At 64.5% G+C, this 57408-nt stretch carries 51 protein-coding genes and 2 pseudogenes (1 of these 53 only partly in view); 29 read left to right on the plus strand and 24 right to left on the minus strand.

Annotation, left to right across the window (positions count from 1 at the left end):
• Together D8Y22_RS06115 and D8Y22_RS06120 are read left to right on the plus strand one after the other, a co-directional pair.
• Nucleotides 1–503: the final stretch of a DUF58 domain-containing protein gene (locus D8Y22_RS06115; protein ID WP_141463822.1), read on the plus strand. 862 nt of this gene lie to the left of the window's left edge; only the last 503 of its 1365 coding nucleotides appear in the window; the start codon falls outside the window, past its left edge; the stop codon is at nt 501–503.
• Nucleotides 503–2887: a DUF7519 family protein gene (locus D8Y22_RS06120; RefSeq protein WP_141463823.1), complete on the plus strand. Its 2385-nt coding sequence runs from the start codon at nt 503–505 to the stop codon at nt 2885–2887. The genes D8Y22_RS06115 and D8Y22_RS06120 overlap by 1 nt, the downstream gene beginning before the upstream one ends.
• 73 nt (nt 2888–2960) lie before the next feature.
• Here the strand turns inward: D8Y22_RS06120 and D8Y22_RS06125 are convergent, their stop codons facing one another.
• From D8Y22_RS06125 to D8Y22_RS06150, 6 genes and pseudogenes are all read right to left on the minus strand, one after another.
• Nucleotides 2961–3926: an AAA family ATPase gene (locus D8Y22_RS06125; protein WP_141463824.1), complete on the minus strand. Its 966-nt coding sequence runs from the start codon at nt 3924–3926 to the stop codon at nt 2961–2963.
• 93 nt (nt 3927–4019) lie between these two features.
• The gene (locus D8Y22_RS06130) at nt 4020–4949 is read right to left on the minus strand and encodes an ornithine cyclodeaminase family protein (protein WP_141463825.1); all 930 of its coding nucleotides are present in this window, start codon (nt 4947–4949) and stop codon (nt 4020–4022) included.
• 54 nt (nt 4950–5003) lie between these two features.
• Nucleotides 5004–5354, minus strand: a pseudogene (locus tag D8Y22_RS23310) (type II toxin-antitoxin system PemK/MazF family toxin).
• Nucleotides 5351–5721, minus strand: a pseudogene (locus tag D8Y22_RS06140) (MarR family transcriptional regulator). Before D8Y22_RS06140 ends, D8Y22_RS23310 begins: the two co-directional pseudogenes overlap by 4 nt.
• A gap of 48 nt (nt 5722–5769) precedes the next feature.
• Entirely contained in the window at nt 5770–6180 is a 411-nt protein-coding gene (locus D8Y22_RS06145; RefSeq protein ID WP_141463826.1) for a methylated-DNA--[protein]-cysteine S-methyltransferase, read from the minus strand.
• Nucleotides 6181–6335: 155 nt separating this feature from the next.
• Complete coding sequence (locus D8Y22_RS06150; RefSeq protein ID WP_174811781.1) at nt 6336–7544, minus strand: MFS transporter; 1209 nt, start codon at nt 7542–7544, stop codon at nt 6336–6338.
• A 216-nt stretch (nt 7545–7760) separates the two neighbouring features.
• On the opposite strand from D8Y22_RS06150, the gene D8Y22_RS06155 reads away from it, so the two are divergent.
• From D8Y22_RS06155 to pheT, 6 genes are all read left to right on the plus strand, one after another.
• Nucleotides 7761–9386, plus strand: coding sequence for a tryptophan--tRNA ligase (locus D8Y22_RS06155; protein ID WP_141463827.1), 1626 nt, complete (start codon nt 7761–7763; stop codon nt 9384–9386).
• Between the two features lie 81 nt (nt 9387–9467).
• Nucleotides 9468–10763, plus strand: coding sequence for a hypothetical protein (locus D8Y22_RS06160; protein ID WP_141463828.1), 1296 nt, complete (start codon nt 9468–9470; stop codon nt 10761–10763).
• A 123-nt stretch (nt 10764–10886) separates the two neighbouring features.
• The gene (locus tag D8Y22_RS22260) at nt 10887–11027 is read left to right on the plus strand and encodes a hypothetical protein (protein ID WP_174811782.1); all 141 of its coding nucleotides are present in this window, start codon (nt 10887–10889) and stop codon (nt 11025–11027) included.
• Between the two features lie 113 nt (nt 11028–11140).
• The gene (locus tag D8Y22_RS06165; protein ID WP_141463829.1) at nt 11141–12877 is read left to right on the plus strand and encodes an ATP-binding protein; all 1737 of its coding nucleotides are present in this window, start codon (nt 11141–11143) and stop codon (nt 12875–12877) included.
• A gap of 348 nt (nt 12878–13225) precedes the next feature.
• Nucleotides 13226–14752: a phenylalanine--tRNA ligase subunit alpha gene (pheS, locus tag D8Y22_RS06170; protein WP_141463830.1), complete on the plus strand. Its 1527-nt coding sequence runs from the start codon at nt 13226–13228 to the stop codon at nt 14750–14752.
• Nucleotides 14752–16470 (plus strand): phenylalanine--tRNA ligase subunit beta, encoded by a 1719-nt coding sequence (gene pheT, locus D8Y22_RS06175; protein WP_141463831.1) that lies wholly within the window; start codon nt 14752–14754, stop codon nt 16468–16470. Before pheS ends, pheT begins: the two co-directional genes overlap by 1 nt.
• Before the next feature lie 65 nt (nt 16471–16535).
• Here pheT and D8Y22_RS06180 read toward each other — a convergent pair whose 3' ends face one another.
• The 3 genes from D8Y22_RS06180 to D8Y22_RS06190 all read right to left on the minus strand — a co-directional run bounded on the left by D8Y22_RS06180 (nt 16536) and on the right by D8Y22_RS06190 (nt 18580).
• Nucleotides 16536–17336, minus strand: a complete 801-nt coding sequence (locus tag D8Y22_RS06180) for a DUF7260 family protein (RefSeq protein WP_141463832.1) — start codon at nt 17334–17336, stop codon at nt 16536–16538.
• Nucleotides 17333–18220: a DUF7551 domain-containing protein gene (locus D8Y22_RS06185; RefSeq protein ID WP_141463833.1), complete on the minus strand. Its 888-nt coding sequence runs from the start codon at nt 18218–18220 to the stop codon at nt 17333–17335. Before D8Y22_RS06185 ends, D8Y22_RS06180 begins: the two co-directional genes overlap by 4 nt.
• Before the next feature lie 162 nt (nt 18221–18382).
• Complete coding sequence (locus D8Y22_RS06190) at nt 18383–18580, minus strand: hypothetical protein (protein ID WP_141463834.1); 198 nt, start codon at nt 18578–18580, stop codon at nt 18383–18385.
• Nucleotides 18581–18816: 236 nt separating this feature from the next.
• Here D8Y22_RS06190 and D8Y22_RS06195 point away from each other — a divergent pair, with 236 nt between their 5' ends.
• The 3 genes from D8Y22_RS06195 (at nt 18817) to D8Y22_RS06205 (ending at nt 23524) form a co-directional block, all read left to right on the plus strand.
• Nucleotides 18817–19125: a non-histone chromosomal MC1 family protein gene (locus D8Y22_RS06195; protein WP_141463835.1), complete on the plus strand. Its 309-nt coding sequence runs from the start codon at nt 18817–18819 to the stop codon at nt 19123–19125.
• A gap of 319 nt (nt 19126–19444) precedes the next feature.
• Entirely contained in the window at nt 19445–21565 is a 2121-nt protein-coding gene (gene nasA, locus D8Y22_RS06200) for an assimilatory nitrate reductase NasA (RefSeq protein WP_174811783.1), read from the plus strand.
• A 630-nt stretch (nt 21566–22195) separates the two neighbouring features.
• Entirely contained in the window at nt 22196–23524 is a 1329-nt protein-coding gene (locus tag D8Y22_RS06205) for an MFS transporter (protein WP_141463837.1), read from the plus strand.
• Between the two features lie 68 nt (nt 23525–23592).
• On the opposite strand, the gene D8Y22_RS06210 is transcribed toward D8Y22_RS06205, so the two are convergent.
• Both D8Y22_RS06210 and D8Y22_RS06215 read right to left on the minus strand, forming a co-directional pair.
• Entirely contained in the window at nt 23593–24333 is a 741-nt protein-coding gene (locus tag D8Y22_RS06210) for a bacteriorhodopsin (protein ID WP_141463838.1), read from the minus strand.
• A gap of 2 nt (nt 24334–24335) precedes the next feature.
• Entirely contained in the window at nt 24336–25976 is a 1641-nt protein-coding gene (locus D8Y22_RS06215; RefSeq protein WP_141463839.1) for a methyl-accepting chemotaxis protein, read from the minus strand.
• Nucleotides 25977–26141: 165 nt separating this feature from the next.
• Here D8Y22_RS06215 and pheA point away from each other — a divergent pair, with 165 nt between their 5' ends.
• The 5 genes from pheA (at nt 26142) to D8Y22_RS06240 (ending at nt 31800) form a co-directional block, all read left to right on the plus strand.
• Nucleotides 26142–26960 (plus strand): prephenate dehydratase, encoded by an 819-nt coding sequence (gene pheA / locus D8Y22_RS06220; RefSeq protein WP_141463840.1) that lies wholly within the window; start codon nt 26142–26144, stop codon nt 26958–26960.
• 99 nt (nt 26961–27059) lie between these two features.
• On the plus strand, nt 27060–27521 hold the full coding sequence (locus D8Y22_RS06225) for a peroxiredoxin (protein WP_141463841.1): 462 nt from the start codon (nt 27060–27062) through the stop codon (nt 27519–27521).
• A gap of 121 nt (nt 27522–27642) precedes the next feature.
• Complete coding sequence (locus tag D8Y22_RS06230; protein WP_141463842.1) at nt 27643–28062, plus strand: Hsp20/alpha crystallin family protein; 420 nt, start codon at nt 27643–27645, stop codon at nt 28060–28062.
• A gap of 108 nt (nt 28063–28170) precedes the next feature.
• Nucleotides 28171–30858 (plus strand): leucine--tRNA ligase, encoded by a 2688-nt coding sequence (leuS, locus tag D8Y22_RS06235; RefSeq protein WP_141463843.1) that lies wholly within the window; start codon nt 28171–28173, stop codon nt 30856–30858.
• A gap of 186 nt (nt 30859–31044) precedes the next feature.
• A complete protein-coding gene (locus tag D8Y22_RS06240) occupies nt 31045–31800 on the plus strand; it encodes a GNAT family N-acetyltransferase (RefSeq protein WP_246084364.1) in 756 nt (251 codons plus the stop codon).
• Nucleotides 31801–31994: 194 nt separating this feature from the next.
• Here the strand turns inward: D8Y22_RS06240 and D8Y22_RS06245 are convergent, their stop codons facing one another.
• The 7 genes from D8Y22_RS06245 to D8Y22_RS06275 form a co-directional block, all read right to left on the minus strand.
• Nucleotides 31995–32882, minus strand: a complete 888-nt coding sequence (locus D8Y22_RS06245; RefSeq protein WP_174811784.1) for an ABC transporter substrate-binding protein — start codon at nt 32880–32882, stop codon at nt 31995–31997.
• A 19-nt stretch (nt 32883–32901) separates the two neighbouring features.
• Nucleotides 32902–34035, minus strand: a complete 1134-nt coding sequence (locus tag D8Y22_RS06250; protein ID WP_141463845.1) for a PGF-CTERM-anchored ABC transporter substrate-binding protein — start codon at nt 34033–34035, stop codon at nt 32902–32904.
• A 107-nt stretch (nt 34036–34142) separates the two neighbouring features.
• Nucleotides 34143–35387, minus strand: a complete 1245-nt coding sequence (locus tag D8Y22_RS06255; protein ID WP_141463846.1) for an aminotransferase class V-fold PLP-dependent enzyme — start codon at nt 35385–35387, stop codon at nt 34143–34145.
• Between the two features lie 165 nt (nt 35388–35552).
• On the minus strand, nt 35553–35846 hold the full coding sequence (locus tag D8Y22_RS06260) for a DUF424 domain-containing protein (RefSeq protein ID WP_141463847.1): 294 nt from the start codon (nt 35844–35846) through the stop codon (nt 35553–35555).
• Between the two features lies 1 nt (nt 35847).
• Nucleotides 35848–36744 carry a tetratricopeptide repeat protein gene (locus tag D8Y22_RS06265; RefSeq protein WP_141463848.1) on the minus strand — a complete coding sequence of 299 codons (897 nt, stop codon included), beginning with the start codon at nt 36742–36744 and terminating at the stop codon, nt 35848–35850.
• 101 nt (nt 36745–36845) lie between these two features.
• Nucleotides 36846–37535, minus strand: a complete 690-nt coding sequence (locus tag D8Y22_RS06270; RefSeq protein ID WP_141463849.1) for a CRISPR-associated protein Cas4 — start codon at nt 37533–37535, stop codon at nt 36846–36848.
• A 205-nt stretch (nt 37536–37740) separates the two neighbouring features.
• Complete coding sequence (locus D8Y22_RS06275; RefSeq protein WP_141463850.1) at nt 37741–38337, minus strand: conditioned medium-induced protein 4; 597 nt, start codon at nt 38335–38337, stop codon at nt 37741–37743.
• 182 nt (nt 38338–38519) lie between these two features.
• Here D8Y22_RS06275 and D8Y22_RS06280 point away from each other — a divergent pair, with 182 nt between their 5' ends.
• The 6 genes from D8Y22_RS06280 to D8Y22_RS06305 all read left to right on the plus strand — a co-directional run bounded on the left by D8Y22_RS06280 (nt 38520) and on the right by D8Y22_RS06305 (nt 44180).
• Nucleotides 38520–40733, plus strand: coding sequence for a (Fe-S)-binding protein (locus tag D8Y22_RS06280; protein WP_141463851.1), 2214 nt, complete (start codon nt 38520–38522; stop codon nt 40731–40733).
• 89 nt (nt 40734–40822) lie between these two features.
• Entirely contained in the window at nt 40823–41947 is a 1125-nt protein-coding gene (locus tag D8Y22_RS06285) for an ArsR/SmtB family transcription factor (protein WP_141463852.1), read from the plus strand.
• A 1-nt stretch (nt 41948) separates the two neighbouring features.
• The gene (locus D8Y22_RS06290; protein ID WP_141463853.1) at nt 41949–42539 is read left to right on the plus strand and encodes a hypothetical protein; all 591 of its coding nucleotides are present in this window, start codon (nt 41949–41951) and stop codon (nt 42537–42539) included.
• Between the two features lie 192 nt (nt 42540–42731).
• Nucleotides 42732–42980: a hypothetical protein gene (locus D8Y22_RS06295; RefSeq protein ID WP_141463854.1), complete on the plus strand. Its 249-nt coding sequence runs from the start codon at nt 42732–42734 to the stop codon at nt 42978–42980.
• A gap of 241 nt (nt 42981–43221) precedes the next feature.
• Nucleotides 43222–43641, plus strand: a complete 420-nt coding sequence (sufU, locus tag D8Y22_RS06300; RefSeq protein ID WP_141463855.1) for a Fe-S cluster assembly sulfur transfer protein SufU — start codon at nt 43222–43224, stop codon at nt 43639–43641.
• Nucleotides 43642–43784: 143 nt separating this feature from the next.
• Complete coding sequence (locus D8Y22_RS06305) at nt 43785–44180, plus strand: hypothetical protein (RefSeq protein ID WP_141463856.1); 396 nt, start codon at nt 43785–43787, stop codon at nt 44178–44180.
• 40 nt (nt 44181–44220) lie between these two features.
• On the opposite strand, the gene radA is transcribed toward D8Y22_RS06305, so the two are convergent.
• The gene (gene radA / locus D8Y22_RS06310) at nt 44221–45252 is read right to left on the minus strand and encodes a DNA repair and recombination protein RadA (protein ID WP_141463857.1); all 1032 of its coding nucleotides are present in this window, start codon (nt 45250–45252) and stop codon (nt 44221–44223) included.
• Nucleotides 45253–45488: 236 nt separating this feature from the next.
• The gene (locus D8Y22_RS06315) at nt 45489–46643 is read right to left on the minus strand and encodes an outer membrane protein assembly factor BamB family protein (protein WP_141463858.1); all 1155 of its coding nucleotides are present in this window, start codon (nt 46641–46643) and stop codon (nt 45489–45491) included.
• Between the two features lie 383 nt (nt 46644–47026).
• Between D8Y22_RS06315 and D8Y22_RS06320 the strand changes: the two genes are divergently transcribed.
• Nucleotides 47027–47353 (plus strand): hypothetical protein, encoded by a 327-nt coding sequence (locus D8Y22_RS06320; protein WP_141463859.1) that lies wholly within the window; start codon nt 47027–47029, stop codon nt 47351–47353.
• 193 nt (nt 47354–47546) lie between these two features.
• Here D8Y22_RS06320 and pspAB read toward each other — a convergent pair whose 3' ends face one another.
• Nucleotides 47547–48152, minus strand: a complete 606-nt coding sequence (gene pspAB, locus D8Y22_RS06325) for a PspA-associated protein PspAB (protein WP_141463860.1) — start codon at nt 48150–48152, stop codon at nt 47547–47549.
• 106 nt (nt 48153–48258) lie between these two features.
• Between pspAB and D8Y22_RS23230 the strand changes: the two genes are divergently transcribed.
• The 4 genes from D8Y22_RS23230 (at nt 48259) to D8Y22_RS06345 (ending at nt 53255) form a co-directional block, all read left to right on the plus strand.
• On the plus strand, nt 48259–49053 hold the full coding sequence (locus tag D8Y22_RS23230; protein ID WP_141463861.1) for a redoxin domain-containing protein: 795 nt from the start codon (nt 48259–48261) through the stop codon (nt 49051–49053).
• 131 nt (nt 49054–49184) lie between these two features.
• Complete coding sequence (locus tag D8Y22_RS06335) at nt 49185–49886, plus strand: SWIM zinc finger family protein (RefSeq protein WP_141463862.1); 702 nt, start codon at nt 49185–49187, stop codon at nt 49884–49886.
• An 86-nt stretch (nt 49887–49972) separates the two neighbouring features.
• Nucleotides 49973–51199, plus strand: a complete 1227-nt coding sequence (locus D8Y22_RS06340) for an MFS transporter (RefSeq protein ID WP_141463863.1) — start codon at nt 49973–49975, stop codon at nt 51197–51199.
• 226 nt (nt 51200–51425) lie between these two features.
• Complete coding sequence (locus D8Y22_RS06345) at nt 51426–53255, plus strand: AMP-dependent synthetase/ligase (protein ID WP_141463864.1); 1830 nt, start codon at nt 51426–51428, stop codon at nt 53253–53255.
• A 64-nt stretch (nt 53256–53319) separates the two neighbouring features.
• Here D8Y22_RS06345 and hjc read toward each other — a convergent pair whose 3' ends face one another.
• The 3 genes from hjc to D8Y22_RS06360 all read right to left on the minus strand — a co-directional run bounded on the left by hjc (nt 53320) and on the right by D8Y22_RS06360 (nt 55231).
• The gene (gene hjc / locus D8Y22_RS06350) at nt 53320–53847 is read right to left on the minus strand and encodes a Holliday junction resolvase Hjc (RefSeq protein WP_141463865.1); all 528 of its coding nucleotides are present in this window, start codon (nt 53845–53847) and stop codon (nt 53320–53322) included.
• Nucleotides 53848–53938: 91 nt separating this feature from the next.
• The gene (locus tag D8Y22_RS06355) at nt 53939–54742 is read right to left on the minus strand and encodes a CPBP family intramembrane glutamic endopeptidase (RefSeq protein WP_141463866.1); all 804 of its coding nucleotides are present in this window, start codon (nt 54740–54742) and stop codon (nt 53939–53941) included.
• Between the two features lie 51 nt (nt 54743–54793).
• Nucleotides 54794–55231: a hypothetical protein gene (locus tag D8Y22_RS06360; protein WP_141463867.1), complete on the minus strand. Its 438-nt coding sequence runs from the start codon at nt 55229–55231 to the stop codon at nt 54794–54796.
• Between the two features lie 183 nt (nt 55232–55414).
• Between D8Y22_RS06360 and D8Y22_RS06365 the strand changes: the two genes are divergently transcribed.
• Nucleotides 55415–56593: an aspartate kinase gene (locus D8Y22_RS06365; protein ID WP_141463868.1), complete on the plus strand. Its 1179-nt coding sequence runs from the start codon at nt 55415–55417 to the stop codon at nt 56591–56593.
• Nucleotides 56594–56740: 147 nt separating this feature from the next.
• Nucleotides 56741–57250 (plus strand): hypothetical protein, encoded by a 510-nt coding sequence (locus tag D8Y22_RS06370; protein ID WP_141463869.1) that lies wholly within the window; start codon nt 56741–56743, stop codon nt 57248–57250.
• Nucleotides 57251–57408 lie beyond the last annotated feature (158 nt).

Consider the following 57408-nt stretch of genomic DNA (forward strand, 5'->3'; position numbering starts at 1 on the left):
CCGGCGTCTACACGGGCCCGCCAGCCTACGTCGAGCCCGGCCGCGGCGTCGACGTCGGCGGCCGTATCGCCCGCGTCTGCGATGCGGTCGCCGCTCGAGCGACCGCTGCCGATGGGGTCGCTTCGAGCCAGCCCAAATCCGATTGTGCAACCGGCCGCTCTCGCCAGTCCGACGAGGGCGCGACGGCTCGAGCCGACGGTCACGGGACCGCCGATCACCTCGAGACGTTGCTTCCCGAGCGCGCACAGCTCGTGGTCTGTACGCCCGCAGTCGACGACGAAATCGTCGATCTGGCGATCGCGCTGCGGCGACGCGGGTATACGCTGTCGACGATCTCGCCGAACGTCACCGGCCGGGACGATGCCGGCGCGCGCCTCGCCGCGATACGCCGTCAGTCACGCCTCGAGCGGCTGGGACGGCTCGACGTCCCCGTAAGCGACTGGGAGCCCGACACCCCGCTTGCGAGCGCGCTGGGTCGTGGCTTCGGCGAGGTGATTCGCTGATGGCGACCGAACGGGGGTCGGCCTCGAGCACCCAGACCGAGTCGGGGCCGTCCTCGAGCGGGGCCGCCGAACCACGCCAGCCCTCGAGCGAGCCCCGAGATCGGGCAGGGTCGACGCGGAATCGGAACCAGGTGGCTGCGGAGACGATCAGTGCGCCCGGCACCGCAGTCGGCTCGATCCTCGCGACGGTCGTGGGCGTTCTCGTGCTCGCTGTCGGCGTCGATGTGCTCGTGCCGGCCATCCTCGCCGTGGCGACCGGCTGTCTGTTGACGGCGACTGTCACGGCGGCGAAACGGCGTACTCCGGGCGGGCGGGCGATTGCCAGCGCCCTCGCGGTGTTGGCCGCGATCGGACTGGTCGCGGCGATCGGCGTGGCGGCCGTCGCCGCCGGCGGCGCGACGGCCGTTGGCGCCCGAATCGGTCTCGTTTTCGCGCTCGCGCTCGCGGCCTTCGGCGCGACGGCGACCGTTACCGGGGCGATCGGCGACGGTGCCGTGCGCTCGGCGATTCCCGTGGCCGTCCTGACGACGATCCCGATCGCAGCGACCGCCGCCTTCTATACGGACCCCGTCCGCTCGCGGCTGCTCGAGGGCGCACTCGGTGGAGCGACCAGCAGGGGCGCACTCGTCCTCGAGCGACTGCTCGAGCCCGTGGATGCCGCCGCCGGCGTGGCGAGTTTCGTCGCGTTGGTCGTCGGCTGTTGTTGGCTCGCGTCGGTCGTCGTCACTCGGCTCCCGATCCCCGAGTTGCTCCCGCGGGACCGACGCGAGACGGCGCGGCGCAGGATCGAGGCCGTCGCCGCGCAGGCGAGGATCAGTGGCGTCGTCCTGTTGTTGGCGGGTGGCGTCGCGTTCGTCCTCGCCGCGGCCGAAGACGCCGTCGGCGTGCCCTATCTCGACGATATCTCTCCCCAACTCGAGGCCGCGATGCTCGCGGTGACGTCGGCGGGGTGGCTTCGCGCGCTCATCTTGGCGTGTATCGTGACGTTGCTCGTCCTGTTCGTGCTGTCGAACGTTCCGGTGCTCGGCCGGCTTCGACACAGCGCCCTGGCCACGTGGGGACCGGTCTTCGCGGGTGGAACGCTCGCCTCGGCGCTCGTGATCGTCGCCTACCCGCCGTTATTCGAGCAGTTCGTCCGTCCCGAACTCGAGGGGGCGCTGACCGACGGCGAGTTGTTTTCCCTCCCAGGTACCGGTGCGGCGTTGCCGCCACACCAACTGCTCGCGACGCTCGAGCCGCCGGGCGGGATCGCAGTCGCAGCCGCCGCGACGACGGCCGTCGTGGGGACGATCGTCTCGGTGTTACTGATCGTCTCGCTACTCGGGGCGATTCACCTCTTGCCGCGGCGGGCGACGCCGGGTGCGCTCGGGGCCAGCGCGCTCGTCGGCGCGAGTATCCTCGCAGCGGTGGCGGGGGCCGGCCCGCTGATCGTCTGTCTGGCCGTCGTCTGTGCGATCGTCGTCTGGGACGGCGCCCTCTACGGCGTTTCGATCACCGAAGAAATAGGTCGAGAAACGTCGGTTCGACTGCCCGCAGTCGCACACACGACCGGCACGGCTGTCGTGGGTCTCTGCGGCGTCGCGCTCGCGTTCGGACTCGCCGCGGCGCTCGAGTCGATCGCCGTCCAGACGGGCATCACGATCGTCCTCAGTCTCGTCGTGGCGCTGGTCGTCGTCATCGTCGTACTCAAGCGACGAGCGACCAGGACGCGGACCGACGGGCTATCACGCGGGGGAGACGGGATCGAGAGCGGTGACGATCCGACGCCGAACCGGGAGACGAACACGGCCGCGGAGGGCGACGATGTGGCGTCGACCCGAACGGATCGCACCGAACCGGCGGAAACGCCCCGGACGGAGACGACGGCATTGTTCGTCTTTTTGAAGGGTGTTCCCTACGGTATCGTCACGACGCTCGTCGGAATCGCGCTGGTAACGATCTTTCTCCTGTTCGTCGAGGGACCGCCGAATCACCCGACGGCCGATATCGTCACCGCGGGGCTGGGGAGTTACGGACTGATCCATCTGTTCGTGTGGTTCGATGGACAGCTGGTGATCGGACATCTCTTACAGGGTGGGCTTTCGCCCTCGCTGCTTGCCGCCGTTCCTATTCCCGGCGCTGTGGTGGGTGCCGCCGGCTATCTGTACGCCACCGCCACCAGTCCCGAGCGACTGTTGGATCTCGTCCCGGTCGTTGCCGGGGTCGCCACCGGCTACGCTGGAGCGCTAACGACGCTGGCGACGATCGGCTACACTGCTGGACTGGGAATACCGGGTAGCCACACGCTCACCGTGCTCTCGACCGCAGTTTCCGGATTCGCCGTTGCAATTCTGTTCGCGGGGAGCGGCGCCGACATCGCTCGTTGGTCGGCCGACCAACCGTAATTGTGGGTGTCGACGCTCGTCGTGTAATGGCGCTCGACTCGAGTGGCACGCAAGATCGCGTGACTCTGCGACGCTACGGATCGACGGCCGGTACTGGCACGCGCTCGAGTACGTCGCGAACGATTGCGCCACCGTCGACGCCCTCGATCTGGGCGTCGGTCGTCAGCACGAGCCGATGTTGCATGATCGGCTCGGCGATGTGCTTGACATCGTCAGGGGCGACGTACTCCCGGCCCGAGATCACCGCGCGGGCTCTGGCGGCCTCGTAGTAGCGCTGGATGCCCCGCGGCGAGATACCGATCTCGACTCTGGGATCGTCCCTCGTCGCGCGAGCCAACTCCACGAGGTACTCCCGAACCCGTTGGTCCATCGTGACGCCTTCGGGGACCCGCTGTAGCGCCCGGACACCCGAGGCGTCGAGAACCGGCTCAACGGTGGGCGTTTTCGTCTCCCGGCGACTCCGGCGGTCGATCAACTCGAGTTCGCCATCCATCCCGGGGTAGCCGATCGAACTCTTGATCATGAAGCGATCGCGTTGGGCCTCGGGGAGTTCGAAGGTGCCCTCCTGCTCGACGGGGTTCTGGGTCGCGATCACCAGGAAGGGGTCGGGTAGCTCACGGGTCGTGCCGTCGACGGTGACCTGGCCCTCGTCCATCGCCTCGAGTAGAGCCGACTGGGTCTTGGGTGGGGCCCGGTTGATCTCGTCGGCCAGCACGACGTTGGCGAACACCGGGCCGCGAGCGAACTCGAACGCGGCGTGTTGCTCGTTGAAGATGTGCGAGCCGGTAATATCGTTGGGGAGCAAGTCGGGCGTAAACTGGATGCGGGAAAACTCGAGGCCCAGCGCCTCGGCGAGCGTCAGCGCCGTCAGGGTCTTGCCCGTCCCCGGAACGTCCTCTAAGAGGACGTGGCCGCGGGCCAACACGGCCGTCATGACGTGTTCCAGAAACTCACGGTCGGTGATCACTGCGTCGGCGATCCTCGATACGACCGCCGAACACCGCTCGCTCGCCGACCGCGAGGCGACATCGTCTGGCATCGCTCGAAACTGGCCGCCCGAGTACCATCAACGTACTGGCGACTCACCGTTCTCGTAAACGGCGGGCGAGCTGTCGGCGAGAGCCGTCGACGACTACGCGAGTTCCGCGAGCAGTCGCTTTCCGAGGACGACCTCGGTGCCGGCGAGCCCGACCGAACAGAACAGCGTGATCTCGTCGGCGCCGTCGCGACCGCAATCGGGCGACTCGAGAACCTCGGCGAGTTCGACGGTCCGATCGAGCTGGTCGTTCGAGAGTAGCGAGGGTCGGTCGCCGGCCTCGAGCTGGGGCAGCGAATCGGTCGCGATTGCGTCGGCCCGCTCGAGGACCGCCGGCGGGAGTTCGTGTGCGTCCCGATATTTCGGTCCGATGGTCGTCACGTGGGTGCCGGCCTCGAGCCAGTCGGGGTCGAAGACGGGCCCCGTGCTGTCGGTCGCACAGAGCAGCGCGTCGGCCTCGCGAACGACGGGTTCGGCATCCTCGAGGGCGCGAACCGACGGATCGCCCTCGTCGTCGAGTTTCGTGGCGAACGAGTCGCGATGCTCGGGTGTCGGGCTGTAGACCTGGACGTCCGAGAACGACCGGGCTGTACAGGCCGCCCCGACCTGCGAACGCGCTTGAAAGCCCGAGCCGAGGACGCCGAGGGTCTGTGCGTCGTCGGGAGCCAGCGCGTCGACCGCGACGCCGCCGATCCCGCCCGTCCGCAGCCCGCCGACGGCGTAGCCGGCGAGTAACCCCTCGAACGCGCCCGTCGTCGCGTCGAAGACCGCCACCAGTGCGGTGTGGTCCGCTCCCGTCTCGGGAAACGTCTCGTAGACGCGGAAGCCGGCGGCGTTGACCGCTCCGGTCGCCGCCCCCGCCGTGAACACGAGCTCGCCCTCGCCGGCGTCGACGCGCCACCGCGGCGGCGCCTCGAGCGTGCCCGCCGCGCGTTCGACGAACGCCTCGCGCATGGCCTCGAGCACCCACTCGTACTCGAAGCTCGAGTACACGTCGCCGTCTGTCAGTATCGGAAACGACGTCATACGGTGACGATAGGTCAGGATCAGTATAACAGTAGTGTATCGACGGAGACACTCTCAGAGCTGGATTTGTTCGACGAGAGCAGCGATAGCCTCCGCGACGACCGTCTCCTCGAGCCGTCCTTGCCAGAAGTCGATGTCCGCACTGTCGATCGATTGGACGCCCCACGGGACGATGCGACTGTCGTCTGGTGTGGCTCCCCGAATCCACGCGTCCGATTCGATTTCCACGAGCCCGTCCATTCACGTTCTTGTCGTCAACGGAAGTGAAATATACTGCTGGCCGTGAAACGGCCGGTCGTCGTGATTTGTGATGACAAGCCAGGGACGTGCGGCCTCGTCTCCCTTGTACGGGTCTGCCCCGTAGACGACGTCACATGGCTCGTAAATTGGAGGGTCGCCGGTCACTGATCATCATCCGTGAGACTCGGATGAGGGTTGTCAGGAGCGTGTGCCTGCCAGTCCGCACGGTCTTCGGTTCCCAACTGCTCGTTGAACAGCGCGGTTGCGCGAGCGTATCCGTCGTGGCGTCGTACCCGTTCGTCGTCTGTGATCGCCCAGTACTGCCCCTTGTGTTCGACGAGATCCCGATTTTCAGCCGAGAGAGTGCCGTACTCACCGCACCGTCGTCTACCTCGATCCGCCGTGCAATTTCTCGCGCCTTGAACGCCCTGTCGTCGTTCGTCGCGAGAAATCCGAGTACGCGGTCCGTGGCCGAAAGATCCTCGAGTTCGGCCTCGCTCGAGCGCTCGAACGTGTCTCGGTCGATCGACATCGGTAGCTGTACCTACTGTATGGACCGTTATATGTGTTCCTCGCGAAACTACTGTGAGTCCGGTGACGGCGAGGAAACGACGGCTGCTCCCTCAAGTGCGAGCAGCTGCCGCTTCAACTCGAGGCCGCCCCCATAGCCGGTCAGCGAGTCGGCGCCGACGACGCGGTGACAGGGGACGATCACGGGGATCGGGTTCCGGCTGCAAGCCTGCCCGACCGCGACGGCAGCGGTGTCCAGGTCGGCGGCGAGGTCGCCGTAGGTTCGCGTCTCGCCGTAGGGAATGTCGATCATCGCTCGCATCACTTCGCCCGTGAACGTCTCGGGGTATGCGATCTCGAGGGTGAACGTCTCGCGTTCGCCCGCGTCATACTCACGCACCTGCTTGCGGATCGTTTCCGCATCTTCGGCGATCAGCGAGGCGTCGATCTCCCGGTCGTGCTCGCGGACGTGGATTTCCATACCTGCTGTCGTCGCCCCAGTATCGTAATGCTCTCGACGCCGACCAGTTCCGAGTAGCGACGAACTCGACTCAGTGGCTTCCCAAGCCTGCACTGCTGGGTCGAACCAGTTGGCGGGTGTCGGTTCGACCCAGCAGTCGACGCTTGGGAGGGTACTCAGCTGTCGGCCTGTGGCATCACCAGCGTCAGCAGGATGACGCCGGCCATGATCGCGGCCAGCGCGACGTATCCCTGATCGAAGTAGCCGTAGTCGGCGACGACGCCGAAGACGACCGGCCCGCCGGCACCGAGCGTCGCCGACGTCGTGCGGACGACACCCAGTCCCGTCCCCTGTTTCTCCGCGGAGAAGGAGTCGGCCAGATACGACTGGGTGACCGCCCCGGAACCGAGCATCGTACTGATCAGGGCGGTGACGCCGACGAGCAACCAGAGGTTGTCGAGCAGCGGAAGCAAGAGAAAGCCGGCGACCGAGGGCAACAGGACGGCCACGAGCGACCCTCGCATCCCGATGCGGTCGTAGGAGGCGCCAGCGACCGGTTTGACGACGACACCGACGGCGAAGAAGAAGCCAAAGAGGAGACTCGAGACCGCCGGCGAGAAGCCCTTGACGGTCGTCAGATAGGTCGGGTAAAAGGCCGTAAACGACTGCCAGATGAAGATATAGAGAAAGAGGATGCCCGCCATGAAACCCAGCCCGGGGTTTCGTAGCTCGCCGAAGACGGCGAGGGTATCGCCGAGTGACTGGGTCTGGCCGTCGGCTCCGCTCGAGGGCTGGGCCGGGACGGCGACGTAGAGAACGACCCCGCCCAGCAACAACAGCGGGGCGACGAATCCCAACCCCGCTTGCCACGCGACGGCGGCGGCCAGCGCGGCGGCAATCGGTGGCAGGACGGTCTGGCCGATGTCGCCGGTCGCCATCGTCACGCCGAGTGCGCTCCCGAGTCGCTCGGCGTACAGGTTCGAGAGGATCGTGATGCGGGCGATGGGATACAGCGAGTGGCCGAGTCCCCAGACCGCGGTCGCGAGAAAGAGGACGATCGCCGAGGACGACGCGACGATGACGCCGACCGCGATGGCGACGACCGTCGTCCCCACGAGCATGAGCTTTCGCTCGTCGTATCGATCCGCCAGGATGCCGGCCGGCAGCTGCCCGATCGAGCCGAACAGCCACAGGATAGAGACCAACAGTCCCGCGACGGAGAGGCTCAACCCGTAGGTTGTCTGCAGGTACGGGAGCACGACCGGTAGGACCATGCGCGTTCCGACCAGCAGTCCCCAAGCCGTCGCGATCGCGACGAGGGAGACGCCCGTCCCATTGCCCCACAATCCCCGCACCTCCTGCCCGAGTACCGACCGAACATCCATCGAACAATCGTTAGCCCAGCCTCGAGTCCAGTCGCTCTTAGTAACTGGCTTCGCCCCCGGCATTTTCCTGTTCTATCCCCCGATATCGATCGTTTCGTTTTACAACCGACCAGCGACGCTCCACCTCGAGTACCGATCCAAAGCGCCGCAGGCAATCGCTACGATGTCGACCCGAAGGCGAAGGCTTTTGCGCGCCCGAGCGCCAAGACGGTGGTAATGACCGGAGACGACCCACTCGAGGAGTCCGAGTCAGGGGAACCGCCGACCGATGGAGGTGATGGGACCGCAGATCCACAGCCGGGGCTTCGGCCCGACGGTGGCGCCGCAGGTGCCGACGACGTTGCACTGGACCCCTGGGGATCCTCGAGCGTCTCCGACTACCGCAACCTCTTCGAGGAGTTCGGTATCGAGGAGTTCGACGACATTCTCCCCGACGTGGCGAACCCCCACTACCTGATGCGCCGGGGTGTGATCTTCGGTCACCGGGACTTCGGGCCGGTCGCCGAAGCGCTCCGAAACGACGAGCCGGCGGCCGTCCTCTCGGGGTTCATGCCGACCGGCGACCCCCACATCGGTCACAAGCTCGTCTTCGACGAGATCATCTGGCACCAACAGCAGGGGGCGGACGCCTACGCGCTGATCGCCGACCTCGAGGCGAATTCCGCCCGCGGGATGAGCTGGGCGGAGATCGACGAACACGCCCGGAGCTACCTGCTGTCCCTGCTCGCGCTCGGCTTCGACCCCGAGGAGGGGACCCTCTATCGGCAGTCGACCAACCGCGAGGTGCAGGATCTGGCCTTCGATCTGGGCGCGGAAGCCAACTTCTCGGAGTTCCAGGCGATCTACGGCTTCGACGGCGAGACCGACGTCTCCCACATGCAGTCGGTCGTCACCCAGATGGCCGACATCCTCTACCCGCAACTCGAGGAACCCAAACCGACCGTCATCCCCGTCGGCCCCGACCAGGACCCCCACGTCCGGCTGGCACGGGATCTGGCCGAGCGGATGCGTTATTTCAAGGTCAGCGAGGCCTACGCCAGCTTCGAACTCGAGCCCGACGAGCGCGACCTCGTCGCCGAATATTACGACCGACTCGATCCGGCCGAGTTCGACGACGACCAACTCCGGTGTACTCACGTCGCCGACGCGCTCGCGGAGACGCCGCTTGCGGAGCTCGAGACCGACGCCGACACCCTCAGTTCGGTCCTGACGAAACTCGAGGAGGCGGGGATGGAACCGATCCGACCCCGAACCAGGTTCTTCGATCGGCGGGCGACCGAGGATGCCTTCGAGGCTCTCATCGATGCCGTCGACGGTGAGAAACGGGTCTACGAGAGCCACGTCGACGCCTTCGAGATCGATCGCGCCGAAGCCGAAGAACTCGCTCGCGAGATCGAGGTCGACACCGGCGGCTACGGCTTCCAGCCGCCCTCCTCGATCTACCACCGGTTCATGACCGGCCTCACCGGCGGGAAGATGTCCTCCTCGATTCCGGCCAGCCACATCTCCCTGCTGGACGACCCCGAGGACGGCTACGACAAGGTCAAATCCGCGACCACGGGCGGCCGCGAGACCGCCGAGGAACAGCGGGAGAAAGGCGGCCGCGCCGACGAGTGTCCCGTCTACGAACTGTACGCCTACCTGCTTGCCGGCGACGACGACGAGTTCGCAAAGCGCGTCTACGACGAGTGCGTCGGCGGCGACCGGCTCTGTGGCGACTGCAAGGAGCAAGCGGCGCAGTTGATGCAGGAGTTCCTCACAGACCACCAGGAGAAACGCGAAGAGGTCGAGGAACTACTCGAGGAAGCGGATATCGAACTCGAGTCGCCGCGGCGGCGGTAAGTCGCCGGTCGTCTTCTACAATCACCTCGGCGCTCGAGTCTGACGAACATATATACGTCCGTTCGTGAAACGTGGGGACGAATGCCCCGCCCTCCCCGCGACGCGGACGACCTCCTGGTCTGTGCCGACGTGCTCGGCGCCTTCGGCGTCACGGCGGCGGACGTGCGCCGTACCGACGAGGGCGACGCCGGCTCTCTCGAGGCGGCCCTCGAGACGTTGCTGTCGGACGGGCGGGATCGGACCGCCGTCCTCCGGGCGACGATCGCACGGAGCGACCGCGGGATCAGCTGCTCGGCGCGGTATCCACGTGAGACGCTGGCCGCGGAACTGCGGGCCGCCTTCGAGTCGATCGGCTGGTCACTCGCCCTCGAGCCCCGCGAGTCGCCGGGGTCGGGCGACCGGATGGCGGTAACCGTGACCGACCACCGCGGTCGACGCCGCGAGACGACCCCCGAGTACCCCGAAACGCCGCTGGGCTCGGACAATTTTCCGGCGATCTTGCACGCTATCGACGAGTCACTGCTCGCGGGCACCGACGCGAGTTTCGTCCTCCTCTCGAGCGGCGTCGACCGCTGGCGGGCCGCGCTGGTCGACGACGACGAACTCGAGCGCCTGCAGGATCGGTACGGCTCGCGCATTTCGGCGGTCGAGGAGCCGCTCTTGCCCGAGTACGGCCTCGCAGCCTACACCGACGCGGAACCGACGAGCGAGCCCTGGCCCGGGTGGGCCAACAGCCGCGAGCGCAAGGGGAGTCAGTCGACACTGGACGATATCGGCTCGCTCATCGACGAGGCCGAAACTGACCGCGCTGTGGGGGCAGCCGCCGCAACTGGTGAGAATGACGCCACGACGACCGGCGGTGTCGACGAGCGATCGTCCGACGCCGACACCGACGGCTTCGAGCTGCGGGGCTCGCCCTCGGTGTCGCGCGTGCGTGATGGCGAGTCGAGCGCCGAGTCGCCGACCGAAGCGACCGCGACTCCCTCGAGCCCCGCACCGACGACTCCCTCGAGCGACCGACCGACAGAGTCCTCGAGTTCGTCGTCGGAACTCGGCACGCTCTCGGGAACGACCGAGACGAAACGCCTCTCGAACGACTCGTTCGGCAGCGACGTCGCCTGGGAGACCGACGACGACCAGTACCGGGCTCTCGGCGCGGCACTCGGGGCCGGCGGGCGAATCTCCGTCGACGGACTGCTCGAGGACGAACAGTTCCTGCCCGAACTCCCCGAAACCGAGCCAGACGAGACCCGTATCGAGTTCGAGAATCCGTTTGATCCGGCGGCGATTCAGGAGGCGACGGCCGCCGCCGAGGAGTCGGGGTTCGTCTGGGTCGATTCGGGCTCGCTCGAGACGACGCGAGTCTCGTCGAAGTAGGCACGGCTTCGACGGCCACGACACCCGGGCGAGAGTGCGGTGAGCGCACTCTGGAATAACCATCCGAAATAACCATTGTATTTGATAACTATTATACTGGATACTGTGACTTTCTTGGATATCATGTCCTGTCGACGGAGACTCAGTGACGAATGCATCGATCACCTCGAAACCGCACTCCAGGCCGACGAGTCCTCGGAGAAGGACTTCCACGTTCGGCAGGTCCTCCAGGCCTGCGGTGTCGAACAGCTCCCTGCCGAGTAATCCGCAGATAGCGACTGGGTGGGGCGCTCGAGCGACGGCTCCCGAAGTGCCGGTCGGCATCTATCAATCTGCAATAAGATTTAGCACGGTTGGCTCGAAAGTCGGGAGCGTCGATGATAGAAACGGCCGTGGCGATCGCAGTGGGAGCAGTCGGTCTCGCCGGGGCCGGCCTCTACTGGACCGCAGCTCTCGGCGCGACTCGCCCCGATCGTCCGGGGCGCGCTGCGTTCGTTCTCGTGGCCGGCCTGCTGGCGACGGCGGCGGTCGGTGCTGTCGGCGGCCACCTCGTTGGCCTCGAGGTGACGGATGCGCGCTGGCACCTGCTGGTTCGCGTGCCGGTGTATCTGGCCATTGGACCGTGGCTGGTGTTTGTCTTCCAGTTCACCGGGCGCGGAACCCATCTCACCGGCTGGCGGACGGTCGCGCTGATGAGCCCGATCGCGCTCTTTACTGTTTCGCTGACCGGCCAAACGCTCTATACTTGGCTCGCGACCGAACTGCTCGAGACGCCCGGCACACTCGTCGCCGGGACTCCGGTTGCCAGTCGGCTCACGGTCGTCGTCATCAGTCTCGGTCTCGTCGTCTACGCACTCGCGTTCACCGGTCTGGTGGCGCTCTTACAGACGAGTTACACTAGCCCACAGTGTCGGCCGGGAGTTGCTGGTGTCCTGTGTGGTGCGATGTTCGGACCGCTGTTACCCTCGTTCGTCGCCTGGTCGGCCAGCCACGCCGCCGGCTCGATGGCGATCGTCGGTACCTACGCCGTCGGGTTCTGTCTCAGCGCGGGCTGTCTCTGGCTCGCACTCACGCGCTTTGGCGTGTTCGATTCCTCGGCCGTCGCGGCTGGGACCGTCGCCCGACGGACGCTTCCAGCCGAACTCGACGACCTCATCGTCGTCGTCGACGATCGCGAACGGATCGTCGACTACAACGCAGCCACGCGGGAGACTCTCGATCTCGCGCCGGCGGCGGCGATCGGAACGCCGCTCGAGGATGTCTGTGACAGCCCAACAGACGACCTCACGCGCGATGGCATCGTGACCCTGGAGACGGCGGACGGACCACGCCGGTTCGACTTACAGACGTCCGAGTTGGGCGACGGCCAGCAGTGGCTCGGACGCGTCCTGAGCTTTCGGGATGTCACCAGGCGCGAGCTCCGCGAACAGCGGATTCGGATTCTCAATCGCGTGTTGCGACACAACCTCCGGAACAAACTCTCGATCGTCAGGGGCAACGCAGAGCGGGTTCCCATGACCGACGAACCGGCCGCCGTCGCCGACGAGATCCAGGCCGCCTCCGACGAGTTGCTGGCACTCGGCGAGAAAGCACGAGCGATCGAATCCGTACTGTCCTCACAGCAGTCATACACCGGCTCGACCAACGTGGCCCCAATCGTCGAGGCTGCGGTCGAAGACGCTCGTGGGGCCAACGATGTCGAGATCGAGTACTCGATAGAGACGACGTTGGCTCTCGAAGCCAGCGGCCGTGCACTCGAGTATCTCGTCACCGAACTGATCGAAAACGCGATCGAACACGTCGACGGTGAGACGCCCCGACTCGAGGTGACGATCGGTGGCACCGATCGACGTGGTCGGCTATCGGTCGCCGACAACGGACCCGGCATCCCCGAAGACGAACGGACCGCGATTCAGGAGGGCGAAGAGTCGGCGCTCGTCCACGGCAGTGGACTCGGGCTCTGGGGGGTTCGTTGGGTCGTGACGCTCCTGGGTGGCGAAATGCAGTTCGTCGAAAACGAGCCCCGCGGCACGGTGGTCCGCATCGATCTGCCCAGAGTCGATACCTCCCCGTCACAACCGAGCCAGGCCGCAGAAGCGGTTCAATCGCGATAGTGAGGAACAGTTGGGGTTGATGACCAACGGCTGGGTGAATGTGTCTCGAAGACACACCACAATATTTTTGCATCGGCTCGCGTATCCTCGAGCAATGACATCCGAATCCCACGACTGCGATGGTGTCGACGGACGAACGCAGTGCGAGCGGCCGGGATTCGACTTCGTTTTTGCCGGCTGAGGGCGGACGGTGGAGCCGCGTCGGGCCACATCGGTCGACGCCGGCGAAACCGTCCACGTCGGTACGCGACTCGAGTCCTGTGGGGATCACCCGTTGTCCCCTGCCCTGGAGAGTCGCGCCGAGTCGGAACCGCTAACTGACCGCCACCCAGCCATGTAACCAAGCGAATGCAACTGCCAGCATCACAGGTCGCAGTCTTAGAGGCTGTGAACGCGGACGAGGCGACGGCCGTCGACGCCCTCGCCGCGGCGACCGAGCTGCCCCCCGAGACCGTCACCGGCGCGGTATTCGAACTCGAAGACGAGGGCCTGGTCGCCGTCAGCGAGCGCACCGACGAAACGATCGACCTGACCGACGAGGGACGGGCCTACGCCGACGAGGCGCTCCCCGAACTCCGACTCTACGAGGCCGCTCTCGAGGCCGGCGCGGGAGACGAACCGGTCCAGATGGGCCAGGTCATCGGCCGGTCGGGACTCGAGGGCCCACAGGTCGACATCGCGCTCTCGAACTACGCCCGGAAAGGGTACGGCGCGATCGACAGCGGCGAGATCACGGCCGACCCCGACGCCGACCCCGACGCGGATCCGGAAGCGAACGCTCTCGAGATCCTCGCCGACACCGGCGAGACGGCACCCGACGCGGTCGAGGTTGGCGACGAGACCGTCGAGGGCCTCGAGAGCCGCGGGCTACTCGAGCGGTCGGAGTCGATCCTTCGCGAAGTCACACTGACAGAGCGGGGCGTCACGGAACTGATGGCCGGCCTCGAGACCGCCGAGACGGTCGGACAGGTAACGCCCGAACTGCTCACGAGCGGCGAGTGGGATGACGTGGAGTTCGCCGAGTACAACGTCGAAGCCGACGCCGAGCGGTTCGAGGGCGGCAACGTCCACATCCTGCGCCAGACCGCCGAGCGCGTCAAAGACGTCCTCGTCGGCATGGGCTTTCAGGAGATGGAAGGTCCCCACGTCGACGCGGACTTTTGGATCAATGACTGCCTGTTCATGCCCCAGGACCACCCCGCGCGGACCCACTGGGACCGGTTCGCCTTAGCGGAACCGACCCATATCGACGAGCTCCCCGCGGATCTCATCGCGGATGTCGAACGCGCTCACCGCGAGGGCGTCGGCCCGGACGGCGAAGGCTATCACTCGCCGTGGGATGCGGACTTCGCTCGGGCGCTTGCGTTGCGTGGACACACTACTTCGCTGTCGACGCGCTATCTCTCGGGCGAGCAGATCGGCGAGATCGAGCCGCCGGCGCGGTACTTCAGCGTCGAGAAAGTCTATCGAAACGACACGCTCGATCCGACACACCTGCTCGAGTTCTTCCAGATCGAGGGCTGGGTGATGGCCGAGGATCTCTCGGTGCGCGATCTGATGGGTACCTTCGAGGAGTTCTACGCCCAGTTCGGCATCACCGACATCGAGTTCAAACCCCACTACAACCCCTATACGGAGCCGAGCTTCGAGCTGTTCGGCACCCATCCGACGACGGGTGAACTGGTCGAAATCGGTAACTCCGGCATCTTCCGCGAGGAGATGCTCGAACCGCTTGGCGTCGACTGTGATGTCATGGCCTGGGGGCTGGCTCTCGAGCGCCTGCTGATGCTGATGTACGGCTTCGAGGACATTCGTGACATCCACGGGACGCTCTGTGATCTGGAACTGCTGCGCAACACGGAGGTGACCTACTGATGCCCACGGTCGAGATCGACCCCGACGAACTGCGGGACCTGAGCGGTCACGAGGAGAAGGACGACGACGAACTCAAAGACGACCTCTTCGGGCTCGGCCTCGAGTTCGAGGGCCGCACCGAGGCGGGCGCGTTCGAACTCGAGTTCGCTCCCGACCGGCTCGACCGGCTCTCGGTCGAGGGTGTGGCCCGCTCGCTGCGCTACCAGTACGGCGACGCTCGCGGCGTTCACGTCCCCGGCACGAACTCGCCGGAGTGGACCATCCGGGTCGACGACTCGGTACCCGAGGAGCGACCGTACGTCACCGGGGCGGTGATCCGCGACGTGAATCTCGACGAGGAGGGGCTCGAGTCGCTCATCCAGCTCCAGGAGAAGCTCCACGCGACGATGGGGCGCAAACGCGCGAAGGGTGCGATCGGGATCCACGATCTGACGATGCTCAAAGGGGCGGCGGTGACCGACACCGAAAGCAATCCCACGATCGAGTACGTCGGCGTCGAACCCGACGAGGATCGGTTCGTCCCCCTCGATTCCGACGCCGAGCTGACGCCCGCCGAGGTGCTCGAGGAGCACCAGACCGGTCGGACCTACGCCGACCTCGTCAGCGAGTACGAGCGCTATCCCGCGATCTACGACGATCTCGGGCTGTTCTCGTTCCCGCCGGTGATCAACGGCCGCCGGACCGAAGTCTCGACGGACTCGCGGGACCTCTTCGTCGAGATGACCGGCACCGACCAGTGGACGATCGACAAGATGCTGACCATCGTCTGCTACGCGCTGGCCGCTCGCGGCGCGACGATCGAGGATGTCGTCGTCGAGTACGCCGATCACGAACTGCACCGACCGGACCTCTCGACGAAGACCAAGACCGTCGCCCACGACCGTATTGAGACGATCCTCGGCATCGGGCTCGATCCCGAGGAAGTGATCGATCTGGCCGAACGGTCGGGTCTGGATGCCGAACGGTCGGAAAACAAGGATGGAGACCTCGTCTACGAGGTGACGATCCCACCCTACCGCGTCGACGTGCTCCACCCGCTGGATGTGATCGACGACCTCGGCCGGGCCTACGGCTTCAACGACTTAGAGCCGAAGTACCCCGACGTCGGAACCGTTGGCGGTCGCCACGAACGCTCCCGGCTCGAGCGCTCGGTGCGTGAACAACTCGTCGGTCTCGGCTTCGAGGACCTGCTGAACTTCCACATGATCAGCGAGGAAGCGAACTACGAGCGCGTCGATGTCTCGCCCGACGCCGCCGTCTACGGTGCGGGCAAGCCGGCGACGATCAAGGGCCCCTACAGCGAGGACTTCACGATGTTACGGACGTGGGTTACGCCGTCGCTGTTGATGGTCCTCGAGCGAAACACTCACCGCGCCTATCCCCAGGACCTCGCCGAAATCGGCTTCACTGCGGCGGTCGACGACGGCGAGAACACCGGTATCGCCGAACGACGGCGCGTCGGGGCCGTCCTCGCGAGCCACGAAGCCGGCTACGAGGACGCCAAAGCCCGCCTGCAGGCACTCTGTCGGCGCTTCGATGTCGATCTCGAGACGCCGCCGACAGACCACCCGACCTACATTTCGGGTCGAACCGCCAGCGTCGTCATCGACGGCGAGGACGTCGGCGTCATCGGCGAACTGCACCCACGGGTACTCGTCGAACACGACCTCGAGGTGCCCGTGGCGGGCTTCGAGTTCGACCTCGCGGCGCTGCAGTAGCTCCGCGAGCGAAGCGAGTGGCCGACAGTGAACATACGGTCGAGCCCCCACCTGCCGAAATCGGGTCAGACTCGCCGCGTGAGGTGGTCACGGACGGCTCGCTGGCAGTCTCGACAGCACGCCTCGAGTCGAAGTGCTGTCGAGAGCACCGGATACGTGGTCGGGGGATCTCCATAGAGGTAACTGACGAGTTGGTGGTGGGCCATCCCGGTCCCGTTGTACGTCGTCGTATCCTGCAGCACCGCCTGCCGGTCCTGACAGCACCTGCGGCAGGTTTCTCGGTGGATCGAGAGCGTTTCGTGGCGGTCCTGTAACTCCTCGAAGTTCAGTTCCAGCAGTGATCGCTCGTTCGCGTCGACGAGCCAGGCGATGATAGGTTCGAGTGCATCGAGTGCGGCTCGAAGCGAGTCGCGTTCGGCCTTGAGTGCGTGAGACATCGTCTCAAGTTTGCTGCGATTCTGCTGGACTGCCGAGAGGATACTCGCTTGCAGATCGGGGGTACACTGATGATCGGTCGTCGGCGCGAGCGCGACGGCAAGTTCGGTGCCGAGTTCGGCTGCGATCGTTTCTTGGAGCGGTTCGGCTTCGTCGACGTCGTCGACGCTGTGGGGTCGAACGGTTTCGGCGAATACGTCTCGAACGTCCTCACATTGATCGCCGGCAGTCACGGGAGATCGAACGGTCGTCGAGACGGCGAGTGCGCCGCCGTTCGTCGGCTGCGGTGCGATCGATTCGGCGTTGCTCACCGGATCGAGGTCGTCGACTCGTTTCGCGAACCGATCGACCGCGTCTAATTTGTTCGCTACGCTCTCGCGTTCGGTCTCGACTCGCGAGAGTGCGCCGTGGACGTGGGTTTCGACGGTCATCGGTGGGAAGCAGGTGCAACGGTGACCAGTCCGGATGGACGATCGGTCGGCTCGGTCGTGACGGTTAGCTCCCACACCGATTCGGAACCACTCGAGTGGTGTTCGGTCGCTCCGATGTCGAGTGCTCGAGTCGGAGACTGTCGAAACAGTTCGAGCACGAGCGGCAACGTGACGACTCGATCGTCGGGCCCCTCGAGCGCGTAGTCGGTGAGGGTGACGGTCCACGATCGCGCCTCGGCGTTTGCATCTGTCGGTCGCGAGTGGAGCGTATACGCCTCGAGCAGTGCCACTGATTGGAGATGGGCGAGCGTCGACTCGAGCGGATCCGAAAGCAACCGATCGGACGGCAATCGTTGTGTCGACGCCAATAGGAGATCCGCTTGCTCGTCCGGGTCGAGACGCGCCTCGAGTTCACTGGCCATACTCTCGAGGAGACAGAGACAGAGTTCGTCGGTCGCTTCGATGCGCTCGGCCGCGTCGAAGTACGTCGCCATGATCGCATCCTCGAGGTCGTCGTGGGCGGAGTCGGCGATCGTTTCGAACACGACACCGGCGACGGTGTGACAGAATTCGACGACGGATGTCGTCTGGAGCGGTGTCGCTGCTGTCGATGACCCATCGTCGTCGGTCGGCGTTGGTCCGGACGGACACTGCGAGACGACGATCTCGTAGTACGGGACCTGCGGATCGTACTGACGAAGCGTAGCCCGATACTGTTCGGTCGCCTGTGCGGCCGCTCGTGCGGCTCCGCGACTCTCGAATTCCAGCCCCGACGCCGGAACCGGCCGGTCGCCCGTGCGCGCACAGACGAGCCGGTATCGTCCGGACTCGCTCGAGAGCGACTCGATGTACTGACGAATGTCGCCGAGTGTCGTTCCAACCATTTTAGGCTAACCTAAAGAATAGCAGCTATATATAATTTAGGCAGGCCTAAATAGTGGCCAGTGCCGGCGACACGCCGTAGCGCGAAGACGTGTGGTGATTTCACCGAGGGATATCGCTCGTGCTCACAGTGCGAGCGGAAGCGACCGCAGCGCAAAATCTCGTTAGAATTCGTGTTCGACGTCCTCTTCGTCGGCTTTTTGGATGATGATCTTGCCGTCCCGAACCCGGACGAAAACCTCGTCGCCGATGTCCATGCCCGCGACCGCGAGTTCGTCCTCGTGGAGATTCAAATGGACGTTGTGATAGTTGCCGTCGTCGTCTTTCGCACCGCTTGGACTCAACTTCTTTTTCCGTACCATCGCGGGATTCTGTTCCGAACTTCGCCGTAGGATATACTTAAGTGTTTACTCCGACACAGCAGACGATTGCCGTGGCGATCGGTCGTCGTCGCATCTCGCGCTGATCGATATTACGACGGCAGATATTGCGGAATTGTAGCGTCCCCTTTGCACTTAAAGATACCGACGCTGTCAGTCGGTTTTTGGGGGATATCTTTATGTCGGGCCGTGTGTTCGGTTGACATGGAGCGAAAACCATGGTACGTGAAGACGGGAAACGAAACTTTGCATTGCGTGAGTCCGACGGGGAAGAGACGAGCGTCTTCTCGGGGAACACCCCGCGACAGGCGGCGCTCAAAGCAGCCCGGCGGCTCGAGCCGGGCTCGAGCGAGGACGCGGCAGAACGTGTCGAGCTCAAGTTACGGGAAAAAGGAACGGACAAAGTCCACATCTACGACGGCTGGGCCTGGGAGGAGACGGCACCGGACGACAAGCCCGACTGGATGCCAAACGAGATTACCGAGGCAAACGTCTCGAAGCAAGGGATCGATCACATCGACGAGTAACGTGGCGATAGCCGGCCGTTTTCGACGAGGGTACAGCAGGAGCAGCGCGAGTGCGGACGTGTTTTTGAGGTACTGCGACTGCGCTTGTCGTCCGTCCCGTCGCGTCTCGGTCGATATTGACGTGTGTCCGAAATAATATGACATGGACACTGGTACGGATTCGTTAGCTGTATTTTGGAAGGCTAGGCAGTAATTTTGCGGTTTGAGTCAATGCTTTTGGTGAGTGTGTAGATATGGTAGACAGACGACGGATGACGAAACCAAAACCGGTGTACATCGAGCGAATGGATCGTCCATCGACGATCGATAGGATGGCTGTATGATCGGGTGGCAGTCGACGACCTGTATGCGATGTGCCGTCGGCTGTGGACACCTGCAACGGGGTGCCGACGAGGGACTCGGTGTTGCAGACGTCCGCGGTCACGTCGAGCATCCGGTCAATCGCGGACTCGCGTGTCGGCGCGGGATTCGCGAGTCCGTCGACCCGGAGGGCGAGTGGTTGAGCCAACCGCTGGTTCGTCGCGGCGACTCCCTCGAGCCGACCGACTGGAACACGGCACTGGGAATCGTCGCCTCGGAGTGTATCGAAGCGCTGGCTGACGACCCCGACCGGGTCGCCGTCCTCGGGAGCGGCCAGCAGACCAACGAAGCAGCGTACGCGCTCGGCAAAGTCGCTCGCGGAGCGATCGGCACTCGACACTACGATGCCAACACGACGCTGTGTATGGCGAGTGCCGTAACGGCATACTACCAGGCGTTTGGTAGCGACGCGCCGCCGCCGACCTACGACGATGTCCCCGAGACGACGACGCATCTCGTCTGGGGGGCGAACCCAGCCGTCGCCCACCCCGTTTTGTATCGCTGGATCCTCGACAGCGCCACGGAGGCGGGCTGTGAGTTGCTCGTCGTCGATCCAGTCGAGAGCGAAACAGCCGGCGACGCCGACTGTCACGTCGCCATCGAGCCCGGCACCGACCTTGCGCTGGCACGTGCGGTGCTGGCACGCGTCGTCGACCGAGGGATGGTCGACCACGCGTTCGTCGAGCAGTCGACGACGGGTTTTGCGGAGCTCGTCGGATCGCTGCCGGCGGCGACGGACGCCGCGGCGACGGCCGGCATCTCGCTCGAGACGGTCGACCGAATCGCGGACGCGTTGGCCGAACCGACCTTGTTGTATTGGGGGATGGGGGTCAATCAGAGCGTGCAGGGGACGACGACCGCCCGCGCGTTGATCGACCTCTGTCTGGCGACCGGCAACCTTCGACCCGGAAGTGGCCCGTTCTCGCTGACCGGGCAGGCGAACTCGATGGGAGCGCGCGTCTGTGCCTCGAAAGGGACCTGGCCGGGCCACCGGGCGTTTGGCGACCCCGGCCATCGAAAGACCGTTGCGACGACGTGGGACGTTCCACTCGGGCGACTCCCCGAGGACCCCGGTCCGGGTCCCGTCGGCATCGTCGACAACGTCCTCCTCGGCGACGTCGATGTTTGTTGGACCGTCGCGACGAATCCGGTCGCCGGCATGCCCGACGCAGGGACGGTCAGGCGTGCCGTCGACGACGTTTTTCTGGTCGCACAGGATGCCTTCTGGACCGAGACCGTCGCGCGTGCAGACGTCGTCTTACCCGCAGCGACCTGGGGCGAAACGAACGGGACGACGACCAACATGGAACGCACCGTCTCGAGAGTGACTCCCGCGACAGTTCCACCAGCGGACATTCGACAGGATATAGATATCATCGCCGAGATCGGCAACCGAATCGAACCGGAGTTGTTTTCCGAGCCACCGATCGACCCCGAAGGGATCTTCGACGAACTCCGCGAGTTAACCGCGGGCACCCCAGCCGATCTTTCCGGTATTACCTACGATCGCCTCGAGCGCGAACTCGCGGTCAGGTGGCCAACGAGCGATCCGACGAGCCAGGGTGGCTATCGGTACTATGTCGCGGACGAGTCGTCGTGGTCGTTTCCGACGGCCGATGGGCGAGCACGGTTCTCGAGAGGAAATTACAGCGGGCTCGCGGAGCCGCCAACCGAGGCGTATCCACTCACGCTGACTACCGGTCGCCGCGCGGATACGTACAACACGGGCGTTCGGATGCGGGAAACCGGTGGCGACGGACTGCCAGTCGCCCGGTTGCATCCCGAAGAGATCGTCGAGTACATCGACGCACTGGATCGGGGACGGACGGTAATTCAATCCCGTCGAGCGTCGATCACCGTCGAAGTACAGCCCGATGATCGGGCTCCACCGGGCGTCGTCTGGATGGACATTCATCACCCCGACGTGAACGAACTGACGCTGCCAGCGGTCGACCCCGAGTCGAACGAGCCCAACTACAAACAGTGTGCCGTCGCGGTCGTCGCGCCCGAACAAACGCCGCCGTTGAACTATGCCGGACTCTCACACCAGGGGACCGCGGACGTGCGTTCACGGGACTAATGGTCACGTCTGCACTGCGGGTTCGACTCACACCGACGGATTCGACCCTGCAGTGTAGCCTTGGAACGGTACTGGCGGAGTTCCTCTCGATGCGATTGTCGGTGAACATCTGTCGTCTCGAACCGTGATTTGATTGACGATCACAACCGACCGCGCGACAGCTGACAGCTGCCTCGAGTCGGCATCGGTCGCTGTACGGTTCGGCACAGAACCGTTTGTTGCGGTGTGTGCATGCGGTTTCGGATCGGAAAGGGTGCGTGATCTATACCCGTTTGATCATTTCAACCCGAGTCGAAATTCTGCAAACGATTATTTATTTCTCCACCAGAGGGGAGAAATATACTACCGAACTACCGATCGGTTTGGGAACGATAATCTCTCAAGCGAAATTATGGCCATTCGACAACGGCAGGGTTTATTGTATGGACGATCGTCTACGACTGATGTACTATGGAACAAGAAGTGGACTCGAGAGAGGATAATTGTGGACAAATGGGGTCCCGTCTGACTGGCGGTGATCGTTCGGCCACGTTCCGTGGCGTAGTGTTGGTCGAACGGCCGTGGTGTGGCGGTGAGACCAGTCGTGGGTACGAGTTGCTGGACGAACCAACCCTGCGCGGGTGATTCTCGATGCTTTCCACAAAATACAAGAATTTGTTGCTCGCGACGGCGATGTTCAATCTGGGGTTCACCATCTGGTTTTCCTTCGCGCCGTTCACGGAGGGAATCGCCGACGAGTTCGGGCTCTCGGTCGCCGAAATTGGGATTGTCGCAAGTCTGGCGGTCATCGCCGTTCCGCTCGGCCGTATCGTCGTGGGTCCCTACACGGACAAATACGGTGCGCCAGTCACGGCTGGGATTACGCTGGTCGTCGTCGGCATCGCCGCAATCATCAGCTCGTTCGCGACGTCCTACGGCGTCTTTACCGCCTCGAGGGTCGTCGCGTCCCTTGCTGGAATTACTTTCGTCATCGGCATCCAACACGTCGCCGAGTGGTTCGAAGAAGAGAACCTGGGGACTGCCGAAGGGATCTTTGCCGGCATCGGTAACGCAGGAGCCGGACTCGGAGCCTACTTTACGCTCCCGCGGATCTTCGGCGAGGGCTACGTCGGCCCGCTGTTCGCGTCGAACTGGCGCGCCGCGTTCTTCTATACGGGCGCGCTCGCAGTCATCCTCGGCGTCCTCTACTTCGTCTTCGGCGACGCCGCCAAGAGCGAGGAAAAGCGCCAGGCGACCAAACAGGGCGTCACCCTCAAACAGTGGTTCTACATCGCCACCCGACACGGCGCCGTCGTCCTCTCGGCGGCCTACATCATGACCTTCGGCCTCGAGCTCGCGATGAACGGCTGGCTCGGCACGTACTACCGCGAAGCGTTCGGCCAGGGCGACCTCGTGATCGCCGCGACCTTCGCCGCGACGTTCTCGATCGCGGCCGGCCTGTTGCGACCGTTCGGGGGCTACATCAGCGACCTCTTCGCGCGCAGAGAACTCGAGCCGCTGCCGTGGTTCGAGGGTCGCCATCGCGATCAGTGGACGTTCATCACGCTCGTGTTCGTCATGGCGTCGATGTTCGGCATGACCGCGGCCGGACTGACCGGCAACATCTATATCGCTGTCGTCGCCGGCTTCTTCGTCGGGCTGGGCTGTGCGTTCTCCGAGGGAGCGATTTTCGCCCAGGTGCCCGCGATGTTCCCGAACAACTCGGGCTCCGTCGCCGGTATCGTTGGCGGGATCGGCTCGTCCGGCGGATCGATCTATCCGCTCATCTTCGCCTCGACGCTCCTGCCGAACCTCCACCTCGGCTACGCGGTGGTCGCCGTCACGATGATTCCGATCATCGCACTGAGCGCGTGGGTCTTCCAGCCGCATATCGCCGAAAACGCGACCGAGAACGGCTGGTTCGTGGACGAAAACCCCGCACAGCCCCTCGGGAGCGGCGCCGTCGCCGACGACGACTGATATGGACCGGTGTTCCGTGTTACCGGTCATCGCTCGATCGGGAAGCGGTCACTGGTAACGAACCACGATCAGTCGGCCGTCTCAGATTCCGCGTAGTCGGTCCGCTCGAGCGTCTCGACCGACTCCGAGGCGAGGAAACCGCCCGATTCGGCGATATCTTCGAGCGCCTCGGCACGTCGGAGAACGATGCCAACGAAGCCGACTACGAGGATGAGTTCGACGTACATGACGCTTATCTGGCCGACGAATTCGTCGGTCAGTCCGAGCGCGTCCGCGGAGATGAGGCCGCTGCCGACCAGGCCGAGCCACCCGAGGACGACGAGGTACTTGAGTTTGTCAAATAGCAACGCTCGTTCTCGAGAGCGCGTGCCTGCGATCCGGGAAAACGGTCCGAACAGCAGGTAGATGCCGGCGGCGAGCAACACGAACGGCAACAGCGTCGCGATCGTCGAGAGGATGCCGTCGAGATACCAGCTGACGAGTGTGATCCAGACCCGACCGAGTACGATGGCGGTCAGTGCAAGCGCCAGCTGCCGACCGACGCCCGCGACGGCACAGAGCAGATAGAGTATCGGGAGCCACATGAACGTATATCCAAGGAACCGGATCAGATCGGTGTCGGCGCCGTACTGAATATCGACGGCGACGATAAGAACGTACGTGACCGCCATCGCACCGCCGGCGAGGGTCGCGATGTAGCCGTATCGTCGCGTCGATTTCGAGAAGGATCGTGCCCAGACGAAGAAGACGGCTGTAGCGACCCCGAACGCGATGGCGGACCCGGAAAGTGCGTGTATGACGTCTACCACACTCAGTCACCTCCGCTTCCCGCAACTGGTGTCGCTGACGTCGCGCGGCCGTCCTCGAGTGTGAATTCGTCGATCAGCTGTTGGAGCGCCGTCGCGCTCTCGCCCAGCGATGTCGCCGTCTGGGAGACCGAGTCGATCGTCGCGCTGGTCTCTTCGGACGCCGCCGCAGCCTGCTCGGCCTTGCCGCTGGTCTCGTCGGCCACTTCCGCGACGTCGTCGACGATGATCGACAGCTCCTGTGCGGAGTCGGCCTGATCGTCGGTCGTCCGAGCGATCTGTTGGATGCTGCTATCGACTTGCTCCATCTCGTCGGTGATCGCCTCGAGTTGCGTCTCGAGGTCCTCGACGAGCGTCGCTGTCGACTTCATGTTCGCGTCGACGGTCTCGATTTCGTCGGCCGTCGTTCGGGTTCGCTCTCTGATCGACTCGAGAGTGCCTTCGATCTCGTCGACGGCGTCCATTGTCTCCTCGGCGAGTGACTTGATCTCGTCGGCGACGACCGCGAAGCCGCTGCCAGCCTCGCCGGCCGTGGCCGCCTCGATCGAGGCGTTGAGCGCGAGCAGATTCGTCTGATCGGCGATGTCGTCGATCAGCGCGATGATCTCCTCGATCTGCTCGGTTTCGTGGGTGAGCGCCTCGGCGGTCTCGGCGACGGTTTCCGTGTTGTCGACCAGTTCGTCGATGTTCGAGGCCGCCTCGCCTGCAACCTCCCGGCCGTCGTCGGTCATCGTTGTCACCTGGTCGGACTGATCGGCGATCTCGTTGGTCGTCGAGGCGACCTCTTCGGTCGCCGCGGAGAGTTCGCTGATCTCGCCCGCCGCAGTATCGAGGTCGTTCGATTGGCCGGTCGCACCGTCCGCGATCCGCTGGACCGACGTCGCGACCTCCTGGCTGGCGATGCCGATCTGCTCGCTCGAGTTCTCGAGTTCGACCGACATCGTCTCGACGGTGTCGGCGGATTCTTTGACTTCCGTGATCGTCTCGCCGATGCGGTCGAGCATCTCGTTGAACGAGGTCGCGATCGCCTCGATCGCCTCGTCGTCGACCTCCGGCTCGAGGCGCTGGGTAAGGTCACCCTCGGCACAGTCGTCCATCACGTCCGAGAAGCGCTGGGCCTCCGCGACCAGTTGTTCGTTCTGTCGTTCGGCCTTCTTGTGGGTCGCCTGGACCCGTTCGCGTTCTTCCTCGAGTTCCTCGGCCCGCTGTTCGGCCTGGGCCTGGGCCTGCTGGGCCCGTTCCTGTTCGGTCTCGAGATCCTCGAGGGTCTCCTCTAGGGAGTCTCGCATCTCGGCGATCGAGTCGTAGAGCGTCCCGATCTCGTCGACGCGGTCGGTCTCGAGGTCGACCTCGAACTCGCCGTCGCCGATCCGTTCGGTCGATTCGCCGAGCCGGCGCAGCGAGATCGAGACGTTACCGCCGAGAACGATCCCGAGGAGGCCGAGATTCATGATGAATACGATCACGAGCCCCGAAAGTGCCGAGATTGCACGGAGTTCGGTCTCTTCGGCTGGGCCAGACGTGACGTGTTGACCGAACAGAACCGCAAACAGGAGCGTCACTCCGAGTACACACCCTAGTGCGGCAGCTATTTTTACACTATACGAACGCCGAATTCGATCCGGAACGAGTGTTTCGATCACCATCGTATCCCTCCGCGAACGATCCTCTCTACTGTCGGGGGAGAAGATCGGTTCTACTATACAACTAGCAGAGTCGTTCATAATTGTTATCGCCGACTACTCACGGATCGGTGGTATTTCGGTCCGAACCCGACGGTCTTTTGACGGTCTCGACACAACGAGTGGCCAATGGCTGCAGTCACACTCGGACCCGAAGGAACCTACTCCCATCGAGCGGCGAGTGCGATCGCCGACGGCGACGAGATCGCGTTCCGACAGTCGGTCACCTCGATCGTCGACGCCGTCGCCAGCCGCGAGTACGACCGTGGCGTCATCCCGATCGAAAACAGCATCGAGGGCTCCGTGACGGAGAGTCTCGATGCGCTTTCGGAGTACAACGTCAGCGTCGTTCGCGAGATTGTCACGCCGATCCGACACGCCCTCCTCGCACAGGGCGACGGCTTCGACACGATCGCGAGTCACTCTCAGGCATTGGCCCAGTGTCGCACCTATCTCGAGAGTGAGTATCCCTCGGCGACGCTCGAGGCCGTCGCTAGCACGGCCCAGGGCGTCGAGTTCGCCCGCGAGGACGCTTCGGTCGCCGGCATCGGCCATCCGGCCAACGCGGATCAGAACAACGGACTCGAGGTCTTAGCCGAAGATATTCAGGACCAGGACTCGAACGCGACCCGATTCTTCGCTATCGCCCCCACCGACGATCGGTCGACGGGCGGCGGCAAGACTTCGCTGGTCGTCTACCCCAACGCGAACTATCCCGGGCTCTTGCTCGAACTCCTCGAGCCCTTTGCGGAACGCGATATCAACCTGACCCGCGTCGAATCTCGCCCCAGTGGCGAACGGTTAGGTGACTACGTCTTCCACGTCGACATCGAGGCCGGCCTCTACGAATCGCGGACCGAAGACGCACTCGAGGATGTCGAATCGCTGGCCGAAAATGGTTGGGTGAAGCGGCTGGGCTCGTACGACACCGAACACGTCGTCGAGTAGCGCACACACCGAATCGGACACGGCGTCGAGTAGTGCAGACGCCCAACCGGGAGCACGCGCACCGAAACCCGTTTCCCGTCGGTACCAGTACGAGGAGACATGCCACTCGAGTCAGGTGCGGATGCGCCGACGGTGACGGCACCGACCCAGGATGACGAGGACGTGACGCTTTCGTTCGACGAACCGACGGTCGTCTACTTCTACCCGAAAGACGACACGCCGGGCTGTACGGTCGAAGCGAACCAGTTCCAGCGCGAACTCGAGAGCTATCGCGACGCCGGCGTCGACGTCTACGGCGTCTCGGTCGACGACGTCGACTCCCACGCGGACTTTTGCGAGCAGGAAGGCCTCGAGTTCGACCTGCTCGCCGATTCCGACGGGGAGATCGCCGACGCGTTCGACGTCAACCGCCTCGAGAACAGCGCCGTCACGGCACGAACGACGTTCGTCCTCGCCGAGGGCGAGGTCCAGGCCGTCTACGAGAACGTCGACCCCGATGGCCACGCCCGTGATGTCCTCTTCGACGCTCTCGAGGACGAACTCGTCGAGCTGCCGGAGTGACTGGTGACCAGTAGCCGACTCACTGAGAGAGGTGTCCAACACAGCAACCGACGCGACGATCCGCTGTTCTGACCTTCGCGGGCGGGCAGAATTTATCCCGCTCGGGACCCTACGTGGGTCCATGCGAAACAATCCGTTCGACGATCTCGAGACGATGCTCGATCGCATCAGCCGGCAGGTCGAAGAGGGTATGACCGGTGGCGGACTCCAGGTCCCGGGCTCGGTCCCCGTCGACGTGGTCAACACCGGCGAGGAGTACGTCGTCACCGCAGATTTGCCGGGCTATGAAACCGAGGATATCGAACTGACGCTCTCGGAAGGGACCCTGCGTCTCGAGGCCAGTCGGGAGGACGAACTCGAGTTCACCGAGGGCGAGTACCTGCGTCGCGAGCGCACTCGGAAGACGGCGAGTCGTCAGATTCGACTCCCCGAACCCGTCGAGGAAGACGAGATCTCCGCGGGGTACGACAACGGCGTGTTGACGGTTCGGCTGCCGACGATCGGCGAGGACGACAGCTCGAAATCGATCGACATCGAGTGACGCCGATCGGACGACCGTCGATCCAGCCGTCGAGGACTGCGCGGAAACCACGACTCGAGAGTTCTCTATGGAAAGCTATAGGACGCCGTCCCGTCGAAGTGTACACAAATGAGTGACGCGGGATACGACCACGCGGCGGTCGAACGACGCTGGCAGGAGGCGTGGGACGACGCAGACGCCTACCGGACGCCCGACGATGTCGAGGACCCGACCTACGTCCTCGGGATGTACCCCTATCCGTCGGGCAAACTACACATGGGCCACGTCCGAAACTACACGATCACGGACGCCTACGCCCGTTATCGCCGGATGACCGGCGACGAGGTCCTCCATCCGATGGGGTGGGACGCCTTCGGTCTCCCCGCCGAGAACGCGGCCAAGGAACGCGATACCAACCCGCGGGACTGGACGTTCGACTGCATCGACACGATGCGCGGCCAGATGGAGTCGATGGGCTTTGGCTACGACTGGGACCGCGAAATCGCCACCTGCACGCCCGAGTACTACCAGTGGAACCAGTGGCTTTTCTCGCGGTTTCACGACGAAGACCTGGTCGAACGTCGTGACGCCGATGTCAACTGGTGTCCCGAGTGCGAAACCGTCCTCGCCGACGAACAGGTCGAGGGCGGAGAGAGCCCGGAGGGGTCTCAGGGAGGCGGCGAAGCCGCCGAACTCTGCTGGCGCTGTGACACTCCCGTCGAACAGCGCGAACTCGAGCAGTGGTTCCTCAAAATCACCGAGTACGCAGACGAACTCCTCGAGGATATCGACGACTTGGAGGGGTGGCCAAACTCGGTGCGTCAGATGCAACGCAACTGGATCGGGCGGCAGTACGGCGCTGAAGTGGACTTCGAAATCGAGGACCACGGCCCAGTTACCGCCTTTACGACCCGCCTCGATACCATCTACGGCGCGACCTTCTTCGCACTTGCGCCGGATCACCCGATCAGCGAAGAACTCGCCGAGGAAGACGAAGGGGTCCGCCACTTCATCGAGGAGGAGGCCGACCCCGACGGCGACGAACCCAACGGCGTCGAGACGAATCTGACCGCGACTAACCCCGCCACCGGAGAGGAGATTCCGGTCTACGTCGCCGACTTCGTCCTCTCGGATGTCGGGACCGGCGCGCTGATGGCCGTTCCCGGCCACGACGAGCGCGACCACGCCTTCGCCCAGAAGATGGGCGAAGAGATCGTTCCCGTCGTCGCGCCCGAACCCGAAGAAGTCGAGGAGACGGAGGCACCGGACGTCAGCGAGGAAGCGTTCACCGACGACGGCGTCCTCGTCAACTCCGGCGAGTACGCCGGCCTCGAGAGCGAGACAGCCCGCGAGCAACTCATCGAAGACATCGACAGCGCCGAACACACGGCTCAGTACCAGCTTCGCGACTGGGGGATCTCCCGCCAGCGCTACTGGGGAACGCCGATCCCGGTCGTCCACTGTCACGACGGCTGTGGCTCGGTCGTCGTCCCCGACGAGGAGCTGCCCGTCGAGTTACCGGCGTTCATCAACACGACCGGCAATCCGCTGGACGCCGCCGAGGAGTGGAAGCGGACGACCTGTCCCGAGTGTGGCGGCGAGGCCACCCGCGAGACCGACACGATGGACACCTTCGTCGACTCCTCGTGGTACTTCCTGCGATACGTCTCGCCCGACCTCGCAGACGCCCCGTTCGACCTGGAGCAGACGAACGACTGGATGCCCGTCGATCAGTACGTCGGCGGCATCGAACACGCCGTGATGCACTTGCTGTACTCGCGGTTTTTCACCAAGGTGTTGGCCGACCACGAGGGCCTCGACCACCGCGAGCCCTTCACGAACCTGCTCGCACAGGGGATGGTCCAGCTCGAGGGCGAGAAGATGTCGAAATCGAAGGGCAACGTCGTCTCGCCCCAGCGGATCGTCGAGGAGTACGGCGCCGACACCGCGCGGCTGTTCATGATGCAGGCCGCCCAGCCCGAGCGCGACTTCGACTGGAGCGAAGAAGGGGTTCGCTCGACGAACGCCTTCCTGACGCGGCTGAAGGAGATGGTCGAGGACTTCAGCGCGGACGAGCCAGACGGCGAGGAAGACGCCATCGCCCGCTACGTCGCCGCCGAGATCGACGCGACGATCGCCATCGCCGGCTCGGAGTACGACGATCTGACGTTCAATCGCGCACTCCGGGAAACCCAGGATCTGACGCGGACGCTCCGACAATACGCCGCGTACACCGAGCCCCACGCCGACACCTACGAACGAGGTCTTTCGGCGGTCGTGCGACTGCTCGCACCCGTCGCCCCCCACATCGCCGAAGAGCTGTACGACGAACTCGGTCACGACGGCCTCGTCGTCGACGCACCCTGGCCCAGCGCCGAGATCGATCACGAGCACGTCCGCAAGCGCCGCCAGCTCGTCGCAAACACCCGCGAGGACGTCCGCGACATCGTCGACGTCGCCGGCATCGAGGACCCACAGGCCATCGACGTTGTCGTCGCCCCCGACTGGAAGTACGACGCCCTCGAGATCGCTATCGAGAGCGACGCCGACAACCTGATCGGCGAACTCATGCAGGAGTCACACATCCGCGAGCAGGGCGACGCCGCCGCTGACTACGGCCAGGATCTGCAGGCCGAGCGCGAAGCCCTCTCGAGGACGCTCGAGCCCGACGCAGAACACGACGCCCTCGAGTCTGCGGCGTGGCTGCTCGAGCGCGAGTTCGACGCCGCCGTCTCGGTCCGCAGTGCGGACGAGGTCGACGAGAGCGTGCTGAAAAACGCCGCACCCGGTCGGCCGGCGATCGAGATCGAGGACTGATCGCCGCAGTCGTTTTGTAGCGAGTCGTCGAACCATCGAGGCGATGCCGACGATACGGGGCTTCCGCGGGCGCAAGGATGTCTGAGCGATCGTTCAGGCACACGGACGAGCGTGGCGTGTCGCCTCCGACGGGATACTCCCGGCAGATGTCCTGCACGACGGACCGTCGATCCCTCCGACGGTGACGTGGACCGCTGGCTCGAGGAACTCCGTGCGGACGCCGAGGGCGTGCTCGTCGCTCTCGAGAACGGTTCGGTTCGTGGCTTCGCCGATTTTCGGTGGGAAGACACACCGACGAAAGCGTTCGTCGATCCGGACGAGGCAGAACTCAAAGCCATCTACGTCGATCCCGATTCGTGGGGCCAGGGGCTCGGCACCGCGCTGCTCGAGGCCGGCCTCGAGAGACTGCCCGACGAGATCGAGCGGCTCCGACTCGAGGTGCTTGCCGACAACGACATCGGCACACGGTTCTACTCCGGTCGCGGTGTACACGCTCGAGGTCGACGGCTAATCGACGCTCTCCGGGCCGGGTTCATCCTGTTCGGGCTCGAATCGGTACTCGCCGTCGAAGGTCATCCCCGTACAATTGGGGAAATCGTCGGCTTGCGGACAGCCCTCGCAGTCGTCGGTCGCCGTCAGTCCCTTGTGGACTACGTAGGGGACCAACAGTCCGACGAACAGCGCCGCCGTCAGGAGCCGGTCGCCGGGCCGAAAGAGGATCGGAAAGGCGAGGTGGGCCAGTCCGACCGCGAGCAGGGCTTTGCTCCAGATTCGCGTGCGTCTGGCTCGAGTGCCCGGTACGAGTTCCCGGCGAGCATCGGCGCTGCGAGGGCGAACGCCACGAGGTGGAATCCCGTCGTCGAGAGCCCAAACAGGGCGTGTTCGGGCCAGAGTAGGCGGGTGATCACGAGCGTCAACAGCGACAGGAACGCGACCGGATAGACGACGAAACAGCCCATACACAGTCGGTGATCGTACAGTTCGATCGTGTGGTGTCCGTAGTACTGACGATATCAATCATTATAAATATGGGTCATGAGAACAATTAACAATACTGCACCATCTCCTGATGGGTGGATAGTTCGACCATGACCGTAGGCCGGTTCGACCCGACGACACGGGTACAAGTCTCCGTCTCAGGGTCGTCGTACGTCCGTCGGCGATTCGCCGAAGACGTCGCTGTGACAGAGCGTGGCGAGTCGTTCGACTGCGCCGACGAGCCGCGGCGTCCATCGGGTCAGGTACGCGCCGCCGTCGAGCACGAAGACCCGATCCTCACGAACGGCCGTCACGTCGTCCCAGCCGGGCCGATCGGCGAGTTCGTGAAACTGGTCGCAGGTTCGGTCGGCGTCGAATCCACAGGGTGCGACGACGACCACCTCGGGATCGTACTCGAGAAACGCTTCCCACTCGAGGGGTTCGGACGGCTGGCCGACGTCACCGAGTCCGTACTCGCCGCCTGCAGCGGTGACGACGTCGGGAACCCAGTAGCCCGCCGGTCGAACCGGATCCATCCACTCGAGGACCGCCGTCCGCGGTCGTGGATGCTCGGGAACACGCGTTTCGACGGCGGCAATCCGGTCGCGCAACTCTTCGATCAGCGACGCCGCTCGATCCTCGGTACCGGTCGCCGCGCCGACCTCGCGAACGCACTCGAGGACGTCCTCGAGTTGCTCGGCCTGGAGTGCGAGGACATCCGGATCGGCCTCGAGCTCCGCGAGCGTCTCGCCGACGAGGACGTCGTCGACCGCACAGACGCCACAGACGCCCTGCGTGACGATCAGGTCGGGATCGACGGCGTCGATTCGCTCGGGATTCATCCGATAGAGGTGGCCGTCGCTGGTCGCCGCCTGGACCTGGTCGTGACGGTCGGCGCTGGCGCGTGCGTCGACCTTCGAGACATCGATCTCGGGGAGCTCGATCGCTTCGGGTGGATAATCGCAGGCGTGTGAGACCGCGACCGGCTCGACGCCGAGGGCGTACAGAATCTCGGTCGAAGACGGCGACGTGGAGATGACGTTCATCGATATATGTGACTTGTTCTCACGAGCGGGTATTATCCTGGCGGATCGCGCCGATCGCCCCCAGCAGGAGTGCCACCGCCAGCGCCGTCGCGATCGGACCGAATCCGGGGACGGCGTCTGTACCGTCGGCCGGCCTCTCGTCCGTCCTGTCGGATCCGCTCGCGTCCGGTTCGTCGCCGCTCGCGTCCGGTTCCTCGGTGGCCTCGGCGTAGGCGTCGGGGTGGAGTGCTTCGGCGAGTTCGCTGACCGCGTGGACGGTTCGCGGGCCGGGCCGATTTAGGTGATTGACGTCGATTATCACCGCCTGATCGTTCTCGACGGCGGTCGTCGAGTCGTACGCCGGACTGTCGGGAACCGTCGGCGAGTTGGTGTTGAGGACGATCCAGTCGGGATCCATCTCGATGACGGTTTCCTCGTTCAGCTCTGCGTACTCCTCGATGCCGGCTTCGGCGGCCACGTTCGTCCCGCCGGCGGTCTCGATAATTGTGTCGATGAACGTCCCCTCGCCAGCAGTGAACCCGAAGAAGGTGTAAAGCACGTCGGGCCGGTCCTCGCCCTCGATCGTCGATTCGACGAGCTCGAGCTCCTCGTCCATCCATGCGACGGTCTCGGCGGTACCCTCACACTCGCCGACGAGCGACCCGATGCGGTGCGTTCGCTCGCGGACGTCGTCGATCGATTCCGCGGACTCGAAGTGATGCACCGTCAGCCCCGACTCCCGAAGTGCGTTGACGGTTTCCTCGGAGACATACTCCGAACTCGGCGCGAGGACGAGATCCGGCTCTTCGGCGACGACGAGTTCCGGCTCGACCGTCTGTGCGGCCGTCGAAATGTTCGTTCGGTCTTCGGCCCCCTCGAGGTTGGCCGCGTGCTGGGTCACGCCTGTGACTTTCTCCGCGGCGCCGATCTCCCACATCGTCTGGGCCGCACTCGGCGCGAGCGTCACGACCGAGTCGGGTTCGTCCTCGAGTGTGATCTCCGTCCCGGTGTCGTCGGTGACGGTCAGCGGGAACGAACACTCCACACCGGTCGCCTGAGCATTCGAGTGGTGTGGGTCCTGTGTCGGTACGTCCTCGAGTGCCGCGACGGGTGCTAGCGACCCCATCGCGACGAGGACCACGACGCCGAGTACGACGAATCGTCTGCCGTGCATGACCGAACGCTCGCCGCCAGGCCAATATATCTGTGCCTATCGCAAGCTCGGTTACAGCGCACTGTCGATCGTCCTGCGGACAGATTGCCGAACATCTCGCAGGATGTCTAGGCGAACAACTGCCGCGCGTCGTCCAGCGCTGCTACCAGCTTGTCGATCTCCTCACGCGTGTTGTACACGTAGAACGAGGCTCGAGTCGACGCCGCGACGCCGAGTTTGTCGTGCAGCGGCTGGGTACAGTGGTCGCCGGCCCGGACGGCGATCGTATGGTCGTTCAGGATCGAGGTGAGGTCGTGGGCGTGGACGCCCTCGAGATTGAAGCTGACGAGGCCGCCGCGTTCGGGACCGGGTTCGGGGCCGTAAATTTCGACATCGCCTTCGGCCGCGAGTTGCTCGTAGGCGTAGCGGGCGAGTTCCTGCTCGTGGCTCTCGATGCGATCCATGCCGATCTCCTCGAGCCAGTCGATCGCGGCATCGAGGCCGACGGCTTCGGCGATCTGTGGCGTTCCGGGCTCGAACTTCCAGGGCAGGTCGCCCCAGGTCGAGTCTTCGAAGGTGACCTTCCGGATCATCCCGCCGCCGTAGAGGTAGGGCTCCATCTCCTCGAGTAGGTCCTGTTTGCCGTAGAGGACGCCGATACCGGTCGGACCGGCCATCTTGTGGCCCGAGAAGGCGTAGAAGTCGGCGTCGATCGCCGCGACGTCGACGGGGCGGTTGGGAACGGCCTGTGCGCCGTCGATAAAGGAGAGGGCGTCGTGCTCGTGAGCGAGATCGGTGAGCTCGGAAACGGGGTTGACGGTCCCGAGCGTGTTCGAGACGTGGACCGCCGAGACGATGGCGGTGTCGTCGTCGATCAGGTCCCGAGCGTGGTCCATGTCGAGGCGGCCGTCCGCGTCGACGCGGATGTACTCGATGTCGGCGCCGGTCTGCTTGGCGATCTGTTGCCAGGTGACCAGCGAGGCGTGGTGTTCCATCTCGGTGAGCACGACGCGATCGCCGGGCCCGAGTTCGTTCAGCCCCCACGCGTAGGCGACCAGGTTCTCGCCCTCCGTCGTGTTCTTCGTGAAGATGACCTCCTCGCGGCCGTCGGCGCCGATGAACTCAGCGACGCGGTCGTGGGCCTCCTCGTAGAGCCTCGAGGCCTCCTGGCTCAGGTGGTGGATCCCCCGGTGGATGTTCGCGTTCGACTCACGGTAGTAGTCACTCATCGCGTCGACGACCGGATCCGGCGTCTGGGTCGTCGCCGCGTTGTCGAGATAGACGACCTGCTGGCCGTCGAACTCCCGCTGGAGGATGGGAAATTCCTCGCGAATAGATGCGACATCGAGGGGCTCGAGATTCCGTTGACTCATTGGAAACTAGCAGGGATCCCAGACAAAACACTCCTTCGGTTTCGCGAGGTAACACGTCCAGTTGCCGCTATCGCCGACGCCTCGAGCGGGCCCACTCGAGGATAGCGGTCAGCACGTCCAGTATCGACTGCAGGGGTCGAAACGCCGACACCGATCTAACGGCAGTCAGTACATCCGCAACAACTGGGCGTGTCGCGTCTCGCCGACCTCGAGGACGGCCTCCTCGTCGATGATCCCCTCCTCGACGGCGAGGTCGACCGCGTTCGTGCCGACGATGTTGGCGACGTCGGCCCGCGCGAGGCTCTCGACGACGTCCCCGTCGGTCGCGGCCTCGCCGGCGTAGAACTCCTCGGTGACCGTCAGGGAGAACTCGCCTTCCTCGAACGTCTCGCCGAGGACGTCGTCGTCACAGACCGACACGAGCAGCCCCTCCGGCGTCTCTCGCTCGTTGAGTTGCATCTTACTCGAGTTCCCACTCGCGGTCGTCGTCGCCGCGGTCGGACTCGGGACCGCCCAGGCTGCCGAGGTCCTCCTCGGCGAGATCGACGCCGTCGAGACCGCCGCCACCGAGACCGCCGACCTGTTGCCCGCCACCGACAGCCTGACCGCCGCCTTCCATACGCTCTTGCATGACATCCTGCTCGGCCCGTTCGCGCATCTCGTTTGCCTCCTCGGCGATCTCCTCGGCCTCGTCGTACTCGCCTAAATCCTCGAGAATGTGGGCTTTCTCCTCGAGGATCTTCGCGTTGCGCAGGCCGAGGCGAATCGCGTTGTCGATACAGTGCAGCGCTTCCTCGGAGAGGCCGCGTTCCGAGAGGAAGAAGGCGCGGTTGAACCAGCCCTCGGCGAACCGCTCGTCGAGTTCGACGGCGCGTTCGGCGTGTTCGAGGGCCTGGGCGGTCTCGCCGAACTCCCAGAGGGCGTAGGCGAGGTTCGTCTCAGCCGTCGCGGTGTGGTCGTTCGAGGCGTCGATCGAAATCGCTTCCTGGTGAGCGCCGATCGCCCGGTCCCACTCCTCGAGTTCGGCGTGTGCGATGCCCTTGTTCACCCAGGCCTCCTGCTCGAGGCGGTCGTCCTCGGCGAAGTTGGCGGTTCGCTCGAAGGCCTCGGTGGCCTGCTCGTAGCGGTTGATCTGCATGTAGTTGAGCCCGACGTCGAGCAACTCCGTGGCGTCGACCTCGTCGCTGCCGATGTTGTGCTCGTCGAGGGTGTCGGAGACGACGCGGGAGTCGACGGGGTCGACCTTCGAGGGGTCGACGTCCAGTTCCGGCGGGTCCAGATCGAACTCGTCGTAGGGATCGTCGAACCCCTCTCCGGCGGAGAACTCGTGATCGCGGTCGCCCTCTCGGTCGGTCATAGTCGAATCGTGGCGGCGACGACTGTTAAGGGCTGCGACCCGTTCGACGCCTCGAGCGTGGCCCCCATCCCCTGAACGCTCTCGAGTTCATCGCTCGCCTCTCAACTGCTCCCGAATCCGAGCAGGGAGCGCAGCGTCCGTGTCTTGACACCACACTCGCCGGCAAACTCGCAGGACTCGCATTTCGATCGATTGGTCGTCCGTGGTGGGGGTCCGTCCAGTTCGCGAACCGTCCGTAACACCCGGCGGTACCTGGCTTTTCGGCGGACAGTCAACTCGAGCGACCGAACGATCCCGTACGCTGGATACTCGAGCCAGGCTCGCTCGATTGGGGTTTCGTGTTCCCAAGCCAGTGCCTTCGCGGCCGCGACGGCGTGGACCGTCTGTGTGTCCCAGACCCCCTGTGGCGGCGGTTCTCCCGGCGAGACGAGGACTGGCTCGAGCGGCTCGTCGAGGACCTTCTGGACGAGTCCCCGACAGTCCCGGCCGGTGAGAAAGACGTCCCGATCGCGGGGATTTCGAAGTCGCTCCCACTGGCCGCTATCGGCAAGTCGGTCCCTGGTCGCCGCCAGCCGTTCGCAGTATTGTGCCGGGGAAATGCCGATTGGTTCGTCCTCGAGAGCCGCTGCAGGGGCCTCGAGCATCTGCTCGTAGCGCCGCTCAAGACCTCGAATTCGACCGACCTCGGGCGGCGGTTCCCGATCTTCGTCGTTCGTCCGCTGGTAGTACAGTTTCCGTAGACAGTACGCTGCCGTCCGGAGGTCGCTGAACGAGACGTGCGTGCGAGTCACGCCGCCGTTGGCCGCCCGATCGTATATAAAGGTGAGGCTGGGAAGCAGATCGATGGCTGTCGGCCGTCGGTGGCTGGCGAATGGTAGGGGTGCGGTACCTCTGACGTTGTACCGAACGTGAGCGAAGCGAACGTTCGGCCTTTTTCATCGAAGTTTTTATTCCAGCGGTCGGCCTCGGCCGACCCGAGAATGAAAAGTTCGGTCGCTAGAACTCCACGTCCGTTTCCATCCCCTCGGTGGCGTCCTCGAGGCCGTCCTCCCGGACATCGGTCGTCAGCTGGCTGGTAAGTTCGGCGTCGGACAGGACGCTGTCAAACTCGTCGCGGTAGCGGTCGTTGGCGCGACGGGATTCGTCTTCGGCGTCGGCCACGCGCCGGTAGCGTTGGATTCGGTCCGTGTTGACATCGTATTCGGTAGCCAGCGACGCGTCGTCTTCTTCGCGGTCGCGGATCGCGACGAGATCGACTTCGTCGGCATCCTCGTCGTCGACGAGGTGCAGATCCATGCGGGCCTTGAAGACGGTCTCGGCGTCGACGGCTGGCTCGAGGTCGCTGGCGATGTCGCTATCGCTGTCGTCGTCGTAGAACCCCTTCGCGACGGTGACGAGGTCGTCGGTCGAGAGCGACGTCTCGAACTCGTAGCGCTCTTTCATCTGGGTGACGACGCTCTCGAGGCGCTCGTCGTCGGTTCGTTCGTCGCTGGCGAGGGACCCTCGGTCGTTGTCCTGGGATTCGGTGACGGTTTCCTCACCGTCGGTGACGTCGGTGAAGATCTCTCGGAGTTCCTCGGTTTTGTCGTTCATGGGTGGACACTCCCGACGGGCGTCTATTTAAGGCTGTTGCCACATTGCGTTGGCCGGGAACCGTCGAACATGGTCGACTATTATGAACACCAAACGGCGTAGAAATTTTCGCAGGACGGCACCGGGTCAAGGTTCGGGACCGTGTGACAAGAATTAAGTCTCACCCACGCACGTCCATGAGTATGAACGTCGTAGCACAGTCGGACGTGGGGCGGGAGACGTACCTGGGGATCAGCAACGTGGAGTATGCGTTGTTCTATCTTCTGGTCGTCATTACGCTTACCGTCCTCACCTACGGTGTCTACCAGCGGTTCAAACGGTACGCCGAAGGCGACGACGACCCGTTCGCCCGACTGAACGATCTGCCGAATCGTATCGCCGCCGCAGCAAAGATCGTCCTTTCGAACGAGAAGCAGTTCAACAGGGACCTCTACGGCGGCCTGATGCACTCGTTTATTCTCTGGGGCTTCCTGACGCTGCTCATCGCAACGTTGATCATCGGCTTCGAGCAGTACACAACAGAACTCCTGTTCGGGATCGTCTTCTGGGAGGGCGACTTCTACCTCGCCTACCAGTTCATGGTCGACGCGATGGGGCTGCTGTTCGTCGTCGGGATCGGGATGGCGATCTACCGCCGCTACTGGGTCAAAAACCACCGGCTCTGGGGTCGCCACACCTCCAACGAGGACGACATCTTCATCTGGACGCTCTTTGGGCTCGGCGTGGGTGGCTTCCTGCTCGAGGGGGCGCGCATCTACGCGACCGGGATGCCGGATCACGAGGTCGTCAGCTTCGTCGGCTACGGAATCGCGATCGTCCTGCAGGCGATCGATCTGCCGACGACTGGCGCTGCCGTCGAGGCGACGGTTAACGGCGTCGAGTACAGCGCGGTGTCGTCGCTGGGATACAACGCCGAGACCCTTCATTGGCTCATTTGGTGGAAACACTCGCTGCTGGCGTTCTTCTTCATCGCGTGGATTCCCTACGCCAAGCCGTTCCACATGCTCTCGTCGTTCGCCAACGTCGTCACGCGCGACGAGAACGCGGGCGCTCGCCTGCCGAACGTCCCGTCGGATCTGGACGCGACCAACGCCGAATCCATCGACGATTTCACCTGGAAAGAGATCTTGGACCAGGACGCCTGTACCAAGTGCGGTCGGTGTTCCTCGGTCTGTCCGGCGAAGGCCTCCGACCGGCCGCTCGACCCGCGTAACGTGATCCTCGACCTGAAAAAATACCGCGAAGACCTCGACGCCGACGGCGAGGAGAAACCGATCATCGCCGACGGCGGCACCTCCGTGATCAACACCGAGACGATGGAATCCTGTATGGCCTGTATGGCCTGCATGGACGCCTGTCCGGTCGAGATCGAACATCTCCAGTCTTTCACCCGGCTCAACCGCCAGATGACCGATCAGGGTGACGTCTCATCCTCCATGCAGGACGTCTTCCAGAACGTCATGCAGGACGGCAACACCTTCGGCGACTCGCCTCGCAACCGCGCCGATTGGGCCGACGACCTCGAGTTCGACGTCACCGACGCTCGCGAGGAGGAAGTCGACTACCTCTGGTACGTCGGCGACTACCCGAGCTACGATGAGCGCAACAAACAGGTCGCTCGCTCACTGGCGACGATCCTGCAGGAAGCCGACGTCAGCTTCGGCATCCTCTTCGACGACGAGAAGTACGACGGCAACGACATCCGCCGCGTCGGCGAGGAATTCCTCTACGTCGAACTCGCCGGCCACCACGTCGAAACGTGGGAGGACTGCGAGTTCGACAAAATCGTCTGTACGGATCCACACTCCTACAACACGTTCAAAAACGAGTATCCGGAGCTCGACTTCGAGGAGTTCGCCGACGATCCGATGATGCCCTTTGACTACACCGACGACTGGAACGCAGACGGCGAGATCGACATCTATCACTGGACCCAGGCCGTCGAAGAACTCGTCGAGAACGGCGCACTCGACCTGAACGGCACCGAACTCGACTACACGGTCACCTACCACGATCCGTGTCACCTCGGCCGGTACAACGACGAGTACGAAGCGCCCCGCGAACTCATCCGCGCGACGGGCTGTGAACTCGACGAGATGCCACGCAACCGCGCCAACTCCTTCTGCTGTGGCGGCGGCGGTGGCGGCCTCTGGATGGACTTCGAAGAGGAACCGAAACCGAGCGAGGAACGCATCCGGGAAGCCCTCGAGGACACCGACGCCGGCGCCGGCATCGAGAAGTTCGTCGTCGCCTGTCCGATGTGCATGACGATGTACGAGGACGGCCGCAAGACCGGCGGCTACGAAGACGATATCGAGGTCGTCGATATCGCCGAACTCGTCGTCGAAGCGATCGGCGCCGAAGAGAAGGCCAAGCTCGAGGTCGCGGCGGACTAACGCGTCGGATACGATATTTTCGACACGGGGCTCAAATCCCTCTTTGAGTTCCCGGACATCCTTTTGTTCTCGAGTGCGACGGTCCGTGCATGGATCGACTCGCGGGTCGGCTCGTCCGACGATTTCGCGGCGAGCCCGACGAGCCGACCGTCGCCGGCCTCGAAGGCGAGGACGCCGATCAGCTCTTCGACGCCCTCGGCTCCGAAACCTCACGCGCCGTGCTGGCGGCGTGTTACGAGCAGGGCCGAACCCGCTCTGAGGTGGCCGAGGAACTCGAGACGAGCATCCAGAACGTCGGCTACCACGTCGACAAACTCGAGTCGGCGGAACTGCTCGAGGCCGTCGAGACCAGATACGGCGAGAACGGCCGCGAGGTGACGGTCTACGAGCCCTCGAAGCAGGCGATCGTCGTGGCGGCGGGGGAGCCGGGGTTCGCCGAGCGTCTCGCGGATGCCGTCGATCGGCTGTTCGCACCGATCGCACTCGTTGGGCTGATCGCGATGGTCGTCGGCGTCCTCGCACGCCAGCCCGCACGAATCGGGATGCTCGGTGACGACGCCGCGAGTACGACGGCGACGACCACGACGACGGCGACCCAGCCGTGGTTCGTCGCTGCTGCCGTGACGTTCGTCTGTGGCGTCCTCGTCGTCCTCGCGGCGGCTCGAGCGGGTGCGTTCGACCACGATACAGAAGACTTCGCTCACCGAACGGGCGTCCAACGTCGGTTGTTCGGCCGGCGCGTCGCCACCAGCCGTCGATACGCAGTTCTGATCGCCGGATTCGCGTTCGGAACGTTTCTCGCGCTCGATCTCGTCGCCGTCGGTGCCGGACGCCGACTGACGCTGGCCGCCTGGATCGCGGTACAGCTGGTGATTCCAGCGGGCGTGATACTGGCCGCCGCCCTCGCGTACGCGAACGACGGCCTCCTCGCGAGTTGGGGGGTCGCGAGCGCGCCCATCGTCGGTATCTGGGGCTATCTCGCTGGCGGTGACCTCGTCAGGGGCGGGTTCGACCCGATCCTGCTCGCGCTCGGCCCGCTCGCTGTCGCGGTGATCGCCGCGCCGCTTGGCTCACTCGCATACCTCGCCGGTCGACTCGTAGCCAGCCGTCTGGACCGAGGGGAGTCACTCTCGAGGCGAACGATCGCACTGCTCGTGGCCCATCCGTTCGTCGTCGCCGCGGTGCTCGTCGGCTGGGCCACTATGGGGAGCTAACGTGCTCGAGTCGCCCGCTTCCGAGCTGGACGTGACGACCCGCCAGCTCGCGCTCGGCCCGCTCGCCGGTGGCGTCGGACTGCCGGTGCTGGTCGCCGTCGTCTTCGTCCTGTTGGCGGACCCGACGGCGACGCCGTGGTGGCAGCGTTTCGACGCCGGGCTCTGGCTCGGGTTCGGCCTGTGCCTTGGCTTCGCCGGCGTGTGTCTGGGAACGGCCTGGACAGGGGAGTGTCGGATCGCGTTCGGGCTCGGGGTCGCGGCACTCGTCGGCGTCATCGTCTGGCCGGCGATCGGGTTCGGCGAGTCGCCGGATGTCGTTTTCGCGCTTGGCGGGACGGCGTTCGTCGTCCTGCCGCTGCTCGTGCTCGCGGTGCCAGCGGAGTATCTCTACCGAACGAACGGCCGGGAGAGACTGTCTCCAACTCGCCTCGAGGCGATCGCTCCTCGCCGGAATCGGCCACTTGCTCGCCGTCCACGGACTGCAAACCGCCCTCGAGCGGCGACCGTTACTGCCCGACTCGGCGGAACTCGCTCGAGCCGATGGAAAGCGCCTCGAGATGTGCTCGGTACCGTTCCAACCATCGACTGGTGAGCGACATCGATACCCACCGCACGATGTCGCTCACTAGATCAGGCTTGGGACGCCAGTGAGTCCGATGGTCGTCGAAACTGACTCCTGTGGATGGAGTCACTGAGTCGCCTTCCCACGCCACGAAACAACGAGAAACTCACCCAAGATTTTTGGACGCTCTCGGCCAACTAGTCGCCGCCGAGGTGAGAGCGAATGTACGAGAGACAGCTCGACCGATCCGAACGCGGCTCGTTCGATGCCCTGGTCGACGTTCTCGCCGCGGCGAACCGGTACGATTTCCTGCTCGCTGTCGTACCGGTCGCGTTTGTGGTTGCACTGGTCGCGGCGACTGTCCTCGGCACGTCGATGGTCCAGACGTTGTTCGTCGCCGCACTCATCGGCGTGCTCGTGATCGTCGATGCCTGCTACCTTCACCCCCCGTCCGACCAGGGGTCGACATAGTGGCGTTCCAAACCCTGAACTGCGGGGTCGAATCCGTTGTGGTGAATCGATTCGACCCTGCAGTCGACGGTTGGGAGGATACTAGCAGCACCGACCACCAACTATTCCGTCGCGTAGCGTCGTCCGACGAGACTCCCTCTCGAGGTGATCGTGCAGCTACCGGCGATCACGCAGTTTCCATCGCCCCGGAGTACGAGCCCCGGAACCCTTTTACAACGGACAAGCCTATGCGTGGACAACGATGGGACTGGGCTCGGATATGTACCGACAGCAGATCCTCGACCACTACAAGAACCCCCGCAACTACGGGCAACTCGAGGATCCAACCTTCACGCACATCGGCGAGAATCCCATGTGCGGTGACGAGATCCGCATGGACGTCGAACTCGAGAACGACGAGGAGACGATCGAACGCGTCGCCTTCTCCGGCGACGGCTGTGCGATCAGCCAGGCCGCCGCGAGCATGCTCTCGACCGAACTCCGCGGGAAGACGCTCGAGGAACTCCAGGCGATGGACCGTGACGACATCATCGACATGCTCGGCGTCGACATCTCACCGATGCGGGTCAAGTGTGCAGTACTCGCCGAAAAAGTCGCCCAGGACGGCGCGGCGATCTACCAGGGCGATCTCGACGTCGAGAAGACGACGACCGAAGACTGACTGCCGCCGGTTCACGAGCCCCTCGCGACTGTTCTCGTAGCGACCATTCTCGAGCCGTGATCCGTTGCGTTCCGACCGGAACCGCCACGAACCGACCCGTCGCAAGCCACGGTGCTACCCGTCGGCCCCGCGAAGGAGAGTGCATGCTCGAGACGGCGACGGGCTTCGTCCTCGGGGCGGTCATCGGGGCTATCGCGACCGCACTCGGCTCGTACCTGCTCTACTGGAAGCGAGAACGCGACGCAACCCGCCGACTTCGACTGGCGTTTGTCGAAGAGCTTCGATCCTACGATTATCTCGACGACATCGTCGATGCCGGCGGCTACGAACGGGTTACGACCCGCGTCGAGCACCCGGTGATCTACGAGTCCGCCGCTGGCGATCTCGGCTTGCTCACCGAGGGCGAAATCGGCGACCTCGTCGCGTTCTACAGTTCGCTGTACTGGCTCGAGGACCTCGAAGACCCCGAGGACAAGAAAGATCGCATCGTGGACGTCATCGACCACCGGCAAGCGGCCCTCGAGGCGCTCGAACGTTGACCCTCGAGCCGAACCGGCGACGAGACCCAAATTGCTCCGGTTACTCCGGCTTCAGTCCGCCGTCCTGGACGCGCATGACGGCCTCGCCGTCGGCGAGGTTCGGTGCGTCGACCAGTCGGACGATGCGCTTGTCGCCTTTGGACTTGCGCAGGTAGATACGGAACGTAGACTTGTGGCCGAGAATGTTCCCACCGATGGGCTGAGTCGGGTCACCGAAGTAGGAGTCGGGGTTCGAGGCGACCTGGTTCGTGACGATGACGGCCGCGTTGTAGAGGTTGCCGACCTTGTCGAGGTCGTGGAGGTGCTTGTTGAGTTTCTGCTGTCGATCCGCGAGTTCACCGCGGCCGACGTACTCCGCGCGGAAGTGTGCCGTCAGGGAGTCGACACAGAGCAGTCGAATGGGATACTCGGCCTCCTCGTGTTCGCTCGCGAGTTCCTGGGCCTTCTCGGCCAGCAGCATCTGGTGGTTGGAGTTGAACGCCTTCGCGACGTGGATCTTCTCGAGGATGTCCTCGACGAGCGCCTCCATCGCGTCCTCGTCGCCGGGCGACCCCTCGATCTCGCGGTCCTCGAGCGTCGCGTCGATGACCTCGTCGGGGAGCCCTCGAACCATGTCGTCGATACGCTCGGGGCGGAAGGTGTCCTCGCTGTCGATGAACATCGCGCTCCCGTGGAGGCCGCCGACCTCCTTTGGCAGCTGGACGTTGACGGCCATCTGGTGGGTGACCTGGGACTTGCCGGAGCCGAACTCGCCGTACACTTCGGTGATCGACTGGGTCTCGATGCCGCCACCGAGCAGGTCGTCGACCTCGTCGATGTGCCAGCTCAGTTTGCCGATCTTGTTCCGTCGCTCGAGCACCGTCGAGCCGGTCTCGAAGCCGCCGACGTCGGCGGCGTCGCGGGCCGCACGAACGATGTCTGCGGACGTCGACTCGCCGACGTCGGCCGCGTTCGAGAGTTCCGATGGAGAGGCGACGGCGAGACTCTGGAACGATTCGAAGCCTGCGTCCTGCAGTTTGTCTGCGGTTGCCGGTCCGACGCCGGGGAGTTCCTCGAGATTTGCTTCTGGCATAGGCCACCCTTGCGCGGGATCCATCATAAACCCTCGTTAACAGGGAAGTGAAAGTGAAACTGGACGCCGACGGCGTGGTGATGAGTCGTCGACTGGGACGGTCGCGGTGAACGCGGCCGCGTGAGAACGAGATCGGACGTGTGAGAACGAGTTGGCGATCGAGATCAAGACGCACTCGAGTTAGCGACGGTCACAGCGAGTACCGTTCTGGCGACGCGAGCGAGTGGGTGGATGAACTACCGCGAGGGCTGGTCGCCCGGCGTCCACTCGAGACAGTGGAGGTGGCCGTCGTCACTGGGGACGAACAGGCGGGCGTCTCCGACCGCCGGCGGTTCCGTGACCGGGCCGTCGAGGCCGACGTGCCACCAGAGATCGTAGTCGGCGGCGTCGATACCGTAGACCGAGCCGGTCGTATCGGCGACGCAGGCGATATCGCCGACGGCGACGGGGCTCGCTCGCACCTCGCCGTCGAGTGCGATACCTTTCTTCGAGAACAGCCAGCCCCGAACCTTGCGCCGGCCGAAGGTCGTGTCGGTGACGTGGACGTAGCCGTCGTCCGCGCCGACGAACGTGGTCCCCTCCTCGTCTTCGGCTTGATCGGTCGCCGACCCCGCGTCGGCCGTCGGCGCGTCGCCGGGACAGACCGTCGGCGACGAGGTGAAGCCCCCCTGAATCTGGTAGGTGAACCAGGTCTGTCCCGAGTCGGGATCCAGCGAGAGCAACGTACCCCCTTCGTCGGCGACGTACACCCGGCCGTCGGCGACCGCCGGGCCAGCAGCCACCGCGCCGTCGGCGGGCGCGGTCCAGCGTTCCTCGCCCGACTCGGCCTCGAGACCGACGATCGTCTCGGCGATGGTGCCGACGAAGAGCCGCGGACCGCTCCACTCGCGATCGTCTGCGACCGCGGGCGAGCCGACGGTGGCCGTCTCCGTCTCGTAGGTCCAGACGAGGTCGCCCGTCTCGGTCTCGAGCGCGGAGACGCCCGCGTCGTGGGCGACGTAGAGTCGGTCGTCCGAGGGGGGAAGCGTCGGCCCGGCGGCGTGATCGCCGGGCAGGTCGGTCTGCCAGATCTGATCGCCGGTCTCGGGATCGACCGCGACCACCGCCCCCGTCTCGGTGCCGACGTAGACGCGATCGCGCGAGACCGCCGGCGGGACGTCGGTCGCGGCCGTCGTCTCGACCGTAAAGCGCCGTCGACCGGTCTCGGCCTCGAGGGCGTAGAGCGTGCCGCGGCTCGTCCCCACGAAGACGGTGTTGCGATCGTAGACGGGCGCACCGACGCTACCACCGAGGTCGACCGACCACGACTCGGTGATCTCGCGTGGCCCCTCGCGATCACGCCGGCGGCCGCTGTGTTCGGCGTCCCCCTGACATTGATTCCAGTTGGTCACTGGGCTGTGGTACCGACTGGATCGGCATAATGGAACTGGATTCGCGTCTCGACGTCGTCGGTCTGTTGGTACCCCGCTCGAGCGTTCCTGAAGCGGTCCTCGTGTCGACTGTCTCGCTCGTGGATACTACCGGGAGCTGACGGCTACAGGGTGTCACGACGGTCACCGATACCACCGACAGTTAGGGCCAGACGTACTGTGTCATCCGCTCTACCGCAGCATCGGTCAATTCGGACGTGCTACCCACACGTCCAGCGATTCCAGTATCTGCTGGAGGAGACGCTGATCGTAACGCGATCGAAATAGGTGTCGCAGCGTACAGCGGCGACGCTTCCTCGAGCACAGGACAGAAAATTCATATATGTTGTCTAACGAGTCGGGGTATGGAATCCCTCGAGCGATGGCAGTACCCGTGGATCGCGCTGGCGCTGTTCGTCGGCGGCGTCGCCCTCGTTTCGCTCTCCCTGACGGGTATCAGTGTCGTCACGGGGTTCGCCTCGGTCGTCGCCGTCGGCCTGGCCACGATCGTCGTCCGGCCGCGGCTGTACGGCTACGTGATGGCCGGGATCGGCGTCCTCTCGGTCGCACTCTCGGGACTGTTGTTCCTGTGGGACTGGAGTCTGCTGACCGTCGCCGTGCTCGCACTCGTCGGCCTCGGCGCGGTCGCACGCGGGGTCCACACCCAGCAAAATATGGACCCCGCCACGTAGACGCTGAGAGCCGTGTCTGGAGAGAGGGTTCGGGTCGTCGAGGCAATCCAGTCGTCGAAGCGATTCAGGTTGTCACGGTGGCCCAGATCGTCGCGGCGTTCCAGTCTATCGGTGCGGCCCGTTCTGTCGGGACGAGACACTCGAGAACCGACTCGCGGAGTACCGTTCACGTCCAGTCCGGTACGGCCCCTGTTCACTCCCAGGGGTGGGTTCCGCGCTTGCTCGGCCACAGCGGGTACCAGTACTCCTTGTCGGGTTCGACCTCGAGTTCGTCCTCGAGGGTCGACTCGAGTCTGAACTCGGCGCTCGAGTCGCGTTCGCGACCGGAACGGGGGGCGAAGGGGTAGTAGGCGCCGCGACGGAAGGAGTAGATCCAGTAGGCTGGCCCGTCGCGGTTCTCGTAGCCGAAGACGGCCGCGAGCAGCCGCGAGCCGTAGCCGTGTTCGATGAAGGTGTCGGCGGCGAAGTGCATGCTCGTGATCAGGTCCTCCGAGTCGTCGTCCTCGAGGATCACCCAGTGGTAGCCGTGATCATCCTCGGTCACGTCGAACTCGGTGCCGGTTTCCTCGCGGCCGGCTTCGAGGATCGACTCGACCTCGTCGACGGCCTCGCGGAAGCTGTGGGAGTCGACGCCAGAGAAACAGAGCGCGCCGACATCCGTCGACGCGTAGCCGAGGTCAGCTTCCATCGTGAGGTAGGCGGTGCTCATCCCGAAGAGATCCTCGGGATCGGCATCGCGCTTGGCGTCGGCTTCGGCTCGCAACCCGAGGGCGGCACGGAGTCCGTCCAGCAGTCCCATATCCTACGAAGGGACGCCGCCCATTAGAATCCTACCGGTGTGGGCCGTCGGCTCGCGACCGTACGAACCTTTGATGGTGGAACCCAAACGTGTCGGTAGCTACCACATGACACCGACATCCGAGACCGACGAGACGCCGACGATGACGCTATATCGGCTCCACGGCTGCCCGTGGTGTGAACGCGTCGTCGACCGCCTCGAGCGCGCCGATATCGACTACGAGTCGCGGTTCGTGGCCGGCGAACACGGACTGCGCGACGCGGTCGCACGCGAGGCGGGCACGCGATCGGTCCCCGTGCTGATCGATCACGACCGCGGCGTCACGATGCCCGAGAGCGGCAATATCCTCGAGTACCTCGCGACGAGCTACGGGACCGAGCCGGCAGCCGACGACGGCCCGTCGGTGGTCGAGTTGCCGCCCTCGGACCACCCCGTCGCGGGCGAGCACGCGCCGGATTTCACCCGGCCGCTCGTCACCGACGAGTACTGGGAGAACGTCAGCCTCTCGGCGCTCGCTCGAGACGCGGGGGGCGTCCTGTTGGTGTTCTCCCCGTTGAACTGGGGCGGGAAGTCGATCTACTGGTGGGACGAACTGCAGGCCCGGTCCTGGGACGGCGACGACCTCGCCGTCGTCGGCATCGGCGTTTCACAGCCGTTCGACCACCAGCGATTCATCGTGGATCGAGACCTCGAGTACCCGCTGTACTCGGATCCTGGAAACGACGTGGCGACGCGATACGACCTCGTCCACGACCTCGACGGGATGGCCGGCCTCGAGGAGCCTCGACCCGCGATCTTTCTGCTCGAGGACGACCTGACCGTCGACTATGCCTGGGTCGCCACAGAGTGGCCAGAGACGCCGCCGTACGACGAACTCGAGGCGGCGATCGAGGGCCGGTAGCGTAGAAGCAAGTGGCATAATCTAGCTGTAGAGACGTTAGATATCCTGATTGGGACAGTCGTTATACGTGTCGAGCGACTAGTATCGTCGAACAGCTAGCCGACCGTACCCCCCCACCACTCGACGCACCGATGAACACAACAGCGTCACCGAAAGCACCGCTTCCAGTACCGCCCACCGATCACGTTTCCGAGCGCTCGCGCCGGGCCCGCACCGAACCGATGTCGGTGCTCGCACTCGGGGACGGCCTCTACGAGGTCGAATCCGCGAGCGATCAGACTTATCTCGTCGACTTAGAGAGCGGGCGCTGTAGCTGTCCCGATCACGTCTTTCGGGATGTCCGCTGCAAGCACGTTCGCCGCGTCGCGATGGAGATCACCGAGGGTCGAACGCCGCCGCCGGGGACGGTCGCCGTCTCCTGTTACGACTGCGGCGAGTCCGTCTTCGTCGACGAGAGTGCTGTGACCAACCGCCGTCGAGACGGCAGCGACGACGTTCAAGCGACCGAACCGATCTACTGCGATCTTCACAGCATCCGCCCCGGCGACACCGTTCGCGACCGTGAAACCGACGCCAGACTCACCGTCGTCGACGTTTCGAACCTGCGGTCCGATGCCGTCTGGATTCGTGACGCCGACTGCACCGTCGCAGAGTACGGCACGAACGAGCGTTACGAGTCGGCCACTCCCGTCGTCGGCGCGGTCTACCCCCATGCAACTATCAAAGCCAACGGCACCGTCCCCCGATCGCTGAAGGTCTATACCTTCCCGCGAACGCGACTCGAGCGCGAAGTACCGACTCCGACCGAGGAATCCGACCGATCGAACGAGTAGCCACGACGGATCATCGGTGAGACGGGAGTCGAAGCCAGAACCCCCGGTTTGCGAGTACTTATAATGTCGATCGCTAAAAGCCGGGTATGGCGGCGTCGAATCACTGGACGGAACGCTCGACCGTCGGACTCGTCAGCGGCGGTCACTTCCTGTCGCACTTTTACATTATCGTCTTTCCCCCGCTGTTTCCGCTCTTGCGCGCGGAGTTCGACGTGAGCACCGCAGCGCTCGGACTCATCGTCTCGATCATCTCACTCGGCATGTTACTCCAGATTCCCGTCGGCGAACTGGTCGATCGCATCGGTGCCAAGTGGATCCTCGTCGCCGGAATTGCGACGACCTCGATCGGCGTGATGGTCGCCGGACTGGCAAACACCTACCTCGTGTTGGTCGCCGGGGCCGCCATCTCCGGGATCGGACAGGCCTCCTTTCACCCGGCCAACTATCCGCTGTTGGAGGCTGTCAGCGACGACGATCGACTCGGAAAGAACTTCAGTATCCACACGTTCGGGGGCTACGTCGGCTTTGCGGCTGCGCCGGTGATCGTCGGCTTTCTCGCTCTGACTGCGGGGTGGCGATCTGCACTCCTGCTCGTCGGTGCCGTCGGCGTCGGCTACGCCGTCCTGACCGCCGTATTGCTCGAGCCGGTCTACCAGGCGAATCTCGACGGAACGGACGACGAGGCGGAGACGGCGTCGACGAGCAGTCTCTCGGCGCTGTTGCAGCCGACAATTCTGATCATGGCGGTCTTTTTCATCGTGTTTACGATGGCCGAGAAAGGGATTCAGACGTTTACGCCGCTCCTGGTCATCGACGGCTTCGGACTGTCGGAGACAGTCGGAAACACGACGCTGTCGGTGTTTTTCGCCGTCGCCTCGGTTACCGTCCTGCTCGGCGGAGTGCTGGCCGATCGGTACGATCCACGGGCCATCATCGCCGGTGCGACGACAATCGCGGCGGGAACGATGTTCGTGGCTGTCGTCGACGTGGTGCCGATCGGGGCCCTCGCGGCGATCGTCACCTTCGCGGTTGCCGGGGGCGCCTTCGGCCTCGTCTTCGCCTCGCGCGACCGGCTGGTAAGTACCTACGCCGCCGAGGGATCGACCGGCCGAAGTTTCGGTTTCGTCTTTACCGCGAGTTCCCTCGGTTCGCTGTCGACGCCGCTGTTGCTCGGCGCGGCGATCGACCTCTCCTCGACGATACTGGCGTTCGCACTGATCGCCGGCTGTTTCCTGCTGTCGGGACTCGTGGTCTTGCTCATCGGCGAGCGCTCGAGCGCGTTTCTCACCGGCGTCGCCTCGCGGGGCGACTAACGCACTCGCTATCGCGCCGTCGAAACAGCCGGCGGATATCGATGAGTCAGGCGCCGTTACAGCCGACGATTGACGAAAACAACCAGCTAGTCTTTTCGGCGGGGATCACGAATCATGGTGTGTTGAGACGTACCATTATTCGCCGCTCGTTGGCTGTCACGACGTCGCGGTCGCTGGTCGGTGCTGAAGGGGGCGAACCGAACCACAGCCACACCCACGAGTATCCATGGCAAAAACAGCAGACGACGACACGGCGGAGGGAATTGCATCAACCGACCTCGTGACCGAGGTCGAAGCGGGACCGGCGCTTTCGGTGCCGGACGGACCGATGGCGGCCTGGCTCGAAGACCACTTCGAGGCGTACGCCGACGAACCGGCCGCGCTGATTCGGGAGGGGGATTCGTTCGAGGACGTACGCTTCGCGGAGCTACTCGAGGAGGCCAGAGCGGTCGCGGGCGGCCTGCTCGAGTTGGGGCTCGAACCGGGCGACCGAATCGGCATCCGCGCGCCGACCAGATACGAGTGGTCGGTCGCCGACGTGGCGACGCACCTGGCGGGGCTCGTGCTGGTGCCCGTCTATCCCTCCTTCAGCGCCGACCAGGCCACCCACGTCGTCGACGACGCGGACGCTTCGGTGCTGATCACCGAGGACGACTATCCGGACGAACTCGAGGACGCCGTCGACGAAATCGTCCCCATCGACGACCTGCCGACGGCCGAGCCGCCGGAACTGGCGGGGTACGACGCCGACGACGACGAGCCGGCGACGATCATCTACACGAGCGGGACGACCGGTGATCCGAAAGGCTGTACGATCACCCACCGAAACCTGCTGGCGGCGACGGCGATGGTCGACGAGCGCCTCTCGCTCGAGTCGGGCAACGTCGGCACGTGTTTCCTCCCGCTGTCGCACATCTACCAGCGGGTCGGGAACTACTATCTCTGGGGGACCGGCAACGCGGCGGCGTTCATGACCGTCGACGACCTGAAAGACGAACTCGGGATGGTCGAACCCGAACTGCTCGTGACCGTACCGCGGGTCTACCGGCGGGTGTACGCCGGCATTCAGGATCAGATCGCCGAGATGAGCGGCGCGAAACGGCGTCTGATGGAGTGGGCCGACGGCGTCGCCAAGGCCTACGGCGAGGGGCGAAGCGAGGGCGAGAGCGTCTCGAGCGCGCTGGCGGCCAAACACGCCCTCGCGGAGAAACTCGTCTTCTCGACGCTCCGGGAGGAACTCGGACTCACGCAGGTCGAGTACGCCCTCACCGGCGCGGCGAGCATCGACGCCGACCTGCTACACTACTTCTGGGGACTGGGCATCCCCCTGGTCGAGGTCTACGGCTCGACGGAGGTGACGGGCCCATCGACGATGAACAAGCCGGACTCGTTCCGAGCGGGCACCGTCGGCTACCCGATGGCCGGCAGCGAGGTCGGCCTCGCCGCCGACGGCGAGGTCCTCTATCGCGGCCCGAACGTGATGGAGGGCTACTGGAACAACGAGGCTGCGACGGCCGACTCGATCGTCGACGGCTGGTACCACACCGGCGACATCGGCGAGTTCGACGAGGACGGCTTCCTCACCATCGTCGACCGAAAAAAGCGCATGGCCGTGCTGGATACCGGGAAGAACGTCTCGCCCAACCGCGTCGAGACCGCGCTGAACCGCGACCGGTTCGTCGCCGACTCCATGGCCATCGCCGACGGCCGCAAGTTCGTCACCGCCTTACTCCAACCGAACTACGAGGCCGTCCTCGACCTCGCGACCGACGAAGGGATCGCGTTCGACGAGTCGGCCACCGAACGCGACGACAGCGAGGAGGTCGTCGCCGTCGATCCCGCTCTCCTCGAGGACGACCACGTCCACGAGCGCTTCGAAACCGCCCTCGAGAGCGCCAACGAAACGCTCGCGAGCTACGAGGAAGTCGGTGATTATCGGCTCCTCGAGCGCGCACTGAGCGTCGACCGCGAGGAACTGACGCCGACGCTGAAAAAGCGCCGACCGACGATCGAAGAACGCTACGCCGACCGGATCGAATCGATGTACGCGGAGTGATACGGTCTGCTGTGGGTCATTTTCGGTGCGACCGCGACCATCCTGCGGTCGCACCGGTAACTCGTTACTCGAGCATTCGGGCCGCTTCCTCGATATCCATCACGCCCTGTTCGACGGCGTTGAGGACGCGGACGATCTCATCGTCCGGCCCGTCGTCGACGACGCCGTCCTCGTCGACCTCCTCGAGAGTCACCTTCTCGCTCTCGCCGACGAACTCGGGGAAATCGGTGCCGTCGGCGAGGGCGGTCTCTTTCTTGACGCGGTAGTTGCCCCCGTCGGTGACGTGGAGGTCACCGGGGTGAAAGAAGTACCAGTCCTCGCGATCGAACCGGACGCCGATACGGGGTTTCGCGCCGAAGCTCTGGGCGAAGTAGATCAGGGCTTCGACCTCCTCGCCAGTGAGGTAGATGGGGTCGCCCGAACTCGATTTCGCCTCGATCGCGTAAAAGGACTCGCCGTCGCCGGCCAGCACGTCGGGGAGTTCCCGTTCGGTCGCCGAGCCGCTTGCGGGCGCACGCATCACCGCGAAGCCGGCCTCGTCGAGTGCGTTGACGAGTTCGCGCTCGCGGCGGTCGCCCTTCGCCTGGGACATGTGGGATGCTCACCGGCGGGCCCCCATATACTGTTCGCTGTGTGTCGATCGCTGCGAGGCGAACCATCGGCTGGCTACGATACTCTCCAGGTCATAGCCCCACGAGTGCGAACAGATCGACGACCATCGACGGCGCCGGTTCCTGGATATCGTACTCGAAGGCGAGATAGAGCAGACCGAACTGAAAGGCGTTAAACGCCGCATGGGCGGCGATCGGGACGACAAGATTGTCGGTCTCCGCGTAGAGCCAGCCGAAGATGACCGACCCGCCGAAGACGATGCCCAGCGAGACGGCAACCGCAAGCAGCGGCGCGTCGGCGAGGAAGTACACCGGCAGGTGGACCAGTGCGAAGATGAGGCTGGCGATGACGACGGCCTGATACTTCGTCACGGCGTCGTAGAGGCGTTTCTGGACGACGTTTCGAAAGAGGAATTCCTCCGCGGGCGCGTTGAAGAAAAAGACGATGACGATCATCAGCAGGATCATCGTCTGGTCGTCGCCGATGATCTCGACGATCTGGTTCTCAGTGGCCGGTAACTCGAGAAACTGCAACAAAATACTCGCGACGACGTAAAAGAGGATACTCACGACGATACCGCCGACGACGTACAGCCACCCTCGAGTCGTCGGCCAACGGAGGTCGACGTAAGCCCACCCCCGGCCGGTCCAGGCGAGATAGATCGCCCCCGCCAGCGCGAAGCCGACGAAGTTGAGCACCATCATGAGCGTCCGCGCCGCCATCGAAGCCTCCGCGGGCGCATCGATCAACGCGGGATCGAGGAGAAACGCCGGCAGCGTCGTCACTTGCGTCGCTGCGATACCGAACGCAGCGAGGCCGACCGCGACCAGCGTCGCCCAAATAGCGCTTTCGTTTCGGTGGGCAGTCTCGGACATACCGCGGCCTAAGACCAGGAACGTCTTGTGCGTTGTCTCTCGAGGCGACGGTCAGGGTTCCAGTCGAAACCGGACGGTCGGCTCGCCCTCGAACCGGGGGCCGCGACCGTGCCGTTCGAAGCCCAAGTCAGCCGCGGCGTCCGCGACCGTGTCCTGACCCGACGTCACCAACACTTCGACGGCCATCGACTCCCGGTCGGCGAATCGAACCGGCTCGGCGAGCAGTTGTTTGCAGGCGTCTGCGGTCCCGTCGACCTGGGTAACGTGGACTGTCTCCTCCCGGGCGTCGAAGCTGATAAAACCCAGCAGATCTTCGGGGTCGGAGCCGTCGTACTGCGAACTCGAGACGTCGACGTTCGGATCGTGGCTCCCGTCTTCGGCGACTCGAACCGTCCGGTCGTGGACCAGATTGCGCATCACGTCCGTTGGCGAGTCCGCGATCGCCGCCAGCGCGTCTGCGTCGGCCTCGAGCGCGTCCCGTACGTTCATCACCATATGGTAACGCTACGCATTGGTATAAATAACGCGCCTCGTGGCACGAAACCGATCGATCGACGGCAACTCACAGCGGGCCAATGGGACACAGTTATTTGCACGCTCTGGTAACGAACCGGGTATGAGCCACGCCACCGGTCGAATCACGACGAACGAACCGCGCTGTGAGGTATCAGTATGCGTGTTGTAGCCAAGTTTGGCGGCACGAGTCTCGGGAGCGGCGAACGGATCGATCGCGCTGCCGATTCGATCGCAGCGGCCGTCGAGGACGGTCACGAAATCGCTGTCGTCGCCAGTGCGATGGGATCGACGACCGACGACCTCCTCGAGGATATCACCTTCGAGACGGACGAACAAGACCGCGCTCAGATCGTCAGCATGGGCGAGCGAACCTCGGTTCGGATGCTCAAGGCCGCGCTGTCGGCTCGAGACATCGACGCGACCTTCTTAGAGCCCGGCAAAGACGAGTGGCCGGTTGTCACCGACGAATACGGCGAGGTCGATGTCGAGGAGACCCAACAACGCGCCCTCGAGGTCGCCGAGACGATGGACGCGCAAGTGCCGGTCCTGACCGGCTTCCTCGCAGAAGGAGCCGACGGCTCGATCACGACGCTCGGTCGCGGGGGCAGCGACACGACGGCCGTGATGATGGGTAAGTACATGGACGCCGACGAAGTCGTCATTGTGACCGATGTCGAAGGGGTCATGACCGGGGACCCACGCGTCGTCGAGGGCGCTCGCAACGTCGGCGAAATTTCGGTCGACGAACTTCGCAATCTCTCCTTCCGCGGCGCCGAGGTCGTTGCTCCCTCCGCGCTCTCGTACAAAGACGGGGCGCTCGACGTGCGGGTCGTCCACTACCAGCACGGTGACCTCCTCTCGGGCGGCACCAGCATCGAAGGCGAGTTCCGCAATCTCGTCGACCTGCGCGAGCGACCGCTCGCCTGCCTGACCGTCGCCGGCCGCGCGATTCGCAATCAGCCGGGCATCTTTCATCACCTCTCGGAGTCGCTGGCCGAGAGCGATATCAACGTCGACGCCGTCGCCAGCGGGATGGACACCGTCACGTTCTACATCGACGCGGACGAGGCCGAACGCGCCGAGAACATCCTCCACCGCGAGGTCATCGCCCGCGACGAACTCTCGAGTGTCACCGTCGACTCACCGGTCGCCGTCGTTCGGGTTACCGGCGGCGAGATTCCGAACCAGCCGGGCATCATCAGCGAAATCATCCAGCCCCTTGCCGAGGATCGCATCCACCTGCAGGATGTCGTCACCAGCGCCACGAGCGTCGCTCTCTTCGTCGACTGGGACGACCGCGAGCGAACACTCGAGCTCACCCAGGACGTCGTTTAACCGTCGCTACCTCGAGTCGGCTGCTCACCTCGAGGGGCGTCTCGACACGGATCGGTCGGCTCGAACGCCGTGGTTACTGCATCGAAATTCGTTCTTAGGATCGGTAATGGCATCGTAACGAAAGGGCAAACCGATGCCATCGGTGCTATGTCGACTGGTCCGCCAGTAACCGAAGTCTTCCCCCACGTCGAGCCCGATCCCGACGCTGTTCTCGAGCGCTACGGCGTCGACTCGCCGGCCGCACTCGTCGCGACCGCCGAGCGCGACGACCCAGCACCACCGCGTGGAACCGGCGCTTGCGACGCGGCCGTTGCCGAGAGCGTCGCCGACTGGACGTTCGTCGGCGAACCCACATCCGTCACCATCGGCGACGACGCACTCGAGGCTGCTGTCGCCGCTATCTCGCGGACGAACCGATCCCAGTCTGTTCGGACGGGTGCCGCCGGTTCAGGCGGCGGCCCGTGTCGATCGATCTCTGCCGGACGTTCTCGCCGGCCCACGAGCGCCGTCGACGACAGCCGCCGATCGCCACCGCTCGAGGTTCGATCCGCGGACGACCTGGAACTCGTCGGTCCCGAGCCGACGACGCGACGGGTCCCTGACGAGACGTTCGGCAGAGACGGATTCGTGTTCGGGCGCGCCTGCGAAGACGCCTAACGATAGTAGCAACTACAGGTCACGCTCGTCCGTGTTGCTGCCTGGTCCTGTACCGACCGAGTCGCCACGCTCCGTATCCGTGCGTCGCTGTTCGAATCTGGCGCCTCCGCGACGAGTCGCGCCGTCGGTGCCCAGCTTGCCTCACGCGAATTGAATTG

It is taken from the genome of Salinadaptatus halalkaliphilus (assembly GCF_006543045.1).
Lineage (GTDB): Archaea > Halobacteriota > Halobacteria > Halobacteriales > Natrialbaceae > Salinadaptatus > Salinadaptatus halalkaliphilus.

Bases quoted from the DNA above. Each gene is read 5' to 3' on its own strand.
- D8Y22_RS22260 (WP_174811782.1), top strand. From the start codon at position 10,887: ATGTCCTGTCGACGGAGACTCAGTGACGAATGCATCGATCACCTCGAA.
- D8Y22_RS06305 (WP_141463856.1), top strand. From the start codon at position 43,785: ATGCTCGAGACGGCGACGGGCTTCGTCCTCGGGGCGGTCATCGGGGCT.
- D8Y22_RS06150 (WP_174811781.1), bottom strand. From the start codon at position 7,544: ATGGATGTTCGGTCGGTACTCGGGCAGGAGGTGCGGGGATTGTGGGGC.
- D8Y22_RS06155 (WP_141463827.1), top strand. From the start codon at position 7,761: ATGACCGGAGACGACCCACTCGAGGAGTCCGAGTCAGGGGAACCGCCG.
- D8Y22_RS06355 (WP_141463866.1), bottom strand. From the start codon at position 54,742: ATGTCCGAGACTGCCCACCGAAACGAAAGCGCTATTTGGGCGACGCTG.
- D8Y22_RS06145 (WP_141463826.1), bottom strand. From the start codon at position 6,180: ATGGAAATCCACGTCCGCGAGCACGACCGGGAGATCGACGCCTCGCTG.
- D8Y22_RS06190 (WP_141463834.1), bottom strand. From the start codon at position 18,580: ATGGTACGGAAAAAGAAGTTGAGTCCAAGCGGTGCGAAAGACGACGAC.
- D8Y22_RS23230 (WP_141463861.1), top strand. From the start codon at position 48,259: ATGACACCGACATCCGAGACCGACGAGACGCCGACGATGACGCTATAT.
- D8Y22_RS06230 (WP_141463842.1), top strand. From the start codon at position 27,643: ATGCGAAACAATCCGTTCGACGATCTCGAGACGATGCTCGATCGCATC.
- D8Y22_RS06320 (WP_141463859.1), top strand. From the start codon at position 47,027: ATGGAATCCCTCGAGCGATGGCAGTACCCGTGGATCGCGCTGGCGCTG.
- D8Y22_RS06260 (WP_141463847.1), bottom strand. From the start codon at position 35,846: ATGCAACTCAACGAGCGAGAGACGCCGGAGGGGCTGCTCGTGTCGGTC.
- D8Y22_RS06255 (WP_141463846.1), bottom strand. From the start codon at position 35,387: ATGAGTCAACGGAATCTCGAGCCCCTCGATGTCGCATCTATTCGCGAG.
- D8Y22_RS06215 (WP_141463839.1), bottom strand. From the start codon at position 25,976: ATGGTGATCGAAACACTCGTTCCGGATCGAATTCGGCGTTCGTATAGT.
- D8Y22_RS06160 (WP_141463828.1), top strand. From the start codon at position 9,468: ATGCCCCGCCCTCCCCGCGACGCGGACGACCTCCTGGTCTGTGCCGAC.
- pspAB (WP_141463860.1), bottom strand. From the start codon at position 48,152: ATGGGACTGCTGGACGGACTCCGTGCCGCCCTCGGGTTGCGAGCCGAA.
- D8Y22_RS06370 (WP_141463869.1), top strand. From the start codon at position 56,741: ATGTCGACTGGTCCGCCAGTAACCGAAGTCTTCCCCCACGTCGAGCCC.
- D8Y22_RS06195 (WP_141463835.1), top strand. From the start codon at position 18,817: ATGGTACGTGAAGACGGGAAACGAAACTTTGCATTGCGTGAGTCCGAC.
- D8Y22_RS06365 (WP_141463868.1), top strand. From the start codon at position 55,415: ATGCGTGTTGTAGCCAAGTTTGGCGGCACGAGTCTCGGGAGCGGCGAA.
- D8Y22_RS06185 (WP_141463833.1), bottom strand. From the start codon at position 18,220: ATGGTTGGAACGACACTCGGCGACATTCGTCAGTACATCGAGTCGCTC.
- D8Y22_RS06340 (WP_141463863.1), top strand. From the start codon at position 49,973: ATGGCGGCGTCGAATCACTGGACGGAACGCTCGACCGTCGGACTCGTC.
- D8Y22_RS06335 (WP_141463862.1), top strand. From the start codon at position 49,185: ATGAACACAACAGCGTCACCGAAAGCACCGCTTCCAGTACCGCCCACC.
- D8Y22_RS06275 (WP_141463850.1), bottom strand. From the start codon at position 38,337: ATGAACGACAAAACCGAGGAACTCCGAGAGATCTTCACCGACGTCACC.
- D8Y22_RS06360 (WP_141463867.1), bottom strand. From the start codon at position 55,231: ATGAACGTACGGGACGCGCTCGAGGCCGACGCAGACGCGCTGGCGGCG.
- D8Y22_RS06295 (WP_141463854.1), top strand. From the start codon at position 42,732: ATGTACGAGAGACAGCTCGACCGATCCGAACGCGGCTCGTTCGATGCC.
- pheT (WP_141463831.1), top strand. From the start codon at position 14,752: ATGCCCACGGTCGAGATCGACCCCGACGAACTGCGGGACCTGAGCGGT.
- sufU (WP_141463855.1), top strand. From the start codon at position 43,222: ATGGGACTGGGCTCGGATATGTACCGACAGCAGATCCTCGACCACTAC.
- D8Y22_RS06120 (WP_141463823.1), top strand. From the start codon at position 503: ATGGCGACCGAACGGGGGTCGGCCTCGAGCACCCAGACCGAGTCGGGG.
- hjc (WP_141463865.1), bottom strand. From the start codon at position 53,847: ATGTCCCAGGCGAAGGGCGACCGCCGCGAGCGCGAACTCGTCAACGCA.
- radA (WP_141463857.1), bottom strand. From the start codon at position 45,252: ATGCCAGAAGCAAATCTCGAGGAACTCCCCGGCGTCGGACCGGCAACC.
- D8Y22_RS06245 (WP_174811784.1), bottom strand. From the start codon at position 32,882: ATGAACGTCATCTCCACGTCGCCGTCTTCGACCGAGATTCTGTACGCC.
- D8Y22_RS06165 (WP_141463829.1), top strand. From the start codon at position 11,141: ATGATAGAAACGGCCGTGGCGATCGCAGTGGGAGCAGTCGGTCTCGCC.
- D8Y22_RS06225 (WP_141463841.1), top strand. From the start codon at position 27,060: ATGCCACTCGAGTCAGGTGCGGATGCGCCGACGGTGACGGCACCGACC.
- D8Y22_RS06125 (WP_141463824.1), bottom strand. From the start codon at position 3,926: ATGCCAGACGATGTCGCCTCGCGGTCGGCGAGCGAGCGGTGTTCGGCG.
- pheA (WP_141463840.1), top strand. From the start codon at position 26,142: ATGGCTGCAGTCACACTCGGACCCGAAGGAACCTACTCCCATCGAGCG.
- D8Y22_RS06205 (WP_141463837.1), top strand. From the start codon at position 22,196: ATGCTTTCCACAAAATACAAGAATTTGTTGCTCGCGACGGCGATGTTC.
- D8Y22_RS06285 (WP_141463852.1), top strand. From the start codon at position 40,823: ATGGATCGACTCGCGGGTCGGCTCGTCCGACGATTTCGCGGCGAGCCC.
- D8Y22_RS06130 (WP_141463825.1), bottom strand. From the start codon at position 4,949: ATGACGTCGTTTCCGATACTGACAGACGGCGACGTGTACTCGAGCTTC.
- D8Y22_RS06250 (WP_141463845.1), bottom strand. From the start codon at position 34,035: ATGCACGGCAGACGATTCGTCGTACTCGGCGTCGTGGTCCTCGTCGCG.
- D8Y22_RS06345 (WP_141463864.1), top strand. From the start codon at position 51,426: ATGGCAAAAACAGCAGACGACGACACGGCGGAGGGAATTGCATCAACC.
- pheS (WP_141463830.1), top strand. From the start codon at position 13,226: ATGCAACTGCCAGCATCACAGGTCGCAGTCTTAGAGGCTGTGAACGCG.
- nasA (WP_174811783.1), top strand. From the start codon at position 19,445: ATGATCGGGTGGCAGTCGACGACCTGTATGCGATGTGCCGTCGGCTGT.
- D8Y22_RS06265 (WP_141463848.1), bottom strand. From the start codon at position 36,744: ATGACCGACCGAGAGGGCGACCGCGATCACGAGTTCTCCGCCGGAGAG.
- D8Y22_RS06180 (WP_141463832.1), bottom strand. From the start codon at position 17,336: ATGACCGTCGAAACCCACGTCCACGGCGCACTCTCGCGAGTCGAGACC.
- leuS (WP_141463843.1), top strand. From the start codon at position 28,171: ATGAGTGACGCGGGATACGACCACGCGGCGGTCGAACGACGCTGGCAG.
- D8Y22_RS06280 (WP_141463851.1), top strand. From the start codon at position 38,520: ATGAACGTCGTAGCACAGTCGGACGTGGGGCGGGAGACGTACCTGGGG.